42 protein-coding genes and 1 pseudogene (2 of these 43 only partly in view) are annotated in these 57671 nt (G+C 68.0%); 19 read left to right on the top strand and 24 right to left on the bottom strand.

Going from position 1 to position 57671, the window contains the following annotated elements:
- A protein-coding gene (locus tag LMJ29_RS08910; protein ID WP_229605250.1) for a heavy metal sensor histidine kinase crosses the window boundary here: on the bottom strand, nucleotides 1-688 show its 5' portion. The gene continues 683 nt to the left of window position 1, outside the view; only the first 688 of its 1371 coding nucleotides appear in the window; its start codon is at nucleotides 686-688; its stop codon lies off the left edge, out of view.
- The gene (locus LMJ29_RS08915; RefSeq protein WP_229605170.1) at nucleotides 688-1365 is read right to left on the bottom strand and encodes a heavy metal response regulator transcription factor; all 678 of its coding nucleotides are present in this window, start codon (nucleotides 1363-1365) and stop codon (nucleotides 688-690) included. Before LMJ29_RS08915 ends, LMJ29_RS08910 begins: the two co-directional genes overlap by 1 nt.
- A 231-nt stretch (nucleotides 1366-1596) precedes the next feature.
- On the opposite strand from LMJ29_RS08915, the gene LMJ29_RS08920 reads away from it, so the two are divergent.
- Both LMJ29_RS08920 and LMJ29_RS08925 read left to right on the top strand, forming a co-directional pair.
- The gene (locus LMJ29_RS08920) at nucleotides 1597-5223 is read left to right on the top strand and encodes a CHASE domain-containing protein (RefSeq protein WP_229605171.1); all 3627 of its coding nucleotides are present in this window, start codon (nucleotides 1597-1599) and stop codon (nucleotides 5221-5223) included.
- 16 nt (nucleotides 5224-5239) lie between these two features.
- Entirely contained in the window at nucleotides 5240-6430 is a 1191-nt protein-coding gene (locus LMJ29_RS08925) for an EAL domain-containing response regulator (protein WP_229605172.1), read from the top strand.
- Nucleotides 6431-6454: 24 nt separating this feature from the next.
- On the opposite strand, the gene LMJ29_RS08930 is transcribed toward LMJ29_RS08925, so the two are convergent.
- Nucleotides 6455-6853: a hypothetical protein gene (locus LMJ29_RS08930; RefSeq protein WP_229605173.1), complete on the bottom strand. Its 399-nt coding sequence runs from the start codon at nucleotides 6851-6853 to the stop codon at nucleotides 6455-6457.
- 190 nt (nucleotides 6854-7043) lie between these two features.
- Here LMJ29_RS08930 and LMJ29_RS08935 point away from each other — a divergent pair, with 190 nt between their 5' ends.
- The 4 genes from LMJ29_RS08935 (at nucleotide 7044) to LMJ29_RS08950 (ending at nucleotide 10530) form a co-directional block, all read left to right on the top strand.
- The gene (locus tag LMJ29_RS08935) at nucleotides 7044-7292 is read left to right on the top strand and encodes a DUF2933 domain-containing protein (protein ID WP_229605174.1); all 249 of its coding nucleotides are present in this window, start codon (nucleotides 7044-7046) and stop codon (nucleotides 7290-7292) included.
- A 3-nt stretch (nucleotides 7293-7295) separates the two neighbouring features.
- Nucleotides 7296-9710: a heavy metal translocating P-type ATPase gene (locus LMJ29_RS08940; RefSeq protein ID WP_264758822.1), complete on the top strand. Its 2415-nt coding sequence runs from the start codon at nucleotides 7296-7298 to the stop codon at nucleotides 9708-9710.
- Between the two features lie 82 nt (nucleotides 9711-9792).
- A complete protein-coding gene (locus LMJ29_RS08945; RefSeq protein ID WP_229605175.1) occupies nucleotides 9793-10059 on the top strand; it encodes a heavy-metal-associated domain-containing protein in 267 nt (88 codons plus the stop codon).
- 24 nt (nucleotides 10060-10083) lie between these two features.
- Nucleotides 10084-10530 carry a DUF411 domain-containing protein gene (locus LMJ29_RS08950; protein WP_229605176.1) on the top strand — a complete coding sequence of 149 codons (447 nt, stop codon included), beginning with the start codon at nucleotides 10084-10086 and terminating at the stop codon, nucleotides 10528-10530.
- Between the two features lie 54 nt (nucleotides 10531-10584).
- On the opposite strand, the gene LMJ29_RS08955 is transcribed toward LMJ29_RS08950, so the two are convergent.
- From LMJ29_RS08955 to LMJ29_RS08970, 4 genes are all read right to left on the bottom strand, one after another.
- Complete coding sequence (locus LMJ29_RS08955) at nucleotides 10585-11091, bottom strand: TPM domain-containing protein (RefSeq protein ID WP_229605177.1); 507 nt, start codon at nucleotides 11089-11091, stop codon at nucleotides 10585-10587.
- Entirely contained in the window at nucleotides 11085-11930 is an 846-nt protein-coding gene (locus LMJ29_RS08960) for a TPM domain-containing protein (RefSeq protein ID WP_229605178.1), read from the bottom strand. Before LMJ29_RS08960 ends, LMJ29_RS08955 begins: the two co-directional genes overlap by 7 nt.
- Nucleotides 11930-12565, bottom strand: coding sequence for a LemA family protein (locus tag LMJ29_RS08965; RefSeq protein WP_229605179.1), 636 nt, complete (start codon nucleotides 12563-12565; stop codon nucleotides 11930-11932). Before LMJ29_RS08965 ends, LMJ29_RS08960 begins: the two co-directional genes overlap by 1 nt.
- Nucleotides 12566-12667: 102 nt before the next feature.
- A complete protein-coding gene (locus tag LMJ29_RS08970) occupies nucleotides 12668-13366 on the bottom strand; it encodes an NUDIX hydrolase (RefSeq protein ID WP_229605180.1) in 699 nt (232 codons plus the stop codon).
- A gap of 272 nt (nucleotides 13367-13638) precedes the next feature.
- Between LMJ29_RS08970 and LMJ29_RS08975 the strand changes: the two genes are divergently transcribed.
- From LMJ29_RS08975 to nadE, 3 genes are read left to right on the top strand one after another with little or no spacing between them, the layout of a single operon-like run.
- On the top strand, nucleotides 13639-14283 hold the full coding sequence (locus LMJ29_RS08975) for a nicotinamidase (protein ID WP_229605181.1): 645 nt from the start codon (nucleotides 13639-13641) through the stop codon (nucleotides 14281-14283).
- Between the two features lies 1 nt (nucleotide 14284).
- The gene (gene pncB, locus LMJ29_RS08980; protein WP_229605182.1) at nucleotides 14285-15499 is read left to right on the top strand and encodes a nicotinate phosphoribosyltransferase; all 1215 of its coding nucleotides are present in this window, start codon (nucleotides 14285-14287) and stop codon (nucleotides 15497-15499) included.
- A gap of 1 nt (nucleotide 15500) precedes the next feature.
- Nucleotides 15501-16328, top strand: coding sequence for an ammonia-dependent NAD(+) synthetase (gene nadE / locus LMJ29_RS08985; RefSeq protein ID WP_229605183.1), 828 nt, complete (start codon nucleotides 15501-15503; stop codon nucleotides 16326-16328).
- Between the two features lie 19 nt (nucleotides 16329-16347).
- Here the strand turns inward: nadE and LMJ29_RS08990 are convergent, their stop codons facing one another.
- The gene (locus tag LMJ29_RS08990; RefSeq protein ID WP_229605184.1) at nucleotides 16348-17412 is read right to left on the bottom strand and encodes an HD-GYP domain-containing protein; all 1065 of its coding nucleotides are present in this window, start codon (nucleotides 17410-17412) and stop codon (nucleotides 16348-16350) included.
- A 441-nt stretch (nucleotides 17413-17853) separates the two neighbouring features.
- Here LMJ29_RS08990 and LMJ29_RS08995 point away from each other — a divergent pair.
- The 8 genes and pseudogenes from LMJ29_RS08995 (at nucleotide 17854) to LMJ29_RS09030 (ending at nucleotide 29678) form a co-directional block, all read left to right on the top strand.
- Nucleotides 17854-18649: pseudogene (locus LMJ29_RS08995) on the top strand (copper resistance protein B).
- 157 nt (nucleotides 18650-18806) lie between these two features.
- Nucleotides 18807-20741, top strand: coding sequence for a copper resistance system multicopper oxidase (locus tag LMJ29_RS09000; RefSeq protein WP_229605185.1), 1935 nt, complete (start codon nucleotides 18807-18809; stop codon nucleotides 20739-20741).
- A gap of 11 nt (nucleotides 20742-20752) precedes the next feature.
- A complete protein-coding gene (locus tag LMJ29_RS09005) occupies nucleotides 20753-21097 on the top strand; it encodes a hypothetical protein (protein ID WP_229605186.1) in 345 nt (114 codons plus the stop codon).
- A 247-nt stretch (nucleotides 21098-21344) separates the two neighbouring features.
- Complete coding sequence (locus LMJ29_RS09010) at nucleotides 21345-22304, top strand: copper resistance protein B (protein ID WP_377655568.1); 960 nt, start codon at nucleotides 21345-21347, stop codon at nucleotides 22302-22304.
- Nucleotides 22305-22312: 8 nt separating this feature from the next.
- Nucleotides 22313-23035 (top strand): c-type cytochrome, encoded by a 723-nt coding sequence (locus LMJ29_RS09015; protein WP_229605187.1) that lies wholly within the window; start codon nucleotides 22313-22315, stop codon nucleotides 23033-23035.
- A gap of 230 nt (nucleotides 23036-23265) precedes the next feature.
- Nucleotides 23266-23622 (top strand): 6-carboxytetrahydropterin synthase QueD, encoded by a 357-nt coding sequence (gene queD / locus LMJ29_RS09020; protein ID WP_229605188.1) that lies wholly within the window; start codon nucleotides 23266-23268, stop codon nucleotides 23620-23622.
- A gap of 441 nt (nucleotides 23623-24063) precedes the next feature.
- A complete protein-coding gene (locus LMJ29_RS09025; RefSeq protein WP_229605189.1) occupies nucleotides 24064-24984 on the top strand; it encodes a GGDEF domain-containing response regulator in 921 nt (306 codons plus the stop codon).
- 38 nt (nucleotides 24985-25022) lie between these two features.
- Nucleotides 25023-29678, top strand: coding sequence for a CHASE domain-containing protein (locus tag LMJ29_RS09030; protein WP_229605190.1), 4656 nt, complete (start codon nucleotides 25023-25025; stop codon nucleotides 29676-29678).
- A gap of 102 nt (nucleotides 29679-29780) precedes the next feature.
- On the opposite strand, the gene LMJ29_RS09035 is transcribed toward LMJ29_RS09030, so the two are convergent.
- Both LMJ29_RS09035 and LMJ29_RS09040 read right to left on the bottom strand, forming a co-directional pair.
- Entirely contained in the window at nucleotides 29781-30617 is an 837-nt protein-coding gene (locus LMJ29_RS09035; RefSeq protein WP_229605191.1) for a general secretion pathway protein GspB, read from the bottom strand.
- Nucleotides 30618-30621: 4 nt separating this feature from the next.
- Nucleotides 30622-32463, bottom strand: a complete 1842-nt coding sequence (locus LMJ29_RS09040; protein ID WP_229605192.1) for an ExeA family protein — start codon at nucleotides 32461-32463, stop codon at nucleotides 30622-30624.
- A gap of 205 nt (nucleotides 32464-32668) precedes the next feature.
- Here LMJ29_RS09040 and LMJ29_RS09045 point away from each other — a divergent pair, with 205 nt between their 5' ends.
- Together LMJ29_RS09045 and LMJ29_RS09050 are read left to right on the top strand one after the other, a co-directional pair.
- Nucleotides 32669-34030 (top strand): sigma-54 dependent transcriptional regulator, encoded by a 1362-nt coding sequence (locus LMJ29_RS09045; protein ID WP_229605193.1) that lies wholly within the window; start codon nucleotides 32669-32671, stop codon nucleotides 34028-34030.
- Between the two features lie 880 nt (nucleotides 34031-34910).
- A complete protein-coding gene (locus LMJ29_RS09050; RefSeq protein ID WP_229605194.1) occupies nucleotides 34911-37199 on the top strand; it encodes an Ig-like domain-containing protein in 2289 nt (762 codons plus the stop codon).
- A gap of 101 nt (nucleotides 37200-37300) precedes the next feature.
- Here LMJ29_RS09050 and LMJ29_RS09055 read toward each other — a convergent pair whose 3' ends face one another.
- The 14 genes from LMJ29_RS09055 to LMJ29_RS09120 form a co-directional block, all read right to left on the bottom strand.
- Complete coding sequence (locus LMJ29_RS09055) at nucleotides 37301-40321, bottom strand: DUF7507 domain-containing protein (protein ID WP_229605195.1); 3021 nt, start codon at nucleotides 40319-40321, stop codon at nucleotides 37301-37303.
- A gap of 545 nt (nucleotides 40322-40866) precedes the next feature.
- The gene (locus tag LMJ29_RS09060; RefSeq protein WP_229605196.1) at nucleotides 40867-43986 is read right to left on the bottom strand and encodes a DUF7507 domain-containing protein; all 3120 of its coding nucleotides are present in this window, start codon (nucleotides 43984-43986) and stop codon (nucleotides 40867-40869) included.
- Nucleotides 43987-44707: 721 nt separating this feature from the next.
- The gene (locus tag LMJ29_RS09065) at nucleotides 44708-46918 is read right to left on the bottom strand and encodes a hypothetical protein (RefSeq protein ID WP_229605197.1); all 2211 of its coding nucleotides are present in this window, start codon (nucleotides 46916-46918) and stop codon (nucleotides 44708-44710) included.
- 718 nt (nucleotides 46919-47636) lie between these two features.
- Nucleotides 47637-49499: a hypothetical protein gene (locus LMJ29_RS09070; protein ID WP_229605198.1), complete on the bottom strand. Its 1863-nt coding sequence runs from the start codon at nucleotides 49497-49499 to the stop codon at nucleotides 47637-47639.
- A 499-nt stretch (nucleotides 49500-49998) separates the two neighbouring features.
- On the bottom strand, nucleotides 49999-52200 hold the full coding sequence (gene gspD, locus LMJ29_RS09075; RefSeq protein WP_229605199.1) for a type II secretion system secretin GspD: 2202 nt from the start codon (nucleotides 52198-52200) through the stop codon (nucleotides 49999-50001).
- A 13-nt stretch (nucleotides 52201-52213) separates the two neighbouring features.
- Nucleotides 52214-52837, bottom strand: a complete 624-nt coding sequence (locus LMJ29_RS09080; RefSeq protein ID WP_229605200.1) for a hypothetical protein — start codon at nucleotides 52835-52837, stop codon at nucleotides 52214-52216.
- Nucleotides 52834-53427 (bottom strand): type II secretion system protein GspM, encoded by a 594-nt coding sequence (gene gspM / locus LMJ29_RS09085; RefSeq protein WP_229605201.1) that lies wholly within the window; start codon nucleotides 53425-53427, stop codon nucleotides 52834-52836. Before gspM ends, LMJ29_RS09080 begins: the two co-directional genes overlap by 4 nt.
- Nucleotides 53424-54629, bottom strand: a complete 1206-nt coding sequence (locus LMJ29_RS09090; RefSeq protein ID WP_229605202.1) for a PilN domain-containing protein — start codon at nucleotides 54627-54629, stop codon at nucleotides 53424-53426. The genes gspM and LMJ29_RS09090 overlap by 4 nt, the downstream gene beginning before the upstream one ends.
- A 44-nt stretch (nucleotides 54630-54673) precedes the next feature.
- A complete protein-coding gene (locus tag LMJ29_RS09095) occupies nucleotides 54674-55570 on the bottom strand; it encodes a type II secretion system minor pseudopilin (protein ID WP_229605203.1) in 897 nt (298 codons plus the stop codon).
- Nucleotides 55548-56210, bottom strand: coding sequence for a PulJ/GspJ family protein (locus LMJ29_RS09100; RefSeq protein WP_229605204.1), 663 nt, complete (start codon nucleotides 56208-56210; stop codon nucleotides 55548-55550). The genes LMJ29_RS09095 and LMJ29_RS09100 overlap by 23 nt, the downstream gene beginning before the upstream one ends.
- Nucleotides 56210-56602, bottom strand: coding sequence for a type IV pilus modification PilV family protein (locus LMJ29_RS09105; protein WP_229605205.1), 393 nt, complete (start codon nucleotides 56600-56602; stop codon nucleotides 56210-56212). Before LMJ29_RS09105 ends, LMJ29_RS09100 begins: the two co-directional genes overlap by 1 nt.
- Nucleotides 56592-57167, bottom strand: a complete 576-nt coding sequence (locus LMJ29_RS09110; protein WP_229605206.1) for a GspH/FimT family pseudopilin — start codon at nucleotides 57165-57167, stop codon at nucleotides 56592-56594. Before LMJ29_RS09110 ends, LMJ29_RS09105 begins: the two co-directional genes overlap by 11 nt.
- Entirely contained in the window at nucleotides 57136-57588 is a 453-nt protein-coding gene (gene gspG, locus LMJ29_RS09115) for a type II secretion system major pseudopilin GspG (RefSeq protein ID WP_229605207.1), read from the bottom strand. The genes LMJ29_RS09110 and gspG overlap by 32 nt, the downstream gene beginning before the upstream one ends.
- A gap of 22 nt (nucleotides 57589-57610) precedes the next feature.
- Nucleotides 57611-57671 carry the 3' portion of a type II secretion system F family protein gene (locus tag LMJ29_RS09120; protein ID WP_229605208.1) on the bottom strand. 1160 nt of this gene lie beyond the right edge of the window, so only the last 61 of its 1221 coding nucleotides appear in the window; the start codon falls outside the window, past its right edge; its stop codon occupies nucleotides 57611-57613.

Raw genomic sequence — 57671 nt, forward strand, 5'->3', positions numbered from 1 at the left:
GGCGCTCGAGCATGCCGTTGAACGAGGTCACCAGCGGGCGCAGCTCCACCGGCACCGCCTGCGCGGGAATGCGCTCCTTGAGCGAACGCGCCGACACCGTGGCGGCCACCTGGGTCACCTCGCGCAGCGGGCGCAGGCCACTGCGCGCCACCAGCCAGCCGAGCCCGGCGCTGAGCAGCGCGCAGACCGCCAGGGCGATCCACAGCCAGCGCTCCAGCTCGGCGAAGAACGCCTCGTGGTGGGTGACGTCCACCGCCAGCAGCAAGGTCAGGCCCTGCGCGCGGCCGACCAGCGGCACCCGGCTGGTCATGCCGCGCAGCAGTCGCTCGCCGTCCTGCCACAGCCACAGGCGACCGCTCGCAACGCGCCGCGCCTCGGGCAGGCGCGCGCCTTCCGGCACCGCGAACAGCACGCGGCCGTCGGCGTCGATCAGCAGCGCGCGCAGCTCCTGGTGGGCGCCGAGCAGGGCGTGCAATTGCGGGCGCACGCTGTCCAGCTCGGCGACGTCGTTCAGCGCGCCGATCACCCCCTGGGTGGCGTGCAGCTTCTCCAGCAGCACGTGGTGATCGAGGCTCTCGAAGTGCTGGCGGCTGAGATGCTGGAAGGCCAGGCCGGCGGACAGCAGCGCCGCGGTGAGCGCCAGCATGAACAGCAGGCCCAGGCGCGCGGTGAGCGACAGGCGGCGGATCACTCGGGGGCGTCCAGCACGTAACCCATGCCGCGTACGGTGTGGATCAGCTTGGGCTCGAAGCCGTCGTCGATCTTGGCGCGCAGGCGGCGGATCGCCACCTCGATCACGTTGGTGTCGCTGTCGAAGTTCATGTCCCATACCTGCGAGGCGATCAGCGACTTGGGCAGCACCTCGCCCTGGCGGCGCAGCAGCAGCTCGAGCAGGGCGAACTCCTTGGCGCTCAGGTCGATGCGCTGGCTGCCGCGGCTGGCCCGGCGCTTGAGCAGGTCGACCTCCAGGTCGGCGACCTGCAGGCGGGTCGGCACCGTGCTGGACTGGCCGCGGCGCAGCAGGGTGCGCACCCGCGCCAGCAGCTCGGCGAAGGCGAACGGCTTGACCAGGTAGTCGTCGGCGCCCAGCTCCAGGCCCTTGACCCGGTCCTCGACGCGGTCGCGGGCGGTGAGGAACAGCACCGGCACCGCCTGCCCGGCGCCGCGCACCCGGCGCAGCACCTCCCAGCCATCCAGCCCCGGCATCATCACGTCGAGGATCAACAGGTCGTAGGCCTCGCCCAGCGCGCACTGCAGGGCTTCGCTGCCGCTCTGCGCGCGCTCCACGGCGAAACCCGCCTCGCTCAGGCCCTGCTGCAGGTAGGCACCGATCTTCGGGTCGTCCTCGGCCACCAGGATTTTCATGAATGCCTCACTATCATCGCGCGAAAGGCGATTGTGCCGCCCCGTAGCGACCGCAGCCAGCAACTGACAGCAATGTAATCTGCGCACGCTGGCTCGATCCGCATTGGCATCGTGCAATAGATTGATATGATTCATATAAATCCGCCTACCGGTCGCTCCAGAGCGTCTGGCCGAGTTCCCAGCAGTCCGGGACAATCGATGCAGGAAACAGACAGCAAGGAGGCAATGGGTATGGACACCCCCCCCGCCAGCCGGTTGGATCTTGCCTGGAAAATCCTGGCCATCGCCGGGCTCTATCTGCTCGCCGGCATTCCCGGCCTGCTGATCACCCATTCCGCCGGCTACGCCTCGCCGATCTGGCCGGCGACCGGCGTGGCCGCCGCCGCGTTGCTGGCCTGGGGCCTGCGCTGCTGGCCCGGCGTCTGGCTGGGCAGCCTGCTGATCCACCTGTGGCTCACCCCCTCGCCCAGCGGCGCCGCCCTGGGCGCCCTGCTGGCCGGCGCCACCACCCTGCAGGCGATGCTCGCCGCCTGGCTGGGACGCCGCTACCAGCGCGCCGGCTGGCAGTTCGCCAGCGACCGCGGCCTGGCGATCGTCCTGCTGGCCGCCGGGCCGCTGACCTGCCTGCTCGCCGCCACCCTCGGCACGGCCATCCTCGCCGTCGGCGGACGGATCGACAGCGACAACCTGCTCAACGAATGGCTGCTCTGGTGGTCCGGCGACACCCTCGGCATGCTGCTGTTCGCCCCGCTGACCCGCCTGCTGTGGCCGGGCGAGCATCCGCTGCGCGTCGCCGCCGCGGCCGGCAGCAGCCGCTTCATCATGCCGCTGGGCATCACCGCCACCCTGCTGTTGGTCGGCCACCTGGCGCTGGCCCAGCTGGAGGATCTGCGCGCCCGCGGCGAGGCGCGCAAGCTGATGGAGGTCATCGCCGCCGGCGGTACCCGCGAGCTGGCCGCCACCCTGTCGCCCCTCGAGGGCCTGGCGCACTTCATCGCCGCCAGCCGGGAAGTCACCCGCGAGGAGTTCCGCCAGTACAGCGCGAGCTTCATCGACCGCCCGGCGATCCTCTCGGTGGACTGGGCGCCGCGGGTCCTCCACGCCGAGCGCGACGCCTTCGAGGCCGCCATCGCCGCCAGCGGCTTCCCCGGTTTTCGCATCAGTGAGCTGGACGCCCAGGGTCACCTGCAACCGGCCGGCGAGCGTGCCGAGTATTTCCCCATCCTGTTCAACGAGCCGCGGTCCACGAGCCACCTGGTGCTCGGCCTCGACCATGCCTTCGAGGGGCTGCGCCGCCAGGCGATGGAGGTTTCCCGCCGCGACGGCCAGGCGATCGCCTCCGACCTGATCCACCTGGTACGCACCGACCGCCCCGCCTCGCTGGTGTACCTGCCGGTCCGCCGCCTGGCCCCGGGCGCCGAGGCCGAGCAGTTGGCCGGCTACGTGGTCGGTGTGCTCGACATCCAGGCCCTGTTCGCCCCGCTGCTGCGCCAGGCCGAGGAGCGCCAGCTCAGCCTGCGCATCTCGGACATCACTCCGGGCATGCCCCGGCGCATCCTGGTCGACTCGCTGGCGGCCGAGGCGCCTACCGACTGGAGCCATGTATTCCTGATCGGCGGGCGCACCTGGCGCCTGGAGATGCAGCCCAACACGCCGCTGTGGCGGCCCGCCTCGAGCACCGAGGAGCGCCTGTTCCTCGGCTTCTCGATACTCACCGCCTTCCTGGCCGCCTTCGCCACCCTGAGCAGCGCCGCCCGCCACAGCCTGGTGGCCCGCCATGTGGCCGAGCGCACCGAGCAGCTGCAAACGGCCGCCCACCAGCTCAACCAGCTGAACGCCGAGCTCCAGCAGCGCATCGAGGAACGCGGGCAGGCGCTCGCCGACCTGTACGCCAAGCAGGAGGAGATCCGCGCCGTCCACGACCACCTGCTCGAATGCGTGGTGACCATCGACAGCCGCGGCGCGATCCAGAGCGTCAACCCGGCCATCGAGACATTGCTCGGCTACCGCCCCGAGGAGCTGCTCGGCCGCAACGTGTCCTGCCTGATGGGCTCGCCGCACAGCGAACGCCACGACGGCTATCTCGCCCGCTACCTGCTCGGCGGCGAGCAGCACGTGATCGGCTCCAGCCGCGAGGTGACCGCCCGCCACAAGGATGGCCGGCCGGTCGAGGTGGAGCTCAGCGTGTCCGAGTTCAGCGCGCATGGCGAACGGCTGTTCATCGGCACCCTGCGCGACATCCGCGAGCAGCGCGCGCTGATCGCCAGCCTGACCCAGGCGCGCGAGGACGCCGAACAGGCCAGCCGGGCCAAGTCGGCGTTCCTCGCCGCCATGAGCCACGAGATCCGCACCCCGATGAACGGCGTGGTCGGTCTTATCGACGTGCTGGCCCAGGACCGCCTGACGCCGCACCAGGTCGACCTGGTCAAGGCCATCCGCGAGGCCTCGGGCAACCTGCTCGGGGTGATCGACGACATCCTCGACTTCTCCAAGATCGAGGCCGGCCGCCTGGAGATCGAACTCGCCCCGCTGCAGCTGGCCGAGCTGGTCGACAACCTGTGCAACACCCTCAAGCCGCTGGCCAGCTCGCACGGCGTGGCGCTCTCCCACGCCATCGCCGCGGACGTGCCGCTGTGGGTGACCTCCGACGCGATGCGCCTGCGGCAGATCCTCTACAACCTGATCGGCAATGCCATCAAGTTCTCGGGCGGTCGCCGCGAGCAGTCCGGGCGGGTGGAGGTGCAGGTGCGCCTGGCCGCCCAGGCGCCGTTGCGGGCGATCATCGAGGTGGCCGACAACGGCATCGGTATCGCCGCCGAGCACCTGGCCAACCTGTTCGCCCCCTTCACCCAGGCGGAAACCTCGACCACCCGGCGTTTCGGCGGCAGCGGCCTGGGCCTGGCCATCTGCCGGCGCCTGGTGACCCTGCTGGGCGGTGAGATCGGCGTCGCCAGCACGCCGGGCAGCGGCACCCGCTTCAGCATCGAGCTGCCGCTGCTGCCGGCCAGCGCGCCGGCCGTGGCGGACGACAGCCGGCCGCCGAGCGCGGGCGAGGCCCTCGCGCCCGCCCTGCCCGGGCCGCAGGCCCCCTCGCGCCGGCGCATCCTGGTGGTCGAGGACGACACCCTCAACCGCAAGGTCATCCAGCAGCAGCTCGCCCTGCTCGGCTATCGCTTCGAGATGGCCGGCAACGGCGCCGAAGCCCTGGCGATGTGGCGCGCGGGCGACTACGACCTGATCCTCAGCGACCTGCACATGCCGGTGATGGACGGCTACCAGCTGGCCGAACTGGTCCGTCGCGAGGAAGCCGGCCAGCGCCGCATCCCGATCCTGGCGCTGACCGCCAACGCCTTGCGCGGCGAAGCCGCGCGCGCCCACGATGCCGGCATGGACGAGTACCTGACCAAGCCCATTCGCCTGGCCACCCTGCAGGCCAGCCTGGAGCGCTGGCTGCCCGGCGCCGTGCCGCTGCGCGCCACTGCGGCGCAGGAAAGCCCCGGGCAACCCGCCCCGCTGTTCAATCCGGCGGCACTGACGGCGCTGGTCGGCGACGATCGCGAGATGATCGGCGAGACCCTCGGCGATTACGCCGAGGCCCTGGCCTCGCTGGCTGGACAACTGCTCGAGGCCTTCGCGGACGACGACCTGGCGAGCGTCGGCGCCCTCGCCCATCGCCTCAAGTCGTCGTCCCGCGCGGTGGGCGCGGCGCGCCTGGGCCAGCTCTGCGCTACGCTCGAGCAGGCGGTCAAGAACGGCGACGGCGCCGCACTGCGGCGTGGCATCGACGAATTCGCCCCCCTCTGCACCGCCACGGCGGCAGGGATCGGACAGTTGCTGGAAACAGGCAATCCGGCATGAGCAGGAGGCTTTAGCGATGCAAGTCCTGATAGTCGACGACGACCCCTTCATCTGCCGGCTGCTGACCCGCCAGCTCAGGTCGCTGGGTTTCGCCAAGGTGACCGCCTGCGAACGTGCCCTGGCCGCGGTCGCGCAGCTGGAGCAGGCGCCGGACAGCATCGACCTGGTGCTCTGCGACCTGCAGATGCCCGAGATGGACGGCATCGAGTTCATCCGCCACCTGGTGCGCCTGGACTTCGCCGGCGCGCTGGTGCTGGTCAGCGGCGAGGACGAACGCATCCTGCAGAGCGCCGAGCGGCTGGCCCAGGCCCACCATCTGCGGGTGCTGGGCACGCTGTTCAAGCCGGTGCCCAGCGGGCGGCTGCAGAAACTGCTGGAACAGGCGGCCGCCGAACGCGCCGCGCCGCGGGCGGCCGACTCGCGCAGCTACAGTGCCGAGGACCTGGCGCGCGGTATCGCGGCGGGCGAACTGGTCAACCACTACCAGCCCAAGGTCGACTTCCACGGCGCACGGGTCATCGGCGTCGAGACGCTGGTGCGCTGGCAGCATCCGCAGGACGGCCTGGTCTACCCCGATCGCTTCATCGAACTGGCCGAGGACAGCGGGCTGATCGAGGCGCTGATGCGCGCGGTACTGGGCAATGCCCTGCGCGAAGCGCGCCAGTGGCGCGACGCCGGCCACCTGCTGCAGGTGGCGGTGAACGTGTCGATGGACAACCTGCAGGTGCTGGACTTCCCCGACTTCGTCGAGCAGGAGGCGCTGGCCGCCGGGGTGCCGCTGCACAGCCTGGTGCTGGAAGTGACCGAGAGCCACCTGATGAAGAATCGCCAGGCCGCCCTGGACATCCTCACCCGCCTGCGCCTGAAGCGGATCAGCCTGTCCATCGACGACTTCGGCACCGGCCACTCCTCGCTGGTGCAGCTGCGCGACATCCCGTTCAACGAATTGAAGATCGACCGCAGCTTCGTGCATGGCGCCTGGCGCGACGTGTCGCTGCGCAGCATCCTCGACGCCAGCCTGGCGATGGCCCGCAAGCTGGGCATGAAGACGGTGGCCGAGGGCATCGAGGACCGCGCCGACTGGGATCACCTGCTCGCCGCGGGGTGCGACGTCGCCCAGGGCTGGTTCATCGCCAAGGCCATGCCCGCCGCGCAGCTGCCCGCCTGGCTGAAGGAGTGGGAACGGCGGCGGCGCGAGCTGATCTGAGCGACCGCGCCGCCGGCGGCCGGCTCAGGGTTTGCTCAGCATCTGGCGATGCGCGCGCAACTGCTCGAGCATCTGCTCCATGTGCTGGATACGCAGGTCCACCTGCTCCACCGTCTCCGGCCCCATGCCCATCCCTGCTCCACCCATCCCCATTCCCTGACCACCGGCCATGCCCATGCCATGATCGCCAGCCATGCAGCCGCCCATGCCCTGCATGCCGCGGCCCATGGCCTGCCAGTGCTGTTCCATCAGCTTCTTGCGCTCCTCGGGCGTCTTGCCGGCCATCCAGCCCTGGTGAAGCTTTTGCATCTCGGTGATGTGCTGTTGCCACTGCTGCTCGGGAGTCGCCGCCGGGTCTTGCGCCCAGGTGGCGCCGCTGGCCGCCAGCAGCAGGATGCCGGCGCAAAGGATCGATCGGTTCATCTGCAAGCCCTCTTCTCGGCAGGATGAGAACTTCACTCTAGACCGGCCCAGCGCAGGCGCCGCAAGCTGACGGAAATGTAATCCGCCACTCAGCCTGCGGTAAGGAGCGGCCGGCTAGGCTGGGAGGGTGCGTTGCTCCGTCCGGGCATCGCCGCTTGCGGACGCCGTTTCTTTCAGGAGATCCCACGCCATGCGCCAAACCAGTTCCCGCGGAGAACCCTCCCCCTCCTTCTGGCGCGGCAAACCCGGCATCGTGCTGGGCATGCTTGCCGTCATCGCGCTGTTCTACGTGGTGCGCGAGCATTACGCCCATGCCGTGGGGCTGCTGCCCTACCTGATCCTGCTGCTCTGCCCGCTGATGCACCTGTTCGGTCACCACCACGGCGGGCACGCCCACCACTCCCGGCAGGACAGCGATTCGAACGAGAAAAGGAACTAGCGGATGCCCACCTCCCCGCCCGAGCATCACCCGCACGCCCGCGCGCAAACTTCCGCAACGCCGCTGCGCGATCCGGTCTGCGGCATGACCGTCGACTCCGACAGCCCTCACCACATCGCCTACCAGGGCCAGCATTTCCACTTCTGCAGCCAGCACTGCCTGGACAGATTCCAGCGCGAGCCGCAACGCTACCTGCCCGCGGCTCCGGCGCAGCCCGCCGCACCCAGCGGGCACCACGGCCACGCGGGGCACACGGCCCACGCAGCAGCCGCCGCGCCGGTTCAGCCGGCGGACTCGACACCCGCCGGAAACGCCGGCACCGAATACACCTGCCCGATGCACCCGGAAGTGCGCCAGATCGGCCCGGGTACCTGCCCCAAGTGCGGCATGGCGCTGGAGCCGGTACTGCCCGAGCTGGAGGAAGAGGAAAACCCGGAACTGCGCGACTTCACCCGGCGCTTCTGGTGGACCCTGCCGCTGACCGTGGTCGTCACCCTGCTGGCCATGGCCGGCCACCGGCTGATGCTGTTCCACGGCGCCACCCAGAACTGGGTCGAGCTGGTCATCGCCACGCCGGTCGTGCTGTGGGCGGGCTGGCCGTTCTACGTGCGCGGCGTGCGCTCCATCGTCCAACGCAGCCCGAACATGTGGACGCTGATCGGCCTGGGTACCGCCGCCGCCTACCTGTACAGCCTCGCCGCCACCCTGGTGCCCGAGGCCTTCCCGGCGACCTTCCTGATGGACGGGCGCATCGGCGTGTACTACGAGGCGGCGGCGGTGATCATCTCGCTGACCCTGCTCGGCCAGATCCTCGAACTCAAGGCGCGCTCGCAGACCTCGGCGGCAATCCGCGCGTTGCTCGGCCTGGCGCCGAAGACCGCGCGCCGGCTCAACGCCGACGGCAGCGAGGAGGACATCCCGCTCGCCCACGTGCACGTCGGCGACCGCCTGCGCGTGCGCCCCGGCGAGAAGGTGCCGGTCGACGGCCAGGTGCTGGAGGGCGAAAGCGCGCTGGACGAGTCGATGCTCACCGGCGAGCCCGTGCCGGTGACCAAGCGCGCCGGCGATACGCTGATCGGCGCCACCCTCAACACCCACGGCAGTCTGGTGATGCAGGCGCAGAAGGTCGGCAGCGCCACCATGCTCGCGCAGATCGTGCAGATGGTCGCCCAGGCCCAGCGCTCCAAGGCGCCGCTGCAACGCCTGGCCGACGTGGTGGCCGGCTGGTTCGTGCTGGCGGTGATCGCCATCGCCCTGCTGACCCTGCTGGGCTGGGGCCTGTGGGGACCGCAGCCGAGCTGGGTGTTCGGCCTGATCAACGCGGTGGCGGTGCTGATCATCGCCTGCCCCTGCGCGCTGGGCCTGGCCACGCCGATGTCGGTGATGGTCGCCACCGGCAAGGCCGCCACCAGCGGCGTGTTGTTCCGCGACGCCGCCGCCATCGAGCACCTGCGCAAGATCGACACCCTGATCGTCGACAAGACCGGCACCCTCACCGAGGGCCGGCCGGCCTTCCACAGCGCTCTGGCCGCGCCCGGCTTCGCCGCCGACGAGGTGCTGCGCCTGGCCGCCAGCCTCGACCAGGGCAGCGAACACCCGCTGGCCCACGCCATCGTCGAACACGCCCGCGCCCAGGGGCTGGCGCTGGCCACGCCGCAGGCCTTCGAGTCGGCCTCCGGCATCGGCGTGCGCGGCCAGGTCGAGGGGCGTCGCCTGCTGCTGGGCAACACCACGCTGCTGCAGGAAGGCGGCGTCGCCGTCGAGCCCCTGCAGGCGCAGGCCGAGGCGCTGCGCGGCGAAGGCGCCAGCATCATGTATCTGGCGGCGGACGGCGCGCTGGCCGGCCTGCTGGCGGTGGCCGACCCGCTCAAGCCGACCTCACGGCAGGCGGTCGAGCGTCTGCAGGCCGACGGCGTGACGGTGATCATGGCCACCGGCGACGGCCTGACCACCGCCCGCGCGGTGGCGCGCGCACTGGGCATCGCCGAGGTGCACGGCGAGGTCAAGCCGCAGGACAAGGAACGCCTGGCCGCCGCCCTGCAGCAGCAGGGCCGCCGCGTGGCAATGGCCGGCGACGGCATCAACGACGCCCCGGCGCTGGCCCGCGCCGACGTCGGCATCGCCATGGGCACCGGCACCGACGTGGCGATGAGCAGCGCCCAGGTCACCCTGGTCAAGGGCGACCTGCTCGGCATCCTGCGCGCGCGCAGCCTGTCGGTGGCCACCGTGCGCAACATGCACCAGAACCTGGCCTTCGCCTTCTTCTACAACGCCTTGGGCATCCCGCTGGCCGCCGGCCTCCTCTACCCGCTGACCGGCCACCTGCTGTCGCCGCTGATCGCCGCGCTGGCGATGAGCCTCAGTTCGGCGTCAGTGGTGGGCAATGCCCTGCGCCTGCGCCAGATACGCATCGATTGAAAAGCCCTTGACCTTGCCACGAGGGCAAGGTCAAAGATGATCACAAGGCCGGGCTGGACCGGCCACCTGCAAGGAGTTCACCATGAGCACCATCGAACTGAACGTCCAGGGCATGACCTGCGGTGCCTGCGTGCGCCACGTCAACGCCGCCCTGCAGCCGCTCGCCGGCGTGGAGGCGGTCGAGGTCGACCTGCAGGCCGGCCGCGTGCGCGTCAGCGGCGCCGCCGACGGCATGGCGCTGCTCGCCGCCCTCGACGACGCCGGCTACCCGGCACAACTGGCCACCCCGGCCACCGCAGCCAACCCGGCGAAAAGCGGCGGCTGTGGCGGCGGTTGTGGCTGCCACTGATCCCCTTCGCCCAGGAGTCCTCCGATGAACAACCGACTGCGCATCGCCGCCCTCGCCTTCCTGCTGCTCGGCGGCGCGGCCCAGGCCGCCGACGACCTGACCATCGACGTGCACCGCGACGCCAACTGCGGCTGTTGCAAGGAATGGATCAAGCACCTGGAGGCCAACGGCTTCGCCGTGCGCGATCACGTCGAGCCGGACATGAGCGCGGTCAAGCAGCGCCTGGGCGTGGCGCCGCGCCTGGCCTCGTGCCACACCGCAGTGATCGACGGCAAGTTCGTCGAGGGCCACGTGCCGGCGGCGCAGATCCTCGAACTGCGCAACCGCCCCGACCTGCTCGGCCTCGCCGTGCCCGGCATGCCGGCCGGCTCGCCGGGCATGGAGTACGGCGACCGCAAGGATGCCTACCAGGTGATCGGCCAGACCAAGGCCGGCAAGGATGTGGTGGTGGCCGACTATCCGGCCAAGTGATCCCACCGCCTGAGCGGAGCCGGCAGCGCGTGCCCCTCGACCGCGCGGCGCCGCTCAGAGCAGCACCGGGCTGTCCGGCAGCTGGGTGCCGCCCTCGGCGCCGGCCGGATAGTTGAGGACCAGCAGACGGGTCAGCGCGCGGATGCCCTCCAGCGCGCCCGTCTCGTAGCGGCCGTCGTGGAAGGCCTGCTCCATGCCGTGACAGATGTCCTGCCAGTCCCGCGCGCTCACCCGCGCATCGATGCCGCGGTCGGCGACGATCTCCACGTCGCGCTCGGCGAGCAGCAGGTAGACCAGCACGCCGTTGTTGTGCTCGGTGTCCCACACCCGCAGCAGGGAGAACACCTCGAGCGCTCGCTCGCGCGGCGTCTGGCCGCGCAGCAGCGCGGCCATCGGTAGCGCCCCTTCCACGGCGAAGCGGACCTGGCCGCCGTGCAGCCGCTCGCTGGCGGCGATCTCCGCGCGGATCGCCTCCAGAACGGCCGGCGCGAACGCCCGGCGCAGTTGCCAGGGGGTCACCGACAGGTTGCGGAGCAGGCGTCCGCCATCGCACTTCACCATCGTCCCGACGCGCCTCCGCCGCCGAATCCGCCGCCACCCCCACCGAAACCGCCCCCGAAACCGCCCCCCGAGCGACCGCCACTGTGCCAGCCACCGCCCGGGCCGGCGCCGCCGCCGAGGAGCACGAACACGAAGGCCATTCCCCCGGCGACCAGGGCGATCGCCAGCGTTCCCGCCAGCAACCAGGACAGCACGCCCACCCCGGCGCCGCCCAGCAGGGCCGCCGGCAGGCGGCCGAACAGCGCGCGCAGCAAGCCGCCGAAGACGAACACCAGCATCATCAGCGGCAGCAACTGGGAGAAGTTACCCGACGGCCCGTCCGCCGCCTGGCGGGGTGGCGGCAAGGGCTCGCCGCGCACCACCGCGATCATGCGCTCGATACCGGCGTCGATGCCGGCGTAGAAGTCGCCCTGCTGGAAGCGCGGCACGATGATCTCGCTGATGATGCGCTTGGCGGTGGCATCGTTGAGCGCCCCTTCCAGGCCATAGCCCACCTCGATGCGCAGGGTGCGGTCGTCGCGTGCCACCAGCAGCAGCGCACCGTCGTCCACCTTGCCGCGGCCCAGCCGCCACTGCTCGGCTACCCGCAGGGCAAACTGCTCGATGCTCTCCTCGCCGGTGGTGGGCACGATCAGCACGGCGAGCTGGCTGCCCTTCTCCGCCTCGAAGGCCGCCAGCTTGCGCTCCAGGGCGGCGACCTGGTCGCTGCTCAGCGTCCCGGTCAGGTCGGTGACCCGCGCGGTCAGTGGCGGCACCGCCACCGGCGCGGCCCAGCCCGGCAGGACCAGGCCGAGGAGCAGCGCCAGCAGGCCGGCGCGCGCGGCAGCGACGAGGTTCATCAGTAGCCCGGCTGCGGCTTGGCGGGCGGCGTCGGCTGGGCCGGCGGGGTGCCGAAGTCCACCCGCGGCGGGGTGGAGATGGCGCGCTCGTCCTCGACGGTGAAGTTCGGCTTGACCTTGAAGCCGAACACCATCGCCGTCAGGTTGGTGGGGAAGCTGCGCACCGTGACGTTGTAGTCCTGCACCGCCTTGATGTAGCGGTTGCGCGCCACGGTGATGCGATTCTCGGTGCCCTCCAGCTGGGCCTGCAGGTCGCGGAAGGCGGCGTCGGCCTTGAGCTGCGGGTAGTTCTCCGCCACTACCAGCAGCCGCGACAGCGCGCTGGTCAGCTGGCTCTGGGCGGCCTGGAAGCGGGCGAACGCCTCGGGATCGTCGACCAGTTCGGGCGTCGCCTGGATGCTGCCGACCCGCGAGCGGGCCTCGGTGACCTGCGTCAGCACTTCCCGCTCGTGGGCGGCGTAGCCCTTCACCGTATTGACCAGGTTGGGCACCAGGTCGGCCCGGCGCTGGTACTGGTTGATCACCTCGGACCAGCTCGCCTTGACCTGCTCGTCGTTGCTCTGCAGGGTGTTGTAGCCGCAGCCGGAGAGGCCGAGGGCGATCACCACGAGCAGCAGGCTCCTCAGTTTGCGCATGTGCATTCTCCCGGAATGAGTGGGGGGCTGACATGCAGGTATAGCAGCCGGCGGCCGGCCGTGGCCTGAAGTAGGCCAATGCAAAGACGCGCGGCGCGGCGCTCAGGCCAGCAGGCTGCGGTCGAAGACGAATGCTTCGCCGCACGGCGGGCAGTGTTCGTAGACGGCCTGTGGCCGGCCCATCGGCGGCTGGTTCTTCTCGCCGGTGTCGCGGATCCAGCCCTGGCTCTTCATCTTTTCCAGCCGCCCGCGCAGGGTGGTGTGCTGCACCGCCTGCCCCAGGCAGGCGTCGAAGGCCGCCAGCGCCTCGCCGACGGTGAAGCGCGGTTCGAGCAGGTACAGCGGCAGTGCGGTGTACACCGCCTTGCCGGCCAGCCGCTCGGCCACCCGGCGCACCAGCTGGGCATGGTCGAAGGGCAGCGGGAAGCCGCCGTCGCGGACCTGGGCGAGCGGCACGAAGCGCAGATCGGCGTCGCTGCAGGTGGTCTGCGGCGCCAGCAGCGCCAGGTAGTAGGTGGTGATCGACCAGCCGCGCGGGTCGCGCACGTCGTTGCCCTCGGTGCCGACCTGCTCCAGATAGGCCGGCTCGATATGCGCCTTGAAGGTCAGCGCCCGCGTCACCGCGTCCTCCAGGGTGCGGTCCTCCTGCAGGCCATTGATCAGCACGCCCGGCAGCGCCCACTTGCCGGGATAGGGGATCTCGTCACTGTCCGGACGGCGCTTGAGCAGCACCTCCAGACCGTCCGCGCCCAGGCGCAGCGCCACTATGTCCACGCTGGCCAGGATTTGTGCCGAATTCATCCGTCCTCCCGCACGTCGATGTTATCCATCCGTATTCTGCCACTTTTTACGCAACAAGAAATAACCCCCTTGGCGGGCGTCGCCGGCGGAGCCTCTTTGTAGGGGCGAATTCATTCGCCTGCCGAGGCTACGCAGGCGAATGAATTTGCCGCTGCAGGTGGGGCACCCCCAGCCCGTGTAGCTGGCGTGGGCGCTATCTCTCTCCAACCAATGCTTGACTACTTATTTCACAAGGTGAAATATATAACCACACCCCAGCCGAGACCACGGCCATGCGCATAGCCAGCTTCGATGTCGATGCCCAGAAAGGCTTCACCCCGCTCTGCCCCGACGAGCTGCCGGTGCCCGACGGCGACCAGATCGCCCCGGCGCTCAACCATCTGGCGAGCAAGGCGCAACTGCGCCTGGGCAGCAAGGACGCGCACAGCCCGGCGGCGGCCTGGCGGGTCGACAGCCATGCGCAGATGCTGCAGCCGCTGGACCTGGCCAACGCCGACCTGACCTGGGTCAGCCACTGCGTCGCCGGTACGCCCGGCTTCGAGCTGCTCGACGCGTTGCCGGCGCCAATGGACTATGACTTCTTCGTGTGGAAGGGCATCGAGCCGGATCTGCACCCCTACGGCGCCTGCTACCACGACCTCGCTGAGCGGCGCAGCACCGGGGCCATCGAGTTCCTCCGCCAGCAGGCGGTCGAGCTGGTGCTGGTCGGCGGCCTGGCGCTGGACTACTGCGTGCGCACCACCGCCCTGCAGCTGCGCCGCGCCGGGTTCGCGGTCGGCATCTACCTGCCGGCCTGTCGCGCGCTGGCCGAAGACAGCGGCCGCCGTGCGCTGGCCGAGCTGGAGGCCGCCGGCGTCGCCCTCTACCCCACCGCGCAGGCGCTGGACGCCGCCTTCGCCACCGTCCGGGAGCACTGAAATGGCCGAGAGCGTATTCGCCGAGCGCATCGTGCAGAGCCTGCTCGATACCGACTTCTACAAGCTGTCGATGATGCAGGCGGTGCTGCACAACTATCCCAACGCCGAGGTGGAGTGGGAATTCCGCTGCCGCAGCGACGAGGACCTGAGCCCCTATCTGCCCGAGATCCGCCACCAGCTCGAGCGCCTCGAAGAACTCGCCATGAGCGCCGACCAGCTGGCCTTCCTCGAGCGCATCCCGTTCCTCACCGCCGACTTCCTGCGCTTTCTCGGTCTGTTCCGCTTCAACCTGCGCTATGTGCACACCGCCGTCGAGGATGGCCAGCTGGCGATCCGCGTGCGCGGTCCCTGGCTGCACGTGATCCTCTTCGAGGTGCCGCTGCTGGCCATCGTCAGCGAGGTCAGGAACCGCTATCGCTATGGCCAGGTCGCGCTGGAGCAGGTCGCCGAGCGCCTGTACGCCAAGCTCGACGCGCTGCGCGAGGCCGCTTCGGCCGAGGAGCTGGCCGGCTTCCAGCTGGCCGACTTCGGCACCCGCCGGCGCTTCTCCTACCGCACCCAGGAAGAGGTGGTGAACATCCTGCGCCACGACTTCCCCGGCCAGTTCGTCGGCACCAGCAACGTGCATCTGGCGCGCGAGTACGGCCTGCGGCCGATCGGCACCATGGCCCACGAGTGGCTGATGGCCCACCAGCAGCTCGGCCCGCGACTGATCGACAGCCAGCGCGCCGCGCTGGACTGCTGGGTGCGCGAGTACCGCGGCCTGCTCGGCATCGCGCTGACCGACTGCATCACCATGGACGCCTTCCTCGCCGACTTCGACCTGTACTTCGCCAAGCTCTTCGACGGCCTGCGCCACGACTCCGGCGACCCGCTGGCCTGGGCGGAGAAGGCCATCGCCCACTACGAAAAACTCGGCATCGACCCGCTGAGCAAGACCCTGGTGTTCTCCGACGGCCTCGACTTCCCGCGCGCGCTGGCCCTGTATCGCCGCCTGCGCGGGCGGATCAACGTCAGCTTCGGCATCGGCACCAGCCTGACCTGCGACATCCCGGGGGTGACACCGACCAACATGGTGATCAAGATGACCGCCTGCAACGGTCAACCGGTGGCGAAGATCTCCGACGCGCCGGGCAAGACCCAGTGCCGCGACCCGAACTTCGTCGCCTACCTGAAACACGTGTTCCGCGTCCCCAACGCCCCAGAAGGAGCCTGAGATGAATCAACTGCAGCAACGCATCGCCGAAGACCTCGCCGTGGTGCCGCCCTTCGCCGATGCCGCCGCCGAGCTGGCGGAAATCGAGCGACGCAAGACCTTCATCAAGAATTGCCTGCGCGAGACCGGCCTCAAGGTGCTGGTGCTCGGCATCAGCGGCGGGGTCGACTCGTCGACCGCCGGGCGCCTGGCCCAGCTCGCCGTCGAGGAGCTGCGCGCGGAAACCGGCGATGCCGGCTACCGCTTCATCGCCGTGCGCCTGCCGCACGACAACCAGCACGACGAGGCCGACGCCCAGGCGGCCATGCGCTTCGTGGCCGCCGACGAGGAGCAGACGGTGAACATCGGCGACGCGGTGCGCGGGCTGGTCGACCAGGTCGCCGCGCTCGACCCGCTCACCCCCGGCCTGCGCGACTTCGTGGTCGGCAACGTCAAGGCGCGGGTGCGCATGGTCGCCCAGTACGCCATCGCCAACGCGCGCTTCGGCCTGGTGATCGGCACCGACCACGCCGCCGAGGCGGTGATGGGCTTCTTCACCAAGTTCGGCGACGGCGCCTGCGACCTGGCGCCGCTGACCGGGCTGGTCAAGGGCCAGGTGCGCGCCCTCGCCGCTCGCCTCGGCGCCCCGCACCAGCTGGTGCACAAGGTGCCGACCGCCGACCTCGAGGAGCTGCGCCCCGGCCGTCCCGACGAGGAGGCCCACGGCGTCAGCTACGCCGAGATCGACGCCTTCCTGCACGGCCAGCCGGTGTCGGAGCGCGCGGCGGAGATCATCCAGCGCACCTGGGCGAACACTGCGCACAAGCGCGCGCTGCCGAAGGCGCCCTGAGACTCGCCAGACCTGCCGGTCAGTCGCCCCACAGCATGCGCAGGTTCTCGAAGCCCTCGAACATGCGCCGGTCCATCAACGCGACCAGCTCGGGATCGAACTGCCGGCCGGACTGCTCGCGGATGTACAGCTGCGCCTCCTTGGGCGTCCACGCCGGCTTGAACGGACGCTCGGCGCGCAGGGCATCGTAGACGTCGCAGAGCGCGACCATGCGCGCCGAGAGGGGGATGGCGTCGCCCTTGAGGCCGTGGGGATAGCCGCTGCCGTCCCAACGCTCGTGGTGGTAGCGGGCGATCTCCGCGCCCAGCTGCAGCAGCGCGTTGCCAGACACGTCGCTGAGGAACTGGTAGCCCAGCTCGGTATGCCGCTGCATGACCTGGGTTTCCTCATCGTCCAGCGGGCCGGGCTTGAGCAGAATGCGGTCGGGAATGCCGACCATGCCGACATCGTGCATGGTCGCCGCCTGGCGCAGCTGGTTGACCCACGGCGGCGGGCAACCGTAGGCACGGGCCAGCAGCGCGGCGGTCTCGCCGATACGGATCATGTGGTGGCCGTTCTGGTTGTCGCGGTACTCGGCGACCCGCACCAGGCAGCGGATGACCATTTCCGTGGTGCGCTGCACTTCCCGCGTGCGCTCCTCGACGCGCTTCTCGAGCAGGCGGCGCTCCCTGTCCAGCTCGATGCGGGTGCGCCACAGGCCGAGGTGGTTGCGCACGCGCAGCAGCAGCTCCAGATGGTCGACCGGCTTGCACAGGTAATCGCTGACGCCCAGGTCGAGCGCGCGCCGCCGGGTGTCGACATCGTGACGACTGGACAGCGCGATGATCGGCTGGCTCTCCGGCAGATACTTGCGCAGCAGGCTGAGGATCTCGAAGCCGCCGGGCCGCGCCAGGTCGAAGTCGAGCAGCAGCAGGTCCCAGGGATTCTCCAGCAGCCACGGCAGGCCCTGGGCGGTTTCGCTGAACACCCGGACGTTCTTCAGGCCGGCGGCATCGAGCGCCCCCACCAGGAGGTTCAGCTCGCTCCCGGGCGCCTCGAGCAGCACGATATTGGCCTGGCGCAGGTGTTCGGGAATGTTCAGCATGGGCTTCCGTCCTTTGAAATCGACTGCCTTCTGCTGCGAGGGTGTGGATTTTCCGCGGACGGGTCAAGCCGTCGAGGGCGTTAGCTCGATCTGTTCGGCATTTTGCCCCCGCGCCAGGCTGGAAAGGCCGTTGCAGAGGGGCGCTGCGGCAAAACCGGCCGACCCCGCCGGCTCGGCCATCCGACCCGGTCGCCGCCTGCTTCCCAAGAACGAGCCGACCGGTTCCCAGGTAGCGTAGCCGCCGCCCCGCCGGCATACGATCATGCCGCCCCCGGACGGGCCGGCCCGCACCTAACCGGAATCGCCCCTCGCTGGCCATGGAGCCCGAACGTGCGCCCTGCCCCGGCCAGCTGCCAGGCCGGACCGCCTCGCGGGCCCACCGGCAACGCCAGCGCAGCGTCGCCATGCCGGGCGCCGCTGCCGCATCACTGCCGCCGGCCGCTGCAGCGGGGGCCTCGCCATGTTCCGGGAAGACCGCACAAGAATGACAAGGAGATCCACCATGACCACCCGCCTCCAGCGCCCCTCCCTGGGCGCCACCGGCCTGGCCGTCGGCCTGCTCGCCGCCCTGCAACTGCCCCAGGCGCTCGCCCAAACCACCCCGCAAGACGGTCTCGATTACGAATTCCTCGCCGAACGCCTGGAATGGCAGGATGCCGACGAGGGCAACGCGCTGCACTGGGACCTGAACGGCTGGATCGGCGGTGAAGTCGACCGCTTCGAGCTCAGATCCGAAGGCGAGCGGGTCGACGGCCACACCGAGGAAGCCGAACTGCAGGCGCTGTGGAGCCATGCCATCGCGCCCCGCTGGTCGACCGTGGCCGGTGCGCGCCAGGACTTCAAGCCCGGCGAGCCGCAGACCTGGGCCGCCCTGGGCGTGCAGGGCGAGCCGCTGGACGACCTGGAGACCGAGTTCACCGCCTTTCTCGGCGAAGCCGGGCAGAGCGCCGCGCGCCTGTCGGCCGAATACGACATCGAGCTGACCGACCGCCTGGTCCTGCAGCCGCTGGCCGAGGTCAACCTGTACGGCCAGGACGACGAGGAGCGTGGCGTCGGCTCGGGCCTCGGCGAGGCCGAACTGGCCCTGCTGCTGCGCTACGAGGTCTGCCAGCAGTTCGCTCCCTACCTCGGCGTGAACTGGACGCGCGCCTACGGCAACACCGCCGACCTGCTGCGCGAGGAGGACGAGGACGTCAGCGAAACCAGCCTGGTCGCCGGCGTGCGCTTGCAGTTCTGACCTCTGCCCCGTCCAAGCTGACAAAACTGTAATCTGCGTCTCAGCTTCCCGACAGCTCGCTTTCGCTATGGTGACGGCCATAGCCAAGGAACGCCGCCCCCAGGGGCCGCGTTGGGTGCCCCGCAGGGGCGCCTTCGACTGACGGGGCAGGAACAGCATGCAACCTCTGACTTCACGACGAACCTTCATCAAGGGCCTGGCGGCCGGCGGCGTGCTCGCCGGCCTCGGCCTGTGGCGCCAGCCGGTGTGGGCGCTGACCAGCCCCGGCCAGCCCACCGTGCTGGCCGGCAGCCAGTTCGACCTGAGCATCGACGAGCTGCCGGTCAACTTCACCGGGCGCGCACGTACCGCGATGGCCATCAACGGCAGCCTGCCGGCGCCGCTGCTGCGCTGGCGCGAGGGCGATACCGTCACCCTGCGGGTGCGCAACCGCCTGAAGGAGGACACCTCGATCCACTGGCACGGCATCCTCCTGCCGGCCAACATGGACGGCGTGCCCGGCTTCAGCTTCGCCGGCATCGCCCCCGACGGCATGTACGAATACCGCTTCAAGGTGAAGCAGAGCGGCACCTACTGGTATCACAGCCACTCCGGCTACCAGGAGCAGCTCGGCGTCTACGGCCCGCTGGTGATCGACCCGCTGGAGCCGGAGCCCTTCCAGTACGAGCGCGACTACGTGGTGATGCTCTCCGACTGGAGCGACGAGCACCCGGCGCGAGTACTGGCCAAGCTGAAGAAACAGGCCGACTACTACAACCAGCACCGCCGCACCGTCGGCGACTTCATCCGCGACGTCGGCGAGCGGGGCTGGAGCGAGACCGCCGCCGAGCGCTGGGCGTGGGCGAAGATGAACATGAGCCCCACCGACCTGGCCGACGTGACCGGCGCCACCTACACCTACCTGCTCAACGGCCAGGCGCCGGACGGCAACTGGACCGGCGTGTGCCAGCCCGGCGAGCGTGTGCGCCTGCGCCTGATCAACGCCTCGGCGATGACCTACTTCGACTTCCGCATCCCCGGACTCAAGCTCACCGTGGTGGCGGTCGACGGCCAGTACGTCGAGCCGGTGGAGGTCGACGAGATCCGCCTGGCCGTGGCGGAAACCTACGACGTGATCGTCACCCCGGATGCCAGCCAGCAGGCCTGGACGCTGTTCGCCCAGGCCATGGACCGCAGCGGCTACGCCCGCGGCACCCTGGCCGTGCGCGAGGGACTGAGCGCGCCGGTGCCGCAGCCCGATCCGCGGCCGACGCTGAACATGGCCGACATGGGCCACGGCGATCATGGCGCCCACGGCGCGGCGAGCGCGCACGGCGGCCAGGACGCCGCGGCGGCAGGCATGGCGGGCATGGATCATTCGGCCATGAACCACGCAGGCATGGATCACTCGGCGATGAACCACGGGGACATGGATCACTCCGCCATGGCCGGCATGGACCATGGCCAGATGAGCGCGATGGATCACAGCCAGATGGCGGGCATGAACCACGCGGGCAGCGTGCCGCCGGCGACGGCGGAGCACGCCGGCATGGATCACTCGGCCGGGCAGCAGGGCCGCGACACGGCGATGCCGAGTCATCCGGCCAGCGAAGCCGGCAACCCGCTGGTCGACATGCAGACCATGATGCCCAGCGCCAAGCTCGACGACCCCGGCATCGGCCTGCGCGACAATGGGCGCCGCGTGCTGACCTACGCCGACCTGCGCAGCCGCTTCGCCGATCCGGACGGCCGCGAACCGGGCCGCACCGTCGAGCTGCACCTGACCGGCCACATGGAACGCTACTCCTGGTCGATCAACGGTGTGGAGTTCGCCAACGCCGAGCCGCTGCGTTTCAAGTACGGTGAACGACTGCGCATCGTGCTGGTCAATGACACGATGATGCATCACCCGATCCATCTTCACGGCATGTGGAGCGACCTCGAGGACGAGCGAGGCGACTTCAAGGTTCGCAAGCACACCCTCGACATCCCGCCCGGCTCGCGCCGCAGCTACCGCGTCACCGCCGACGCCCTCGGCCGCTGGGCCTACCACTGCCACCTGATGTACCACATGGACCTCGGCATGTTCCGCGAGGTCATCGTCGACGAATGAGGAAAGACCCCATGACCATCCAGTTCAAGCGCAAGTCCCTGATCGCCAGCACCCTCGCCCTCGGCCTGTTCGCCACCCTGCAACTGCCGCAAGCACTGGCCAAGGACAAGGGCAACGACCGCGCCGAACCGAGAATGCAGCATGGCGACATGATGAATCACGGCCAGCGGGGCGACGCGCAGCGCTCCGAGAGCGGCACCGCCCACTACAACTCCGATCGCGACCGGGCCATGCAGCAGATGAATCGCAACCAGGGCCAGATGGACCACGGCAACATGGGCAGCGGCCGGATGAACCACGGCAGCATCCCGCCCGCCCCGGGAAAAGGCAAAGGACACAATGACAACCGCTACTAAGCACTTCTGCGCCCTGGCCCTGAGCCTGGGCATGATCGCCGCCGCCCAGGCGGCGACGCCGGAGGATCACTCGAGCCATGCCGGGCATCGGGAGGCCGCCCAGGCCCCCGAGCCGGCTGCGGCCGACGAGCACGGCGCGCACCACCGGCAACCCGCGGCAGGCGCCCCGGCCCCGGCCGCGGCGAGCCCGGAAATGCCGATGATGGACCACGGCCAGATGGATCATGGCGACATGAGCCACGAGCGGATGATGCAGATGCACCAGCAGCATATGCAGCAGATGCGGGACGGCCAGATGGACCATGGCGGCATGAGCCACGAGCAGATGATGCAGATGCACCAGCAGCATATGCAGCAGATGCAGGACGGCCAGATGGACCATGGCAGCATGAGCCACGAGCAGATGATGCAGATGCATCGGCAGCACATGGACATGCAGGCCCAGCCGCAGACGGCTCCGCCGGCGGATCACCAGGGCCACCACCCCGCCGGCTCCCCGGATGCGCCGGTGCCGCCGCTGACCGACGCCGACCGCGCCGCCGCCTTCCCCGACCTGCCGCCGCACGCCATGCACCGGGGCGGCACCCAGTACCTGTTCCTCGCCGACCGTCTGGAATGGCAGGATGCCGACGACGGCAGCGCGCTGAGCTGGGACCTGAGCGGCTGGATCGGCGGCAACATCGACCGCCTGGCCTTCCGCTCCGAGGGCGAGCGCCTCGACGGCCATACCGAGGAAGCCGAACTGCAGCTGCTGTGGAGCCACGCCATCAGCCCCTGGTGGGAAACCGTGGCCGGCGTGCGCCAGGACTTCAAGCCCGGTTCGCCGCAGACCTGGGCCGCCTTCGGCGTGCAGGGTATGCCGCTGTACGGCCTGGAGACCGAGGCCACCGCCTTCCTCGGCGAAGGCGGACAGAGCGCGGCGCGCCTCAATGCCGAGTACGACATCCTGCTCACCAACCGGCTGATCCTGCAGCCCGTCGCCGAGCTGAACCTGTATGGTCGCAACGACGAGGAACGCGGCGTCGGCTCGGGGTTCAGCGATGCCCAGCTGGGCCTGCGCCTGCGCTACGAGATCCGCCGCGAATTCGCTCCCTATATCGGCGTGAACTGGACGCGCGCCTACGGCAACACCGCCGACCTGCTGCGCGACGAGGGCGAAGACGTCGAAGAGGCGCGGCTGGTGGCCGGTGTCCGCTTCTGGTTCTGAGACAGGCCATGAAAAGAACGATAACCACCCTGACGCTGGCCGGCCTTGTCGCAGGCGTGATCGGCGCCGGCGTCATCTGGTCGGGCCTGATCAACGTCGGCGCCGACGATCCGCACCTGGAGAGTGTCCACGCCCTGTTGCGCGCGACGCGCGAACGCTCGATCGCGGTGCGCGCCCGCGACATCCCGGTCCCCGACCTCAACGACGCCGAGTTGATCCGCCGCGGCGCCGGCAACTACCACTCGATGTGCATCGGCTGCCACCTGGCGCCGGGCATCGAACCCACCGAGCTGAGCCAGAACCTCTACCCGGCGCCGCCCAATCTGGCGCAAATCGGCGCCAACGGCAGTCCGTCCACCGCGTTCTGGATCATCAAGCACGGCATCAAGGCCACCGGCATGCCGGCCTGGGGCAAGAGCATGGGCGACCAGCACATCTGGGAGATGGTCGCCTTCCTGCAGCAGCTGCCGAAACTGGACGCCGCCCAGTACCGCGCCCTGGTCGCCGCCAGCGACGGTCACTCGCACGGCGGCGGGGAAAGCCGGATGCACGACCACAGCCAGCAGCACGACCACCCCGGTACCGCGGACCCCACGCCTGCCCCGCCGGCGTCGCACCACGACGGCGGCCACGCGCATGAGCCCGAGCAGGCAGCGGGCGCAATGCCGCCTGCTACCGGGGAGAAGAAGGTCCACGTGCATGCCGACGGCAAGGAGCATGTGCATCACTGATCCCGGAAACGGCAAGGCAGGCCAATCGCAGGAACGGATCAGCCGCTGCAGGGGCGAATTCACACGCCATAATGCCTCGCAAGAGCGAATGAATTCGTCCCCGCAGGAGGGGACGGCCGGGGGAGCTGGGCCTTATGCGCCTGTCCCGGCCTGCCAGGGGGCCGTGCCCGGCCGCGGGGCAAAGCTGGTAGACTATGGCGGTTTTTCAGCCCGAGTCGTGAGTGTCACCCGTGGAACTCTTTAAAGAATTCACCTTCGAAGCCGCCCATCTCCTGCCCCATGTGCCGCAGGGGCACAAGTGCGGCCGCCTGCATGGCCATTCGTTCCGCGTGGCGATCTACATCGAGGGCGAAGTCGATCCCTATACCGGCTGGATCCGCGACTTCGGCGAGATCAAGGAAATCTTCAAGCCGATCTACGACCGTCTGGATCACTACTACCTGAACGACATCCCCGGCCTGGAGAACCCGACCAGCGAGAACCTGGCCATGTGGATCTGGCAGCAGCTCAAGCCGGCGCTGCCGGAGCTGTCGCGGGTACGCGTGCACGAGACCTGCACCAGCGGCTGCGAATACCGCGGCGACTGAGCACCCTCCCCCGGCGGCCCCGTCCACCGGACAACTCCCCCCGACGCGCCGGCCCCGACCGGCGCGTTGCGTTTGGGCCGGCCAGACCTGCTGGTCCTCTGCCACGCCGGAGAGGATCTGCCCGCAGGCCGCTCTCCCGACACCGGTAGGCATACCCACCCAAGCCGCCGGACCCGAAGTACCCCTTCGCCATGCCGATTGGCGCCAGGATTCGGGCGTATTCCTGGCGGACACTGCCGCGGACAGATACATTGGACTCGGCACCTGCCGGTGCTTGCGTTGGCTGCCGCGCCTGGCGCCAGCGTATCGGCAGTACGCACACCGCTGCGGCGACGGCTCGGCATCGAAGCCGACCGTCACCAGAACGCTAGGCTCAGCCGCGATTCGCTACAGTTGGACGGTGGCCGTAACGGCCGATGTTATTACGATAGGGATGTCTCAATGCCTGCCTCCGATGCCACCCCCGACCTGATCCTCATCATCGACGACAACGCCGATACCATTCGCCTGCTGAGCAGCATGCTCAAGGATCAAGGCCAGATCCTGTTCGCCATCAACGGCGAGATGGGCATCCAGCTGGCGCAGCGGCAACAGCCGGCGCTGATCCTGCTGGACGTGGAAATGACCGGCATGAACGGCTACGAGGTCTGTAGCGCGCTCAAGACCGATCCCGCCACCAAGGACTGCGCCGTCATCATCGTCACCGCGCACACCGGCATGGAGTGCGAGATCAAGGCGCTGGAGGCCGGTGCGGTCGACTTCATCAGCAAGCCGTTCAACCCCCCGGTGGTGCGCGCGCGCGTGCAGACCCACCTGCGCCTGCAACAGCAAACGGCGATCATGCGCCAGCTCGCCAACCGCGACGGCCTGACCGGGCTGTTCAACCGGCGCTATCTGGACGAGGTGCTGGCCCGGGAGTTCGAGCGGCACCGCCGGCAGCAGCTGCCGCTGACGCTGGCCCTCATCGACGTCGACCACTTCAAGGCCTACAACGACCACTACGGCCACCCCCAGGGCGATGTCTGCCTGCAGCGCGTGGCCAGCGCCATCAGCACCATCGCCCGCCGGCCGGCGGAGCTGGTCGCGCGCTATGGCGGCGAGGAGTTCGTCGTCGTCCTGCCGCATACCGACGCGCCGAGCGCCGCCAAATACGGCGACTGGCTCTGCGATCTGGTCAGGGATCTGACCATCGCCCACGACTTTTCGGCAACGGCGCCGACGGTGACCATCAGCGTCGGCCTGGTCTCGGTGGTGCCGTCCGTCCATTGCTCCGTGCAGCAGCTGCTCACCGCGGCGGACCAGGCGCTGTACCAGGCCAAGTCCGCTGGCCGCAACCGCGCCTTCGCCACCACCTGGCCCTGAGTGGCCGAGCAGGAGGAGTTTTTCCCATGCGCCCGTGCGTGCTGCGTCCGACCACCCGCGTGCAATGGGTGGCCACCCTCCTGGCCCTGGCCGTCATCTACTATGCGGCGGCCCGACTCGGGCTCCTGCTGGCGTTCGCCGATACCAATGCATCGCCGGTCTGGCCGCCGTCGGGCATCGCCTTCGCCGCCCTGATCCTGCTCGGTTATCGCGCCTGGCCCGGGATTGCCCTGGGCGCCTTCGCCGCCAACTTCGCGGTATTCGCCGCGAACCATGTCGCCGCCGGCAGCACCTCGGTCATGGTGTCGCTGGCCATCGCCATCGGTAATACGCTCGAAGCCGTGGTCGGCTTTTACCTGTTGCGGCGCTGGGTGAAGTCCGAACACTTCCTCTCGACGCCCCTGGCGGCGGCCCGCTTCGTCCTGGTCACCCTGCTGATGTGCACCGTCAGCGCCGGTATCGGCACCAGCAGCCTGATCCTCGGCGGCATCGCGCCGCCCGCCGCGTACACGGTCGTCTTCACCACCTGGTGGCTGGGCGATACCGCCGGCATCGTGATGCTGACGCCGCTGCTGTTCAGCTGGGCGGTTGCCGTCGGCCATCCCCGGCCCCGGCGCTCGGTGCTCGAAATCGCGCTGGCCATCCTGCTGCTCGCGCTCGTGCTGCTGGCCCTGTTCGGTCAGCGGCTGGCCGATGACGGCCTGCGCGCACTGGTGTTTCTGCTGGTGCCGGCTATCGCCTGGACGGCCTATCGCTACGGGCTGCGCGGCGTCACCGCGGCGCAGATGCTGGTGACCGGCAGCGCCGTCTGGAGCACCACCCAGGGTTATGGGCCCTTCGCGACCGGCACGCTGAACGAGTCCCTGCTGACCCTGGAAATCTTCATCGCACTGGTCAGCATCGCGGGGCTGGTGCTGGCGACCGACCTCGCCGAGCGCGCGCGAACCCTGCGCGGACCCCGCATCGCGGTGCCGTTTCGCCAGGTGTGCCCGCAGTGGATAGCGCTGCTCGCCAGCCTCGGCCTGACCGTGTTGGCCTGGCATTTCGTGGCCTCGGGAACCCAGGCGCAGGCCGAGGAACGCTTCGAGTTCCTGACGCGCGACATCCAGCAGCGCATCGACGAGCGCCTGAAAACCTATGAGCAGGTGCTGCGCAGCGCCCTGGCGCTGTTCCACGCCTCCCAGGCGGTCGAGCGCGACGAATGGCGGCATTTCGTGCTGACCCAGGACATCGCCCAGACCTACCCCGGCATTCAGGGTGTCGGTTACGCCAAGCACTTTTCCCCGGAACACAAGGCCGCGCTGGAAGAGCGCGCACGCGCCGAGGGCTTCGCCGACTTCCGGGTCTGGCCCGCGGGCGAGCGTCAGGAATACACCCCGATCCTGTTCATCGAGCCGTTCAGCGGACGCAACCTGCGTGCCTTCGGTTACGACATGCTGACCGAACCGGTGCGGCGCGCGGCGATGGTCCAGGCGAGGGACTCGGGCCGGGCCGCCCTATCCGGCAAGGTCAGGCTGGTGCAGGAAACCGACGACGACGTGCAGGCCGGGGCGCTGCTGTACCTGCCGGTCTACCGCACCGGCATGCCCATCTCGACGCTGGCCGAACGCGGCGCGGCGCTGGATGGCTTCGTGTTCAGCGCCATCCGCCTGAACGACTTCATGGCCGGTACGCTGGGCACCCGGCCTGCGGAAATCGCCTTGCAGATCTTCGATGGCGACGAGACCGGCGCCGCGACCCTGATGTACTCCCGCGGCGAGCTGTCGGCCGAGCAACAGGCCGAATATCCCAACCCGCTCACCCACCGCTCCACCATCACGCTCGCCGGCCACCAGTGGACACTCACGTTCACCACGCTGCCGGCCTTCGAAGCGTCGATAGATCGGCAGAAAGCCATCGTCGTGCTGGTCGGCGGCTCGCTCATCAGCCTGCTGTTGTTCTTCGTGGTGCGCAACCTGACCACCCTGCGCGAAGACGCCAGGGTGCTCGCCGAGCAGATGACCGTGGCGTTCACCGAATCGGAAATCCGCTTCGGCACCCTGGTGAATGCGGCCAGCGAGTTCGCGATCATCGCCACCGATATCGACGGCACCATCAAGATCTTCAACACCGGCGCGGAGCGGATGCTCGGCTATCGGAGCGGCGACGTGGTCGATACGTTGCAGCCGACGGCGATTCACCTGCGCGAGGAACTGCAAGCGCGCGGCGCCGAGTTGAGCCGGCTGCTGGCCACCCCGATCGGCGGCTTCGACGCGCTGGTCGCCCTGGCCCGCGAAGGCCAGGCCGAAACGCGCGAGTGGACCTATGTGCGCAAGGGCGGTTCGCGACTTCCCGTGCAGCTCACGATCACCGCCGTACGCAATTCCGTCGACGAGATCGTCGGCTTCCTGAGCATCGCCAAGGACATCAGCCATGAGAAGGAGGCTGCGCAGAAGCTGCGCCAGGCCATGGAGCGGGCCGAGGATGCCAGTCGCGCCAAGAGCGAGTTCGTCGCCAGCATGAGCCACGAGATCCGCACACCCATGAACGCGGTGCTGGGCATCACGCAACTGCTGATCGGCACGCCGCTGAGCGCGGACCAGCGCAAGTACCTGCAGATGCTGCGCGGCGCCGGCGAGTCGCTGCTGGTCATCCTCAATGACGTGCTGGACTTCTCCAAGCTCGAGGCCGGGCAATTGACGATCATGACCGCGCCCTTCCGCCTGGACGACGTGCTCAGCGCCCTGGCCCCCGTCATGTCGGTCAACGCCGCCCACAAGGACCTGGAGCTGGTGATCGGCGTCGAGCCCGACGTGCCGCCCGCGCTCGTCGGTGACGCGCAGCGTCTGCAACAGGTGCTGGTCAACCTGGTGGGCAACGCCATCAAGTTCACCGAGCGCGGCGAGGTCGACGTGCTGGTGCAGCGAATGGGCTCCGCGGGCGGCGTGGCCCGTCTCTGCTTCCGGGTGCGCGATACCGGCATCGGCATGACGGCCGAGCAACGGGCGCGCCTGTTCGCCCCCTTCACCCAGGCCGACAGCTCCATCGCCAGTCGCTTCGGCGGGACCGGGCTGGGGCTGGCGATCTCGAAGCGCCTGGTTTCGCTGATGGGGGGCACCATCAGCGTCGACAGCACCGTCGGCACCGGCAGCGAGTTCCGGGTCGTCCTGCCGCTGACGCTGCAGGCCAGCTCCGCTACCGAGACGAACCCGCGCTCGCGGAGCAGTCTGGGGGATCTGCGCATCCTGGTGGTCGACGACAATCCGACCAGCCGCGATTACCTGTGCAAGGCCATCACCAGCTGGGCCTGGCAGGTCGATGGCGTGGCCTCCGGCGAGCAGGCGCTGGAGCGGGTACGTACGCTGGCCCTGGGCGACGCGTTCTACGACGTGGTGATCGCCGATTGGCAGATGCCCGGGATGAATGGCCTGGCCACCCTGCAGGCGATTCGCGCACTGCTGCCGACGCGGGTCGCGCCCGCCATCATCATGGTCAGTGCCTACGACCAGCGCAGGCTGATGCAGGAAAACGCGGCAACCGACATCGACGCGGTACTGGTCAAGCCCGTCACCAGCTCCAGCCTGTTCGATGCCCTGCACGAGGCGCAGGCGAGCCGCAGCGCGGCGAAGAGCGCCGAGCCCATCGCCAGCGCAAGTCCCGTCGCACGCAAGGCCCTGGACGGCGTGCGCCTGCTGCTGGTCGAAGACAACCCGCTGAATCAGTTCGTCGCCAAGGGAATGCTGGAGCACGCCGGCGCGACCGTCGAAGTCGCCGACAATGGCCAACAGGCCGTCGAGCGCCTGCGTGCCGATCCGCGGGGCTATCAGCTGGTGCTCATGGACGTGCACATGCCGATGATGGACGGCTTCGCCGCCACCCGCGCCATCCGCGAGGAGCTGCACCTGGACGTGCCGGTACTGGCCATTTCCGCAGGCGTATTGACCTACGAGCGCGAGCAGTGCGTCGCGGCCGGGATGAACGGTTTCATCGCCAAACCCATCGACGGCGAGCGGATGCTGGCGACCATCCAGCAGCACCTGGCGGCGAGCGTGCCGGCAAGCCCCGTCGCCACTCCCGCGCCTGCGCTGGCGGGCCCGGCGCCCTCGCCCGAGCCCGCGACCGCCTTCGACGTCGGTCCCCTGCTGGCCCTCGGCAAGGACGACCATGCCTATCTCGACTCGCTGCTGGCGTTCGTCAGAAGGGTCGTGGCCAATGGCCTTTCCCCGCTGTCCGACGCGCGCCGCGCATGGCAGGAAGGGCGCCAACGCGAGGCGGCAACGCTGCTGCATACCCTGCGCGGCTCCCTGGGATCATTGGGCGCGAAGCGTTTTGCGGCGACCGCTCTGCACATCGAACAGGCGATCGGCGAAAACGACGGCGTCCGGGTCGCTGCCTTGCTGCCGCTTGCCGAGCAGGACCTGCAATCGATGCTCTCGGCTGCCGAGCAATGGCTCGCCAGCCAAGGGAATGCGGCGCCGCGGGAGTGCCCAGCGGCGGATTGCGATGCCGAACGCCTGGCCCAGCTTCACACCCTGCTCCAGCAACAGAACCTGGACGCCTGCCAGCTCTACGACCGCCTGCGCACTTCCTTGCAGGCCGAGCTGGGCAGCGAAGGCTTTGCCGTGCTGGACGCCGCCATGGAGGGGCTGGATTTTCCAGCGGCACTCAAGATCATTCGGCCCATGCTGGAAATGGATGTGAAACCGTCCGCCTGATCGGCCGCGGGGAGCACCGGCGCAGGCGTCGAAGCCGCTCGACGCGCCCTGCCCTGCGGCAGCTCCGCTTCGCGGCGTTGCCCCTGCGGAGCGTGCAGCGGGTCAGCTCAGGCGCATCCAGTACTTCCCACCCTTGTAGCCGACGATCACCCCATCGCGGGTGATGTGCAGCACGCGCAGTTCCTCGTTGATCGCATCGCCCTCGCGCAAGGTACGCCCGCCGCTCTTGACGAAGCGCAGCTTCGGATCGCTGCTGTAGATGTGCACGTTGAACGGTGTTTCACGCAGCTGGCGCTGGATCGGCGCCGGCAATTCCTTCCAGTGTTCGACATCGCCGTATTCGGCGGACTGCGGCCCCGGCGCGGACGACGCCTCGCCGCGGGGCATCGCCGGCACCAGCGGCTGCGGCTTGGCGGCCGGCGCCGCCAGCGGCGGACGCTCCACCGGCAGTTCGAGCTTCTGCACGATCGGCGGCGGACCGGCCGCGGCGCCGGACTTGGGCGCTGGCGCAGGCTGCGGCTCGTCGACGTCGACCCGTACCCCGGCCAGCTCCTTCAACGCCTCCAGCCCGGGCGCCCGGGACTCGCCGGGCGCTGCCGACGGCTCGCCCGGCACCGGCGTGGCGGCCGGCGCTGTGCCGGCAACCGGGGCGCCGGCCGCAGGCGCCTGCGCGACGCGCGCCGGTGCGCCCGCCGGCTGGGCGGCAACTGGCGGAGTGGCCCGCTCGGCAGCGGGAGCCGCTCCCAGCCAGCGCTGCCAAGCCATCACGGCCAGCACCGCCAGCAGCAGGACGAGGGTCGCCAGCGCCACCAGCCGCCAGATCTGCTCGCGGCGGCTCGGCCCCGGGCGGACGGCGGCCGCCTGGCTGCCCAGGCCGGGAATCGCGCCGCGGCTGCGGCTGTCCTGGGAATGCTTGAGGGCGTCGAGGATGTAGGACATGGGCTCACTCCCCGGCCGCACTGCTCAGCAGCGGAATCCCCGACTCGGTCAGGGCGCTCAGCTGGATGATGGTCTGCGGGCCGACCACGCCGTCGGTCTGCAGGCTGTTCTGGTGCTGGAAGGCGAGCACCTCCAACTGCAGGGGCTCGTCGTAGCGCTGGCGGGTGGCGGCGGGCATCGGCTTGCCCTGCAGGCGCGCCAGGTTGTTCTCCAGCCAGGGCACCAGCGGCCCGTGGCCCTCCGGCCGCAATGGCGCGTGGTAGCCGGGCGGCATGCGCCAGAGCAGCAGGCGCGCACCGCGCATCCAGTTGCGCAGCTCGTTCAGCCCCACCCAGCGCTGTTCGCCGGCGATCTCCAGGCGCGCCAGCCCCTTGTCGCGGTCGATGCCGAGCAGCGCGGCCTGGAAGCCCTGGCCGCGGGCATTGAACAGGTCGACCACCGCCGGCAGGTTGTACTGCAGCAGATCGTCGAGGCTACCCGGCTGCGGCAGGCAGGACAGCTGGTGCGCGCGGGCGAAGCTGCACGGCCGCGGCGCCACCTTGGGGTCGTATTGCAGCCCCCAGCTGCGGAACAGCGCACGGTAGGCCAGCACCTCGGTGGCCATCAGATCGGTGCCGGCCGGCCACTGCCACTCGCCGGGCGAGGACACCGCAGGCGCGGCCCCGACCGCCGTCCCACCTCCCGTCCGGCTCGCCTGGGACTCGTCGTCCAGCGGCTCGACCTCGCCTTCCGGCGCCAGGGGTTGCGCGCCCGGCGCCGGCGCAACCGACTCCACCGCCGGGGACGCCGGCATGCCGAGCAGCGGCGCTGCGCCCGCGCTCGCCGCAGGCGGGGCTGACTCGCCAGCGGGAGTCGTCGGCGCCGACGCGCCGGCCGCAGCGGCCGTGTTCGCCAGGTCGCCCTGCCGGCGCAGCCAGCCGCCGTCGCCGGCCATGCCCGGCAGCCACCAGCCCAGCATCAGCAGCAGCGTGGCCGCCGCCGGCCACAGCATCCACCGGCGCAGCCAGGCGAGCCGCCCTGCGAACGCGCCGCCGCGACCGAGTACCTCGGCGGCCGCGCGGCGCAGCACGCCGCTGTCCACCACGCGCCGGCGCTCCACGTAGGCACCGAGCAGGGCTCGATCGCAGATGATATTGACCATGCGCGGCACGCCGCCGGTCAGCCGATGCAGCGTGCGCAGCGCGCCGGGGGTGAACAGCGGGGCTTCGCAGCCGCTGACGGCCAGGCGGTGACTGACGTACTCGCGCAGCTCCGCCGGGTCGAGGGCGTGCAGGTGATAGCGGGCGGTGATCCGCTGGTTGAGCTGGCGCAGCTCTGGAGTGGACAGTTTCTCCAGCAATTCGGGCTGGCCGATCAGGACGATCTGCAGCAACTTCTCGCTGCTGGTTTCCAGGTTGGTGAGCAGGCGGATCTGCTCCAGCGCGTCGAGGCTGAGGTTCTGCGCCTCGTCAATGATCAGCACGGTATTGATGCCATCGGCATGGCTGTCGAGCAGGTGATCGTTCAGCGCGTCGATATATCCCTTGATCCGGGTTTCGCTGCGCGTGTAACGGATTTTCAGCTCGTCGCAGATCGCTTCCAGCAATTCGCTGATGCTGTACTTGGGGTTGAGGATGAAGGCGATATCCGCGGAATCCGGAATCTGCTCCAGCAGGCAACGGCACACCGTGGTCTTGCCCGTGCCGACGTCCCCCGTCAGCAGTACGAAGCCGCCATTGCAGTTGATTCCGTAGAGCAGGCTGGCAAGAGCCTCGCGATGTTCGGCGCTCAGGTAGAGATAGCGGGGATCGGGCGCGATGGTGAACGGCAGTTCCGACAGGCCAAAGTATTTTTTGTACATAGTCATCAAGCCTCGCAACCTTCAATGACTATAGAAGTCGGGACAGCAGTTTCCACCGCCATACATCCAGCAGCGGATGTAATGGCTTCTTGCCACTCCTTTCGTCGGACGAACAGCTATTTCTGTGATGCTGTTCTAAAATTTTACAAGACGCAATAAGGCGCAATAACGGTATGGAGAAGCAGTAAAACCATGTCTTCAGGTTTTTAATATGTCTGCTATCACTCGCCCTACCGCCGACGCCCCACGTCGTGCCTTGCTATTAGACCTCGATCCCAGCGAACAGCTCCCCGACGCATTGGAGCTGAACGATTGGGCCTTCGACCGCGCCACTTCCGTAGACGACGCCCAGGCGATGCTCAAGACCCATCCGTACCGGGTCGGCGTCGCCCTGCTCAGTGGCAGCATGGATGAGCGCTACGAGCGCATCGAGTCGCTGCTCGGTGCCAGCGAGCATCTCGCCTGGGTCGCCCTGGTGCGGCCGGGCGAGTTGGAGCGGCAGGAGTTCCGCCAGCTCATCTACGAACATTTCTACGACTATTTCTCGCTGCCGCTGGGCGACAACATCAGCCACCTGCGCTACGCCCTCGGCCATCTCGACGGCATGTCGCGCCTGCGCGATCTGGAGCGCGTCAGCCTGATGCCGGTCGAGGAGTTCCAGATGGTCGGCGCCAGCAAGCAGTTCCTGGCCATCTTCGAGCAGATCCGTCGGGTGGCGGGGGTCGAGGCCCCGGTGCTGATCCGCGGCGAAACCGGCGTCGGCAAGGAGTTGATCGCCCGTGCCATCCACCAACGCTCGGAACACAGCGACGGCCCGTTCATCGCGGTGAACTGCGGCGCGCTGCCGGAAACCCTGATCCACGCCGAGCTGTTCGGCTACGAAAAGGGCTCCTTCACCGGCGCCTACAAGCGCAAGATCGGCCGTGTCGAGGCGGCGCAGAACGGCACCATCTTCCTCGACGAGATCGGCGACCTGCCCCAGCAGATGCAGGTCTACCTGCTGCGCTTTCTCGAGCAGAAAACCATCGAGCGGCTCGGCGGCACCCAGAGCATCACCGTCAACGCCCGGGTCATCGCCGCCACCCACGTCAACCTCGAGCAGGCGGTGACCGAAGGACGCTTCCGCGAGGACCTGTATTACCGGCTCAACGTGCTCACCCTGAGCGTGCCGCGCCTGACCGACCGCGGCGCCGACGTCGAGCTGCTGGCCCGCTACTTCCTGCACAAGTTCGGCAAGGAGTACGGCAACAGCAGCCGCGGCTTCACCCGCCAGGCGGTGGCGGCCATGCTGCATTACAACTGGCCGGGCAATGTTCGCGAACTGATCAACTGCATCCGCCGCGCCCTGGTGATGAGCGAGAACCGCATGATCACCCCCAAGGACCTCGGCCTGACCGACGCCGATGCGCTGGAAGCCCCGATACCACTGGAGGAAGCCCGCGCGCATGCCGAGGAGATGGCGGTGCGCAGCTGTCTCGGTCACTGCATGAACAACGTCTCCAGCGCCGCCAAATTGCTGGGGGTATCGCGGGTGACCCTGTATCGCATGATGGACAAATATGGCATCCGTTGAGGATTGTGTAAGGGTGATGGAACACTCGGCCCTCCTCGGCGGCTCACCCCTGAATAAAATTCCTTCTTTATCAAGTTCATAGTTCGTTGGCGCGAGACTTGCTGCTATTCCATTCGAACAGGAGAGATAGCAGCCATGTTCGAGCCAGACCTGCTTCGCCCGATGTCCCCCGTGGACAGCGGAAACCGCCCTCCTCCCTTCGGGCTCGAGCCCACCCCGAGCGGCTTCCCGTTGTTCAGCGAGGCACCCTTCGTGGTCTGGTACCACCAGCATCGCAAATTGCGCCGCCAAGGCCATATTCACCCTACCTGTCAGCCCCCGATCCGTCTGTGGGACGAAGCCGACGAACCCTCCTCACAGTCTTGACCCCTGCCTCTCTTCCCGCCCCTTTCTCCCCCGAAATGCGATGAGTGGTCGCTTTCACCACCGCGCGACCGCCTGTCAGAGGTCCGCTCTGGTCCGTAGCTTTGCGCGCTCCTCTCGATAAGTTTCAGATCATTTTTTAACCAAAAACCCTACTACTTATATCTGCTTTGTATAAAAAACGCACAACTCACGTGCTAGATTCCGCCGCCTTAACGCATGTACCAAAAACTGGACAGAGAGTGCATGCGGCTTGTTACAGGAAATTCCCCGTTGCACATGCAGCGAACAGGGAGGTTGCGAGGCCACTCGCCGGCGTTACAGCCGCGCGGCCACGAGGGCTTTAACCGGGTAAGCACAGCGACCCGATTTACCGACACCGACGCGCAGAAAGCCCTTCGCCCCTCCGTGCCCGGCAGTACCCTCCGGCCTCCTCGGCATCGCTGATGTTCAAGGAGTCGACTCCTCGGGGACTGTCGCACCGGGAATCTTTCTGCGCGTGTTTCAGGAGAGATTCGTGCGCAGTTTCCCGCCCCGTTTCGTACCGTCCCTGGCCCTCGCGGCCCTCTTCGGCAGCCTCGCCCCCAGTGTGGTGCTGGCCGACGACACCCCCTCCGACTCCGCCGCGCAGACGGCGGTCGACGCCTCCGCCAGCAGCAGTACCGAGACGCTGGTGGGCCTGACCAAGCGCTGGAAGAATGCCGACGCCAACCAGCGTGCCGAGCTGCAGTCGCAGCTGAGCGGCGCGGTCGAGCAGCGCCGCAGCCAGCTCCAGGAGCTGATCCGCACCAAGCCGGCCGAAGTGCTGCGCGTGGCCATTCCGGAAGACAAGCAGAACGACATGCCCCCGGAGGTGATCGCCCGTCTGGAGCAGCGCCTGGATCTGGAAGGCGAGCTGGAAGTGTTCTACGAGGACTACGAGGACGGCACGCAGAAGCTGCGTCACACCCTGAAGACCAGCTTCGGCGAACGCTTCGAGCTGCACTTCGCCGAAGCGCGCCGCGAATGGCGCAGCGGCCTCAAGGTGCGTGCCCAGGGCTGGATGCTCGAGCGCAGCGGCGACAATAGCGGCATCCAGGGCGACATCGCCCTCACCGACGACGACAACGGCCTGCTGCTGGCCGATGGCGGCACCACCACCGCCGCCCCCATCCTCGCCGACCTGCCCAACACCAAGGGCGCCCAGCGCACCCTGGCGATCCTGGTCAACTTCCAGGATGCGCCGACCGTCAAACCGTGGACCGCCAGCGAAGTCAACAGCACGGTCTTCGGCAGCGTCAGCGACTTCTTCAAGGAAAACTCCAGCCAGCAGACCTGGCTGACCGGTAACGTCGCCGGCTGGTACACCATCCCCGTCAGCAGCAGCTCGTGCGACGGCTTCGCCATCGAGAACGCCGCCAAGTCGGCCGCCCAGGCCGGCGGCTTCGTGCTCAGCAACTACGACCGCTTCCTGTACATCTTCCCGCAGAACAGCGCCTGCGGTTACAGCGGCATGGGCCAGGTCGGCGCCTTCCCGTCCAGCGCCTGGATCCACAACAGCATGACGCTGCGCACCATCGGCCATGAAATGGGCCACAACCTCGGCCTGTATCACGCCCACTCCCGCGACTGCGGCAGCACCACCCTGGGCAGCACCTGCACCAACCAGGACTACGGCGATACCGTCGACATCATGGGTTACACCGGCACCGTCGGCCACTTCAACGGCTTCAACAAGGAGCGCCTGGGCTGGCTGGCCAGCGGCAACGTCATCAACGTCGCCAGCAGCGGCACCTTCTCCCTCAAGCCCAACAGCGCCGCCACCACCGGTGCCAAGCTGCTGAAGATCGCCAATGGCACCGACTCCAGCGGCGCGGCCAGCTACTACTACGTCGAGTACCGCCAGCCGACCGGCTTCGATGCGAAGATCACCGACCGCGGCGTGGTCGACCCGGCCAACATGTTCAACGGCGTCACCGTGCGCCAGGCCAGCCCGAGCAACGGCAACAGCGGCTACCTGCTGGACATGACCGCCGGCAGCGACTTCGTCGACATGAAGGACGCCGCCCTGACCGGCGGGCGCAACTTCGCCAGCAGCGGCATCAGCATCACCACCCAGTCGACCGACTCCAGCCAGGCGATGGTCACCGTCGATCTCGGCGCCGCCTCCGGCAGCGGCCAGACCTGCACCCGCAGCGCCCCGACGGTCAGCCTCAGCCCCGGCCAGAGCACCTGGCTGACCGCCGGCAGCAGCTACACCTACACGGTCACGGTGACCAACAAGGACAGCAGCGGTTGCGCCAGCAGCGCCTTCAGCCTCGCCGCCAGCAAGCCCAGCGGCTGGACCGCGAGCCTGGGCGGTACCAGCCTGAGCCTGGCGCCCGGCGCCAGCGGCAGCACCACCCTGCGGGTCACCTCGCCAAGCACCGCCGTCGACGGCTTCTACACCGTCGGCGCCAGTGCCGCGGCCAACGCCCTGACCGCCAGCGGCAGCGCCAGCTTCGTGGTGGACAACCCGGCTACCGCGACCAACCTGCCGCCCAAGGCGGTGAACGACAGCGCGGCGCTGAGCAGCCTCACCGCGGTCAACGTGCCGGTGCTGGCCAACGACAGCGATCCGGAAGGCGCCAAGCTGAGCGTGGTGTCCTTCACCCAGGGCGGCAAGGGCAGCGTCAGCCGCAACAGCGACGGCACCCTGCGCTACACCCCGTCCAAGGCGCTGAAGTCCACCGACCAGTTCAGCTACACCATCAGCGACGGCACCAACAGCGCCAGCGCCACGGTGAGCATCAGCCTGAGCAGCGCCGGCAAGGGCAGCGCTCGCTAAGCGAGTCGCCGCCGGAGCAAAAAAAAGCGCAGGGCATTGCCCTGCGCTTTTGCTTTGTCTGCGGGACCTGGCGTCGTCCCTGACGCCAGGCGCTTCGCTGGTTACGGCTGCGAGTTGTCGTTCGGCAGCGGGCAATCCCCAGCGTTGTTGGCGTTATCCAGCTGCGAGGCCAGGGTCAGGATGGTGCCCCGGTCCCCGCTGGCCAGTGCGGCATTGACCTGCGAGACGATTTCCGACTCGGTCAGCGGGAAGTCCACATCCGGGTGGCTGGCGTTGAGCAGCGAGGCCACGGCGGCACGCAGGAGAATCCGCGCAGCACCGACCAGGTCGCCGCCGCCAGGATAGTCGAGGGCCTCCAGCAGGGTATCGCCACTCAGCTCGCTGCTGATCGAGCCACTCGGCAGGCTGAACACCGAATCCACGGTCTGGCTCGGGCTGTAGCCTACCCAGCTACCGACGCTGTTCTTCCAGAAGCCGGGAGTGCAAGCACCGGTCGGCGGCGGCGGAACCACGCAGGTGGCGCTGGCGGTGGCCGTGAACGCGCCACTTACGATGGCATCGGCGCCGCTGGCCAGCACGGTGTTGGTGAAGGTGCCGGTACCCGGGCTGTAGCTGCCGTTGTAGTTGGCCGAAGCCTGCGGAGCCAGATCGCCGATCGGGAAGGTCACGTCATCCGAGGTATCCCCCGGAGTGCCGTTGTCGTCCACCACCGTCACGCCCAGCAGGGCGACGTTGCCGGTGTTGGTCACCGTACCGTTGAACAGGATCGGCTGGTCGAAGGCCGTGGCATCGACGCACTGCTTGGTCACCGCGATGCCCGGAGCCACGTCAGCGGCGCAGCTGGCCGTCTCGGTGTCCGACACGGGCTGGGCGGTCACCACATCCTGGCCGGTTGCCGTTACCACGTCGGTCGAGTTGGGACTGCCGCTGGTGAAGCTACCGTTGAACGGCAGCGACTCCCCGACCTGCAGGGTGGCACCGCTGAGCACCGTGACGTCGTCACTGGTGTCCGCCGGCGTACCGTTGTCGTCCACCACCGAGACGTTCACCAGATCCACGTTGCCGGTGTTGGTCACCGTACCGTTGAACAGCACGTCGATGGCCGTACCCGCGCCATTGACGGCAGCGGTGCACTGCTTGGTGACCAGGATGGCCGGAGCCACGTCGGCGGCGCAGGTAGCCGTCTCGGTATCCGACACGGCAGTACCGGCCAGCGAATCGTTGGCGGTTGCCGTCACCACATCGGTCGAGCTCGGGGTGCTGCTGGCGAACGTGCCCTCGAAGGGCAGCGAACCGCCCACCGGCAGCGTCGCATTGCTGATCAGCGTCACATCATCGCTGGGGTCGCCCGGGGTGCCGTGATCGTCAATGACGGTGACGTTGTTGAGGATCACGTTGCCGTCGTTCCTCACGCTGCCGTTGAAGCTCACGTCGATACCATCGCCACTACCGTTGACCGCAGCGGTGCACTGCTTGGTGACCGTGATCACCGGATTGGTGTCCGCCGCGCAGCTGGCCTCGGCATTGGCGCTCACCGGAGTATCGGTCAGCACATCGCTACCGCTGGCCACCACATGGTCGGTGGAGCTGGCACTGCCGGTAACCCCGAAACTACCGCTATAGGGCTTGACCTCTCCGACGTTGAGGGTGGTCGGGCCGAACACCGTCACATCGTCCCCGGGATCCGCCGTGCCGTTGTCGTCGACCACGGTGACGTTTTCCAGAGCCACATTGCCGGTGTTGGTCACGTTGCCGCTGAACGCCACATCGACGCCCGAGCCGTCCTGCCTGAGTGTCGCGGTGCAGACCTTGTCGACCGCGATCGCCGGAGTGACCTCCGGTGCGCAGCTCGCATCGGCCTTGGCTTCGACGGTGGCGCTGCCGCGGCTACCCGTGGCGGTTACCTGGTCGGTGGCCGGGATGGTCGTGGTGGTGTAGCTGCCGCTGTAGGGCTGGGTTTCGCCGGGTTGCAGGGTGACCGGGCCGAAGACCACCTGGTCGTCGGTGGCATCGTCCGGGGTGCCGTTGTCGTCGGTCACGGTGACGTTGTCCATCGCCAGACCGCCGCTGTTGGTGACCTCGCCGCTGAAGTTGACCACCACGCTGTTGCCGCCGTCCTCGGTGCTGACTGCAGCACTGCAGGTCTTGGTCACGGCGACGGCGCACAGGTCGAAGTTGCCCAGCACGAGGTCCTTCAGCTGTGCGGTTTCCGAACGCGACGAGCGGGTTTCAGCCAGGAAGCTGCTGAAGCACGGAGTGGCCCCGCCAAGCAGCTGGGTCACGTTGATGCCGCCTTCGAAGAAGCTCTCCTTGGGCAGGTCGGATGCCGGGCCGCGCTTGGGCGTGTAGTCCCAGGCCGGGGCATTGGTGAGGTTGTCGACGTTGGTGATGGCGCAGGCCAGCTTGTTGCCGGCGCCGTCGCACTTGGCGTTGGTCGAGCTGAAGATCTCGTCCAGGTTGTCGGCCACGTTGTCGTTATCGGCGTCCGCCGGATCCCACTCGTAGACCTTGATCTCCGGCTGGGCATTGGCGCCCTGGGGATATTCCACCAGAACCAGCAGGTCGCCGCGCTGATCGCCGTCGCGCGCGGTGTGCTCGCCGCTGAAGGTGCCGTCCTCGTTCAGTCCCACGTCGCTCTGGAAGAACCAGAAGCCGGCGAAGGCGTCGCCGTTGTTGGCGAAACGATCGAGACCGAAGTAGATGATGAGGTCACCGGCGTGGTGGACCACCTCGCCGTTGTAGCTGACGTCGGTGGGGTTGATGTAGCCGGCGGCGTAGGCGTTGGTGATGTCGTCCTTGTCCGGCACACTGCCGTCGGTGTGGCGCCACTCGCTGACGTCGTTGACGTCCTTGGAGCCGCCGCCGATGAAGATGGAGAGCGGCGCCGGGTCGGCCAGGATGCCGGTCGAGGCGGCCGGGGTGCCTACGTTGGTGCCCAGGAAGATGGAGTCCCAGTCATCGCCGGGGGTGGCGCCATCATCCACCGTATTGCCATCGAGTTCGAACAACCCCGGAGGGTTGCCATCCACGGCGAACACTCCCGCCGTCGTCGCGATTCCGGCTACCAGAGCCGCACTGAGCAGGCTTCGAGATAGCTTGCGCAGGAATTTGTGCGTGTGCATCGCATCGTTCCTCCCTCCTGGCTACATCCAACTGCCGCCAGAAGACGCAACAACCCCGTCGCAGCCCGCACGGTCATCCCTTCCCGCCGACGTCATGCAGCGTCGGGTACATTTGCCATCGGTTTCCGCTCTCCCGATACCCCCCCTGTGTTACGCACCTGCCGAGCAGCGACCGAAACCGGAGATCCGCAGACCTCCTCGCACCCCTATATTCAATAAACGCGCCATTTTTCTAAGCGACTGATCTTCTTTGACTATTCAGGAAAGAGCGGGGCTCGAAGCGCCGTCTCCATGGATGTGGCCGGCGAAATCGCGATTTTCTGTCTCAGCCCTGAAACAGGCTGAGGCCCGCTGCGGCCCATGATCCGGCCGGAGCCCAGAAAACATGGGGCCTCGCGGCACGCGAGGGATTCCCCACGATTGTTCATTCGACGTAACAAAAGGTTTCCGAAGCTGAAGCGGCAAAAAAAAGCGCAGGGCGTTGCCCTGCGCTTTGGCTTTGTTGATCGGGCCTGGCGTCATCCCTGACGCCAGACGCTCACCGCTCACCGTCCGTGGTTGCCATTGCCATTGCCGTTGCCGTTGCCGTTGCCGTTGCCGCCGTTCGAATTGTCGTTCGGCAGCGGGCAATCGCCAGCGTTGTTGTCGTCATCCAGCTGCGAGGCCAGGGCCAGGATGGTGCCACGGTCCCGGGTGGCCAGTGCGGCGTTGACCTGCAGGATGATCTGCGACTCGGTCAGCGGGAAGTCCACATCCGGGTGGGCGGCGTTGAGCAGCGAGGCCACGGCGGCACGCAGGAGGATCCGCGCAGCACCGACCACATTGGGGCCGCCACGGTAGTTGAGGGCCTCGAGCAAGGTATCGCCACTCAACTGGCCACTGATCGCCCCGTTCGGCAGGCTGAACACCGAATCCACGGTCTGACTCGGGCTGTAGCCTACCCAGCTACCGGTGCTGTTCTTCCAGAAGCCGGGAGTGCAAGAACCTTCCGGCGGCGGCGGCACTTCGCAGGTAGCGCTGGCGGTAGCGGTGAAGGCGCCACTCAGGATGGCATCGGCACCACTGGCCAGCACGGTGTTGGTGAAGGTACCGGTGCCCGGGCTGTAGCTGCCGTTGTAGTCCGCGGAAGCTCCAGGAGCCAGGTCAGGGAGGGTGAAGGTCACGTCATCCGAGGTATCCGCCGGAGTGCCGTTGTCGTCCACCACCGTTACGCCGAGCAGGGCGACGTTGCCGGTGTTGGTCACCGTTCCGTCGAACATGATCGGCTGATCGGACGCCGTGGCGTCGGTGCACTGCTTGGTCACTGCGATGCCCGGAGCCACGTCCGCGGCGCAGCTGGCCGTCTCGGTGTCCGACACGGCCTGGTCGGTCACTACATCCTGGCCGGTTGCCGTTACCACGTCGGTCGAGTTGGCGCTGCTGCTCGTGAAGCTGCCCTCGAACGGTACCGACTCCCCGACCTGCAGGGTGGCACCGCTGAGCAACGTCACGTCGTCACTGGTGTCCGCCGGGGTCCCGTTGTCGTCCACCACAGCGACGTTCTCCAGGTCCACGTTACCGGTGTTGGTCACCGTGCCGTTGAACATCACGTCGATGGCCGTACCCTCGCCATTGACGGCAGCGGTGCACTGCTTGGTCACCTCGATGGCCGGAGCCACGTCGGCGGCGCAGGTGGCCGAGCCGTTGGCCGACACCGTAGAGCCGGTCAGCGAATCGGCGGCGGTTGCCGTCACCATATCGGTCGAGTTCGGGCTGCTGCTGGGGAACGTGCCCTCGAAGGGCAGCGAACCGCCGACCGGCAGCGTAGCGTTCTCGATCAGCGTCACGTCATCGCTGGTGTCGCCCGGGGTGCCGCTGTCGTCGACCACGGTGACATCGTTGAGGATCACGTTGCCGTCGTTCCTCACGGTGCCGTTGAAGGCCACCACGATGCCGTCGCCACTGTCGTTGACCGTAGCGGTGCATTGCTTGGTGACCGCGACCACCGGATTGGTGTCCGCGAGGCAAGTGGCTTCGGCCGTGTCGCTCACCGCGGCATCGGTCAGTACATCGCTACCACTGGCCACCACATGGTCGGTGGCGGTATTGCTGCCGGTGACCCCGGAGGTACCGCTATAGGGCAGGGAAGCCCCAGCGTCCAGGTTGACCGGACCGAGTACCGTCACATCGTCCCCGGTATCCGCCGTGCCGTTGTCGTCGACCACGGTGACGTTTTCCAGAGCCACATTGCCGGTGTTGGTCACGGTGCCGTTGAACGCCACGTCGATGCCCGAGCCATCTTCCCTGAGTGTCGCGGTGCAGGCCTTGTCGACCTCGATCGCCGGAGTGACCTCCGGTGAACAGCTCGCATCGGCCTTGGCCTCGACGGTGGCGCTGCCACGCGAACCGGTTGCGGTCACCTGATCGGTGGCCGGGATCGCCGTGGTTTCGTAGCTGCCGCTGTAGGGCTGGGTCTCACCCGGTTGCAGGGTGGCCGGGCCGAAGACCACCTGGTCGTCGGTGGCGTCGTCCGGGGTGCCGTTGTCGTCGGTCACGGTGACGTTGTCCATCGCCAGACCGCCGCTGTTGGTGACTTCGCCGTTGAAGTTGACCACGAGGCTGTTGCCACCGTCGTCGGTATTCACTTCAGCTGCGCAGGTCTTGGTCACGGTCAGCGCGCACAGGTCGAAATTGCCCAGCACGAGATCCTTCAGCTGTGCGGTTTCCGAACGCGAGGAGCGGGTTTCGGCCAGGAAGCTGCTGAAGCACGGGGTTACCCCGCCGAGCAGCTGGGTCACGTTGATGCCACCCTCGAAGAAGCTCTCCCTGGGCAGATCGGACGCCGGACCGCGCTTGGGCGTGTAGTCCCAGGCCGGGGCATTGGTCAGGGTGTCGACGTTGGTGATGGCGCAGGCCAGCTGGTCGCCGGAGCCGTCGCACTTGCCCTCATCCGAGCTGTAGATCTCGTCCAGGTTGGGGGCTACGTTGTCGTTATCGGCGTCCGCGGGATCCCACTCGTAGACCTTGATTTCCGGCTGGGCGTTGGCGCCCTGGGGATATTCCACCAGGACCAGCAGGTCGCCCCGCTGATCGCCGTCGCGCGCGGTGTGCTCGCCGCTGAAGGTGCCGTCCTCGTTCAGTCCCACGTCGCTCTGGAAGAACCAGAAGCCGGCGAAGGCGTCGCCGTTGTTGGCGAAACGGTCGAGGCCGAAGTAGATGATCATGTCACCGGCGTGGTGGACCACCTCGCCGTTGTGGCTGATGTCGGTAGGGTTGATGTAGCCGGCGGCGTAGGCGTTGGTGATGTCGTCCTTGTCCGGGACGCTGCCGTCGGTGTGTCGCCAGTCGGTGATGTCGTTGACGTCCTTGGAGCCGCCGCCGGTAAAGATGGAGAGCGGGGCCGGGTCGGCCAGGATGCCGGTCGAAGCGGCCGGAGTGCCTACGTTGGTGCCCAGAAAGATGGAATCCCAGTCGTCGCCGGGGACAGCGGTGTCATCCACCGTGTTGCCATCCAGTTCGAACAACCCCGCAAGGTTGTCATTCATGCCGTTGCCGTTGCCATTGCCGTTGTCATGGCCGTTGTGATCATTGCCGGCGAACACTCCCGCCGTCGTCGCAATTCCGGCTACCAAAGCCGCGCTGAGCAGGCTTCGAGATAGCTTGCGCAGGAATTTGTGCGTCTGCATTGCATCGTTCCTCCCTCCTGGCTACATCCAACTGCCGCCAGAAGATGCAACCACCCCGCGCAACTGACCGCGTCATCCCTCTCCCGCCAAACAACCGTAGCGTCGGGGCATGTATTCAACGGTTTCCGCTCATCTGAATGACGCACTGACAAAATTCGCATTCACAGAACAGCGACCGAAACCGGGGGCCCGCGGACCTCCTCGTACCCCTATATTCAATTATCGAGCCAAATTCATAACCTATTGATTCAGTTAGAAAACTCACAGGGAGCTGGTCCGCCCTGGCAGCTCCGTCAGCCTGGGCCGGGCCGAATCGCGGTTTTCCTGTGCCAGTGCTGAAACAAACTGCGGCCTCTTTCCGGCCGTAATCCGGCCCCGGCCCAGCACACGCAAGGCCTGAGGGCGCAGAGGCGGCATGTGAAATTTTGTTCACGTGACGTAACAAAAGGTTTCATAGGACCCCACCCCCGGACCCCGTGCAGGGCGCGGCAAAAGACCGTCCACCAGCTTGCAACTGCCCTGGAACGGGCCTTTCGCCGCGACATGGCGCACCGCCGGCCTTGCCGGCAGGCTCGGCATCAGATTTGGAACCCGCTGCAAGGGCATTTGCCGCGCCACCCGGCCGGCGAAAGGGCACGGAAAAGGCGATGGGGATCGCTCCCCATCGCCTTGGTCCTTGCGCCGGATCGACCGATCCGGACTTTCCCCTAAGGGTCTCCCGTCACGGGGTCGGCGCCGGGCACAGCGGACAGTCGGCATTGTCGCTCGCCGTAGCGCTCGCGCCGCTGAAGGCGCCGGTGGCGCTCACGCTGGCGGTATCCGGGAAGCTCAGGTTGGTGAGCGGCCCGCCGATCTCGCTGGCCGAGGTCGGGAAGTAGAAGCCGTTGACCACCACCGGAGCGCCACCTGCCGGCAGGGCAAACGGAGTTGCCGTGTCGAAGGTGACCGCCGGATTGTCGGTGAGCGAGGTCACCGTCAGATCCTCCTCGCCGGTATTGCTCACGGTCACCGTGACCTTGGCCTTCACCACCAGCTTGCCGTTCTCCGGAACCAGGACGACCTCGTCGCATTCCTTGGCGAGGTTGATGTCGCGGGTGAAGGTGTCGCTGCACGTGGCGCTGTCGGAATTCGACGCGGTATCCAGTACGGTCGAACCATCGCTGCCCAGCACGTTACCCGAGGCAGTCACCGTATCGCTGTGGTTCAGGGTCACGGTGACCTTGCCGTCGGCGTCCGGTGCCGAGACGCTCGGCGCCAGGTTGGCGTAGGCTACCGTCATGGTCTTGGTGAAGGGCTCCGCCGCGCCGACGGCCAGGGTGGTCGGGAAGGTCAGCGCGCCGAAGTCGCTGTCGGTCACGGTCACGTTGCTCAGCGGCACATCGCCGGTGTTCTCCACCGTACCGGAGATGGTCACTTCGGCCGTGTCGCCATTGAGGAAGGCCACGCTGCAATCCTTGACCACAGCCAGCCCCGCATTGACGTCGAAGCTGCACTCGGCCGTGTCGCTGGCGGAGACGATCGCCGCGGACGGCGTATCCACGTCATCCTCGTCCTGGAAGCCCAGCGCGGTGACCTCGTCGGTCAACGGTCCCGAGGGCAAGCCGGCGATGCTGTAGCTGCCCTCGTAGCGCACCGTCACCCCTGCACCTAGCGGGAAGTAGGCGCTGCCGTCGGACTGCTTGACCAGCCCGGTGACATCCGAATCGTCCGCGCAACCCTGGGCACCGGTATCGACACAGACCCTGTCGATGGTGGCGCCGCTCTGGTCGTCCTTGACGTAGCCAATGATGGTCGAGCCGCCGGTGTTGGTCACGGTGCCGTTGAAGCTCACCACGACGCCGTCGCCGTCGGAGTTGAGCTCAGCCGCGCAGTCCTTGGCCACGCTGATCCCGCAGACCGGGAAGGCATCCTGCACGAAGTCCTTCAGCTGGGCGGTCTGCGAGGAAGACGAGCGGGTTTCGGCCAGGAAGCTGGCGAAGCACGGCGTGCTGCCCAGCAGCCGGGTCACGTTGATGCCGCCCTCGAAGAAGCTCTCGTAGGGCAGGCCGGTACCCGATTTGGGCGTGTAGGGCCACGGCGGAGCGGCTTGCGCAGTCAGGTTGCTGATGGCGCAGGCCAGTTTGCCGCCGGCCAGGTCGCACTCGGCGTCGGCCACCCGGATCAACAGATCCAGCGGGCTGGATACCCGGCTCGGCGGTTTGGTCGACTCGTCCGGGTCCCAGTTCTTGTCGCCGTCGACGTCGTTGGGGTCCCACTCGTAGACCTTGATCACCGGCACGGCGCCGCTGGCCTGCGGATACTGGACGATCACGAACACATCGCCCGGCAGGAACACGTTGGGATCGCTGGAGTTGGGGTCGTCCCGCCTGGCCACGTGGTTGCCGCTGAAGTTGCCATTGGATTGCGGGGCCACGTCGTCCTGGAAGAACCAGAAGCCGGCGAAGGCATCGCCGTTGTTGGCCAGGCGGTCCAGGCCGAAGTAGACGATCATGTCGCCCGCCCGGTGCACCGGCGTCTGTCCGGCGGCGCAGGTCACCGCCGTGGTGCCGTTGAAGCAGACGTCGGTCGGGTTGTTGTAGGCCGCGGCGTAGGCGTTGGTGATGTCGTCCTTGTCCGGTACCGAGCCGTTGGTGTGTTTCCACTGGTTGACGTCGTTGACGTCCTTGGAGCCGCCCTGGGTGAAGATGCTGGCCGGTGCCGGGTCGGCGGTGACGCCGGTGAAGGTGATCAGGTTGGCCTTGGCGGCGGTGTTGGCGTACAGGCTGCCCCAGTCATCCCCGGCCGTGGCGCCTTCTGGAATGTTGCCATCCAGCTCGAACAGTCCCGGCGGGTTGCCGTCCACGGCATAGATCGGCACCGAGGTGGCCGTCGAGGCCGCGATCACGGCGCCGAGCAGACAGCTCGGCAACTTCTTGAACAATGGACTACGCATATCACTGCTCCCGCACCGGGCCCCTATTCCTGCGGAGTACCGGTGCACTCAGCCACCCGCTCTTCTTGAGCGGTGACTCCGCCGGCCTCGGCATCGCCCGAGGCCAGGGGACGGCTGTGGATCTGTGCGGTTATGGCGGGTCGCGACCTTGTTGCAGCTCTCACGCTCGGTCTGGCCCATTTTTCCGGAGGACAGCGTTCTCTCCTCGGCAGCACCCCATCAAGGATTGTGCCAATTTACTAAGTAATTGTTTTTAAAGAGTTTTTATTTTTATAAGCCGCGAACGAGCGTTCACGGCAGAAGCAGCCGGACGCCGCCTGTTCAGTCGGTGAAACAGGCGAAAAGCCTGATAAACGCCTGCCTGCCTTGGCCTCCAGCATTTCCGCGGGCTCTGGCAAACAAAGAGCATTGGCGCACTGTTCAGCCGGGTTAACAGTGTCCCAGCAAAGTGATACAGGCACTGAAACTTGAGTTCGCCCCGCCTCAGCAGAGGATGAAAGATGGGGTGAAGCTCGCTTGCGGATCGACAGCTCCCGCCGGCAGGACGGGCTTGCCAGGGAGGGAGTGCGAATAGGGGGGCAAGGAGCAAACCCGTTGACTGGCAACAGGGTAGAAACAGTGGCTCGTCCTGGGGGCATCGAGAAAATGGGCGCTGCATGGCAGCGCCCATTCACTCAAGCGGGCGGCCCGTTCCCGGCGGGCCGCCGTTACTCCGTGGTCAGTTGGTATGCGGCGGGCAGAGCACGCAGTTGGCAGTGGCCTCCTCCTTGGGCACCGCGGTGCCGCTGAGGGCTCCCGTAGCCTGGGCACTGGCGGTGTTGGAGAAGGAGGCGGTGCTCGGATCGTTCGGGTCACCAGTGATGGTGTCCGGGTAGTAGGCCTGCTCGAATACCACGACTTCCCCGAACGCCATGCTGCCGGTACACCTGGCCACCGCGCTGCTGGTGGCGGCCGTGCAGGTCAGGTTGGTCCCGCCGGACACCTTGGTCAGGCTCTGCACCTGCGAGTCCTCGATGATCACATTGCTCAGTGCCTCCTGGCCGTCGTTGGTGACCGTGATCTTGTTGTCCACCGCGACCACCACCTTGCCGTCTACCACCTCCAGCCGTACGCCGGCGCCTTCCGGATCGCAGACCTTGGTGATGCTCAGGTCAGGATGGACATCCAGCAGACAGGTCGCATCATCCGTGGCGGTCCCCAGCACCGCGGTCTTGTTGCTGTTGGCGTAGAAGGTCAGGGTCACCGTATCGCTGAACGAGGTCTGCGTGACCGGGGTCGCCACCGGATAGTTGCCCTCGTAGAACACCGTCTGTCCCGCGGCCAGGGTAAAGCTGGCAGTGCTGCCCAGCAGGAGATCCGCCGGGGCGGCATCGGTGCCGTCGCACTTGCCGCTGACGCCGGTGGTATCGAAGCACACCGCGGTGAAGTCGGCGCCGGTCTGGTTGTCCGCCAGTTCGACGTAGATCGACTGACCACCGGTATTGGTGGCGGTGCCGGTGAAGTTCACCTGGGCCGAGTCACCACCCGCGCTGATTTCCGCAGAGCAATTCTTGACGACACTGGCGCCGCAGACCGGGAAGGCATCCTGCACGAAGTCCTTCAGCTGGGCGGTCTGCGAGGAAGACGAGCGGGTTTCGGCCAGGAAGCTGGCGAAGCACGGCGTGCTGCCCAGCAGCCGGGTCACGTTGATGCCGCCCTCGAAGAAGCTCTCGAAGGGCAGGCCGGTACCCGATTTGGGCGTGTAGGGCCACGGCGGAGCGGCTTGCGGCTCCAGGTTGCTGATGGCGCAGGCCACCTTGCCGCCGGCCAGGTCGCACTCGGCGTCGGCCACCCTGACCAGCAGGTCCAGCGGGCTGGATACCCGGCTCGGCGGTTTGGTCGATTCGTCCGGGTCCCAGTTCTTGTCGCCGTCGACGTCGTTGGGGTCCCACTCGTAGACCTTGATCACCGGCACCGCACCGGACGCCTGCGGGTACTCGACGATCACGAACACGTCGCCCGGGGTGGTGGCGGTCTTGGCCACGTGCAGGCCGCTGAAGGTGCCACCGGCCACGGGGGCCACGTCGTCCTGGAAGAACCAGAAGCCGGCGAAGGCATCGCCGTTGTTGGCCAGGCGGTCCAGGCCGAAGTAGACGATCATGTCGCCCGCCCGGTGCACCGGGGTCTGTCCGGCGGCGCAGGTCACCGCCGTGGTGCCGTTGAAGCAGACGTCGGTCGGGTTGTTGTAGGCCGCGGCGTAGGCGTTGGTGATGTCGTCCTTGTCCGGTACCGAGCCGTTGGTGTGTTTCCACTGGTTTACGTCGTTGACGTCCTTGGAGCCGCCCTGGGTGAAGATGCTGGCCGGTGCCGGGTCGGCGGTGATGCCGGTGAAGGTGATCAGGTTGGCCTTGGCGGCGGTGTTGGCGTACAGGCTGCCCCAGTCATCCCCTGCCGTGGTGCCTTCTGGAATGTTGCCATCCAGCTCGAACAGTCCCGGCGGGTTGCCATCCACGGCATGCACCGGTACTGACATGGCCGTCGAGGCCGCGATCACGGCGCCGAGCAGACAGCTCGGCAGTTTCTTGAACAATGGACTACGCATATCACTGCTCCCGCACCGGGTCCCGATTCCCGCGGAGTACCGGTGCACTCAGCCACCCGTTCTTCTTGAACGGTGACTCCGCCGGCCTCGGAATCCCCAAGGCCAGGGGACGGCTGTGGATCTGTGCGGTTATGGCGGGTCGCGACCTTCTTGCAGCTCTCACGCTCGGTCTGGCCCATTTTTCCGGAGGACAACGCTCTCTCCTCGGCCGCACTCAATCAAGAGTTGTGCCAATTTTTTAAGTATTTGTTTTTAAAAGGATTTATGTTCTAAAGCCGTCAATGACCGCTCATGGCGGGCGAAGTCGGGCGCCGCTTGTTCAGCGCACGAAACAGGTGAAACGCCTGCCAAGCCTGGCCTCCAGTATTTCCGGGGGCTCTGGCGAACAGGGGGCATGGGCGAGCTGTTCAGGCGCGTTAACAGCGTCCGGGGAAAGTGAGGCAGGCGCCTGGCCTTGAGCCCGCCCCGCGCCTCGCCACCCACCCCGCGCCGCGCATGCTCAGAGCTGTCGCCCCCGATCCAGCCAGACATCCTGCGGCAGGGTCACGTCCTTGAGCTTGTTGCGGTATTCGCGGGTCACCTCGCGGGCCTCGTCGAGCTTGGTCACTGCGGTCGGGGTGAGCATCACCACCAGCTCGGTGCGGCTCTTCGACTTGCCCTGGCTGCCGAACAGCCAGCCGAGCACCGGGATATGGCGCAGGTAGGGCAGACCCTCGCTGGCGCGGCCCTCGTCCTCCTTGATCAGACCGCCCAGCACCAGGGTTTCGCCGCTCTGGATGGCCACGTTGGTGGCGATGCGCCGCTGGTTGATGGTCGGCGAGTCGATGCCGGAAGTCTGGGTATCGCTGACGTCGTTCACCTCCTGGGTGATCTCCAGGGTGATCATGCCGCCGGCGTTGACCCGCGGCGTCACCTCCAGCAGCACGCCGGTGTCACGGTACTGGATGGTGCTGGTGACCAGCGCGGAGGGGTCTTCCGGCTCGGCGACCACGCCGCTGGTGTTGGTGGTTTCCGAGGTGCGAATCGGCACCTGGTCACCGACGCGAATGGACGCGGTGCGGTTGTCCAGCACCATCAGGGTGGGCGACGACACCACGTTGAGCTTGGAGTCGCGGGCCAGCAGATCGAGCAGAACCCGCGCCTCGCCGTCCTCGATGACGGTGTAGGAGCCGGTCGGCGTCAGGTCGGTGGGGCCGACCAAGGGCCGGCCCGCGCCCAGCACGGCGAGGCCCCGCATGCCGCCGATGGAGTTCTTGAAGAACCACTGCAGGCCGTAGCGCAGCTCGTCCTCCAGGGTCACCTCGACGATGGTGGCCTCCACCAGCACCTGCAGCGGCAGGATGTCGATCTTCTGGATGGCCTTGAGCACCTTGTCGTAGTCGGTGGCGGTGGCCATGATCAGCAGGGCGTTGTTCTCCTCGTCGGCGATGATGCTGACCTCGCCGACCGCGAGGCTGGTGCCCTCGCCGCCGGGGCCGATCAGCACCGGCTCCGCGGGGGCCGGCTCGGCTGCCGGGGCCTCGCCCTCGGCCGGCGTCAGGGGGGGCGGCGCGTTGGTGTCCATGCTGCCGTTCCCGTTGCCGCTTTCCCCTTCCGTCTTCGGCTTGGCCTTGCCCTCGAACAGCTGGGTGAGCACCTCGGCCATGGTCTCGGCCTTGCCGTTCTGCACGTAGTACACGAACATGCTCGACCCCTGGCCGCCCTCGGCGCGGTCCAGACGCTCGATCCAGGCCTGGGCGTCGTCCAGGTACTTGCTCTGCGGGGTGATCACCAGCAGCGCATTGAGCCGCTCGATGGGCAGAAAGCGCATCATCCCCGCCAGCGGCCCGCCCGAAGCGTCGCCGAAGATGGTTTCCAGCTCCTTGAGCACCACCCCCGCCTCCACCGACTGCAGGCGGAACAGGCCGACCGACATGCCGCGCAACTGGTCGACGTCGAACAGCTGCACAGTCTCGCGGATATTGTTCAGCTCCTCCTGGCTGCCGGCCACCATCAGCAGATTGCGGCGCTCGTCGACGGTCATCAGGCCCTTGCTCGGCTTGAGCGGCTCGAGAATCTTCATCAGCTCGGCGGCCGAGATGTAGCGCAGCGGCACGACCAGCAGCTGGTAGCCGCGCATCTGCTTGGTATCCAGGCGCGGCACCAGGCCCGCCGAGGGCGCCGCCTCGAGCGGCACGATCTCGTAGAAGTTCTGCGAACGGATCAGGGCGGCGCCATTGACCTCGAGCAGCGTCTCCAGGGTCGGCAGCAGCGCCTCGCGGGTCAGCGGCCGGCTGGTCTGCAGGCTGACGGTGCCGGTGACGTTCTGGTCCAGCACGTAGTTGAGGCCGAGGATCTCGCCCATGATCACCTTGACCACCTCGGCGATCTCGGTCTGCTGGAAGTTGAGGGTGATGTCGCCCTCCGCCTCCGCTGCCGCCGCCGAACCGCCGGCGAGGTTGACCGTGGCGCCGGTGCCCCGGTAGATCTCCGCCCTGGGGCCGCGCACCGGCGCTTCCACGGGCGAGGCGGTATCCCGGCGCAACGGCCCCTCATGCTCGATGGCGACCCTGGGTGGGGCAGTCGTCCCGAGCGCCTCGCTCTTCTTGCCCCACGGGTTGTCCAGCACCGCGCGGTCGCCCCCGGGGATCGCGGCGCAGGCGGCCAGCACCAGGTACGCACCGAACAGCAGGGGCCCGCCGAAACGCCTGAGCATCATCATGTGCCTTCTCCTTTCATCCTCTGCGGACCGGCTCGACGAGGGCCGTGCGGCCTTTCGGCGGTGCCGTGCCGCTCGGCGCGCCCGGCGGCGCCGCGGCTGGCGGCGCGGCCGGTTTGCCCGATTTGTCCTTGTCCGCTGGCGCGTTGGCCGGTTTGTCCGGTTTTTCCTTGCCGGCTGGCGCCTTGGGCGGCTTTTCCGCCTTGTCCGCCTGGTCCGGCTCCTGGTGGGCCTGCGGTTCGCGCAGCAACAGCTCCACCTCGGTGCCGTCGTTGCCCAGCCATACCCGGTCGCGCTCGATACGCCGCAGCCGCCACTCGTCGGCGAGGGCCATGCCCACTTCCAGGCGCAGGCGCAGCTCGCCCTGGCGCTCGCTGAAGATGGCCATCTGCTGGTCGTTCTCCAGCACGATGCCGCTCAGCCGCCAGACCTCGCGCAGCTTCTGCGCATCCAGGCTCTCGGTGGGCGCATCCAGCACCGCCGCCGGTCGACGGGTGTTGCTGAACAGCGGCCGCTCGATCATCTGGTTGAACTGGCTGAAGTCCGGCCGCGCCATGGGCGCCTCCGGCTCCTGCGCCCGCACCGCCAGCCAGGGCAGCAGGGTCGGCAGCAGCAGGCAGACCGTCAGGCGGCGGCTCATGGCGCCTCCGTCTTGGCGATGAAGCCCTTGAGGTCGAAGGTGACGTCCAGCGAAGGCACCGCCTTGATGTCCTCGGCGCGCCGGAAGCGCTGCATGTCGACCCGCGGATTGCTGAGCACCACCAGGTTTTCCACCAGCAGCAACGGCTCGTGCCAGGCCAGCGCGTAGAGCAGGCGGACCAGTTGCTCGGTTTCGCCGCGCAGGTGCACCTTGAGGCCCACCGAGGCCACCGGCGCCTCGCCGTCGGCGGTGGTGACGATCTGCACGCTGACCAGCTGCGCGCCCATCTCGCCGATCAGCCGGGTGATCTGCTGCTGCAGCTCGGCCCCGGCCAGCGCCGGCCGACTCTCGGCGAGCAGCAGGCGGCTGACCGGGTTGTCGCGCTTGAGTTCGGCCAGACGCTGCTCCTGCGCGGGCAGTTCGGCGATCAGGCGCTGATAGACCGCCAGACGCTGCTCCAGGTCGTCGATCTGCTCCTGGCCGCTGCGGAACTGGGCGAGCAGCGGGCCGACCACCAGCCCCAGCAGGAGGAACACCACCACCACCAGGATGGCGACCGCCAGCAGCTGGCGGAGGCGCTGCGGCATCATGGTGTCGTCTCCGTCTGCTCCGCGTTCTCCGTTTTCCCGGTTTTCTCCGTCGCTTCGGGCGAGGCGGACGGCGGCGCCTCACCGGCGGCGGCGACCTTGCGCTCGGCGAGCAGGCTGAAGCGGTCCTTCTGGGTCCTGGGATTGCTGGTGATCGGCGAGGCGAAGGTGACGTTCTGCAGGGTCTGCGACTTCTCGAACAGGGCGATCAGCGCCGAGGCCTCGGCGGACTCGCCCTCCATGCGCACGCGATCCTCGCTGAGCTCGAAGCGGCTGAGCCAGGTGGTGTCCGGCAACAGCTGGGTCAGCTCGTTGAGGGTCAGAAGGATCGCCGGTGCCTTCTCCTGCTGCGCGCGCAGGTAGCCACCGCCGCCCTCCAGGCGCTGCAGCTCGGCGCGCACCTGGGCGGCCCGCTCGGCCGCGGCCCTGGGCTTCTCCAGCGCCTCGGTCAGGTTGGCGATTTCGCGCCGCTGCTCGAGCAGCGGAAACCCCACCAGCAGCGCCAGCACCACCAGCCCGAGGCCGGCCTGCAGGCGGCGGTCGGTGCGCCAGTCGCGCCGGCGCTCGCGCCTGCGGCTGCCCGGCAGCAGGTTGATGCCGTTGCCGCTCCAGTTGTCCTCGCCACCGCCCAGGCTCACCGTGGCCGGATGCACGCCCAGCTCGTCGAGGCGCTGCAGCAGGCCGTCGAGATAGTCGCGCGGCACCACCAGCAGCTCCACCTGCAGGCGCTGGTGGGCGCGGTCGCGCTGGACGATTCGATAGCCGAAATAGACCTGGTCGCTGGAGAACGGCGTATGGCGGTCCATCTCGAAACGCAGCACGTTGTCCAGGCCGGATTCGGTGGCCGCCGGCAGGGCGATGACCTTGCGCAGCGTCCTGCCCGGCGGCAGCAGCAGGACCACCTTGTCGGCCTTGGGCGCGCGGGTCAGCAGGGGGTCGGTGACGAACGAAGGCCACTCGTCCTCGGCGCCCACCGGGGCGCTGGCCACCGTTTCGATCTGGTTGAAGTTGCCGTAGCCGACGCGGCACTGCTGATCGTCCATGGCGATGCACAGCACCGTGCCGCGCTGGTGCAGGCGTTGCTGCCAGCGCGGCGGGAGCAGGCCGATCAGTTCCTCGCTCCACCATTGCCAGAATTGCTCGACCAGACCGCCCAGCGTCCCGGCCAGGGTGCCCAGCCTCGCCAGCTGCAAGCGATCGTTCATCGCCCTCCCCCTTCCCCAACGGGACTGCGGCCGTGGCCGTCCCCTCACTCCGGCGGCGTGTCGTCCAGAACCTCCAGACCCTGCCCCCCACCGCGCAGGTGAATCAGAAGCTGTCGCTTGATCTGTATGCTCGGACTTACCGCAGTCCGGGTAACGATAGAGTAGTTCACCCCCGGGGCGTTGGGCGCCAGAAAGCGCGAATCCACGCTGTTCAGCATCGGTGGCCGCTCGCCGCTCTCGTAGTTGCGCCGGCGCTCCTCGATGAAGTTGTCGATGCTCCCCGGATCGATACCCGGCAGCGCCAGCAGTACCTCGCGCGGCGCGACCAGCGGATTGATCTCGGCCTTGTTGGAGTCGATGGTCAGGGCCGGGCGCACCTGGTGGTACAACGCCTCGCTCATGCCCAGCACCTTGCGCAGCTCCTTGACCTCCTCGAAGGGCGTGTTGGCCGGCCCGGTCAGGCCGGCGGCCTCGTACTCCTCCTCCTCGGCGCCCAGCGGCGTGACCAGCCCATCCTCGTCGCGCCAGTCGACCACCGCGGCGGCCAGCGCCTCGGCGACCTTCTTGTCCAGGCCCACCGACTCGAACAGCCCTTGCAGCAGCACCGGGTCGGCTTCGTTGAGGTCGATCTTGCCCTGCTCGTCGAACAGCGCCACCTCCACACTGATGCCGTCCAGCTTCAGCGTCTTGGTGCTGCCGTCGGCCAGCCAGCCGGCGGTGTTGGCCTGCATCAGGCTCCACGCGCCCCAGTTGATCCCCGCCTCGGCGACGTGGCGGGCGGCGGCGGCCTGGCGCAGGTTGCCCGCCAGCTGCAGCTCGGTGCGACTGCCGGAGGAAAGGTTGAGCACCAGCATCGACAGCAGCACCAGCAGCCAGAGCACGCTGACCAGGGCGACCCCGGCGCTGCGCCGCGCCCGCTCATTTGCCGCTGAGCACGACATAGGCCATGTTCCTCGGCGCCACCACCAGTTCCGCCAGCGCGCCCTGCTTGCGCCGCGCCGGGGTGATGCGGATCAGCGCCGGCAGCGCCTGCTGCTGTTGCCACTCCGACTGCCATTCGCTACCGCCCTCGGTCAGCTGCTCCAGATAGGCGAAGCGCAGGGAGCGCGGCTGGTCGTCGAGCAGCACCTTCTGCTCGCCATCGTGCTCCAGGCTGTCGACCAGCAGCTTCCAGTCCATCGCGCGCATCTCCATCATCGGCATGTAGCGCATCAGCAGCTGCCAGCGCTGTCCCTCGCTGGACAGCGCCTTGTCCTGCAGCAGCTGCACCCAGTAGAGCTGATCGCTGTCGTCCAGCGTCGACAGCCGGCTGACGAAGATCACCCCCTCCTCGTCGCCGCGGAAGGCGAGCTGCTGCACATCCTCCTCGTCGCGCAGGGTGACCACCTCGGGGCCTTCGAGCAGGCGGCGCAGCAGCGCCTGGGCCAGGTAGTTGTCCTCGATCTCGCGCTGGCGCTGGTCGACCGCCTTCCAGGCGCCCATCGCCACCTGCAGGCCGCCGTAGGCCAGCAGCGACACCAGGGTCGCCAGGCTCATCGCCACCAGCAGCTCGATCAGGGTGAACCCCGCCACGCGTTTCATCACTGCTCCCGCATCAGCCGGATGGTGCTCAGGCTGAGCTGCTCGTTGGGCCGGCTCCCCCAGCTGACCGTGACCTGCACCCGCCAGGGCATCACGCCGTACTGCCCGCCGGGCTCCTGGTTGTCGAACTGGAAGCGCTCGACCTCGCTCTTCCAGCGGTAGCGCCCGCTGAGGCGTCCCTGGTGCTCGCCGCGGCTGTCCCAGCGCAATTGGGCGAGGACCTCCACCAGCTTGGATTCGGCCAGTTGCAGGGCGACCTGGTACTGCTCGGCGCGGTCCAGCGAGCCGAGCGACTGGGAGACGATGCGCAGCAGCACCGCCATGCTCAGGCTGAGGATAAGGAAGGCGACCAGCACCTCCAGCAGGGTGAAGCCGCGCTGCCTACATTTCATCGAACGATTCCCCGACGCCATGTCTCCTGCGCTCGAGTTCCTTGAGGCGGGCCTTCTCGGCCTTTTCGCGCGCCGCCTTGAGCCGTTCCTGCTCCTCCTCGGTACTGCGCTCGACCCGACCGCTCAGCCAGTCGACCACGATGACCCGGCTCTGGCCTTCCTCGAGCTTGACGGTGATGCTGCCGCCGGAAGAGTCGCCGGGCGGAAAGAAGAGGATCTGCGCCCCGCCGGCCTCGCCGCCGCCGCTCTCGCCGCCCTCCAGGGTCACCTCGATCCCGTTGCGCGGCCGGTAGGGAGCTTCGCGGTAGCTCAGGCGCAGGTCGTCGCTCTGCGCGTCCTGGCTGATGCTCACCGGCGCGCCGGAGAGGATCGCCTGGCTGCGCGCATGCCGCAGCATGGCCGCCAGACTGCGGGCCTCGGCCTCGAGGCCGAGCCCCGGCAACAGGCGCTGGAATCCCGGGCCGACCAGGCTGACCGCGAGCCCCGCGATCACCAGCACCACCAGCAATTCCATCAGGGTGAAGCCGCGCGCCTCATTCCCAGCTGCGCACATCGCGGTTTTCACCGTCGCCGCCTTCGCGGTTGTCCGCGCCCAGGCTCCACAGATCGAAGTCGCCGTTCTGGCCGGGCGAGCGGTACTGGTAGTCGTTGCCCCACGGGTCCTTGCGGATCACGCTCTTCTTCAGGTACGGGCCGTTCCAGTTGTCGACGTTGCGCGGCTTGGTGATCAGCGCGTCCAGGCCCTGCTCGCTGGTGGGATAGCTGCCCAGTTCGAGGCGGTAGAGATCCAGCGCCCCGCTCAGCTCCTGGATCTGCAACTGGGCGGCCTTGGTCTTCGAGCCGCTCAACTGCTTGAACACCTGGGGACCGACCAGGCTGGCCATCAGCCCGAGGATCACCAGGACCACGAGGATTTCCAGCAAGGTGAAGCCCCTGCCGCGCCGCGCCAGGCGGCGGTCGGTCGAGCGGCGAAGCGCGCGTGCCATGTGCATATCCGTATCTCCTGCTTCATATGGGTAGTTCGGTGATGCTCATGATGGCGACCAGCACCGAGAGGATGATCCCGGCG

Origin of the sequence: Pseudomonas oryzagri, assembly GCF_020831405.1 — a bacterium.
Classification (GTDB): Bacteria; Pseudomonadota; Gammaproteobacteria; order Pseudomonadales; family Pseudomonadaceae; genus Geopseudomonas; species Geopseudomonas oryzagri.

Excerpts from the sequence above, each read along its gene's own strand:
- LMJ29_RS08915 (WP_229605170.1), bottom strand. The coding sequence starts at position 1,365 with ATGAAAATCCTGGTGGCCGAGGACGACCCGAAGATCGGTGCCTACCTG.
- LMJ29_RS08920 (WP_229605171.1), top strand. The coding sequence starts at position 1,597 with ATGGACACCCCCCCCGCCAGCCGGTTGGATCTTGCCTGGAAAATCCTG.
- LMJ29_RS08925 (WP_229605172.1), top strand. The coding sequence starts at position 5,240 with ATGCAAGTCCTGATAGTCGACGACGACCCCTTCATCTGCCGGCTGCTG.
- LMJ29_RS08930 (WP_229605173.1), bottom strand. The coding sequence starts at position 6,853 with ATGAACCGATCGATCCTTTGCGCCGGCATCCTGCTGCTGGCGGCCAGC.
- LMJ29_RS08935 (WP_229605174.1), top strand. The coding sequence starts at position 7,044 with ATGCGCCAAACCAGTTCCCGCGGAGAACCCTCCCCCTCCTTCTGGCGC.
- LMJ29_RS08940 (WP_264758822.1), top strand. The coding sequence starts at position 7,296 with ATGCCCACCTCCCCGCCCGAGCATCACCCGCACGCCCGCGCGCAAACT.
- LMJ29_RS08945 (WP_229605175.1), top strand. The coding sequence starts at position 9,793 with ATGAGCACCATCGAACTGAACGTCCAGGGCATGACCTGCGGTGCCTGC.
- LMJ29_RS08950 (WP_229605176.1), top strand. The coding sequence starts at position 10,084 with ATGAACAACCGACTGCGCATCGCCGCCCTCGCCTTCCTGCTGCTCGGC.
- LMJ29_RS08955 (WP_229605177.1), bottom strand. The coding sequence starts at position 11,091 with ATGGTGAAGTGCGATGGCGGACGCCTGCTCCGCAACCTGTCGGTGACC.
- LMJ29_RS08960 (WP_229605178.1), bottom strand. The coding sequence starts at position 11,930 with ATGAACCTCGTCGCTGCCGCGCGCGCCGGCCTGCTGGCGCTGCTCCTC.
- LMJ29_RS08965 (WP_229605179.1), bottom strand. The coding sequence starts at position 12,565 with ATGCGCAAACTGAGGAGCCTGCTGCTCGTGGTGATCGCCCTCGGCCTC.
- LMJ29_RS08970 (WP_229605180.1), bottom strand. The coding sequence starts at position 13,366 with ATGAATTCGGCACAAATCCTGGCCAGCGTGGACATAGTGGCGCTGCGC.
- LMJ29_RS08975 (WP_229605181.1), top strand. The coding sequence starts at position 13,639 with ATGCGCATAGCCAGCTTCGATGTCGATGCCCAGAAAGGCTTCACCCCG.
- pncB (WP_229605182.1), top strand. The coding sequence starts at position 14,285 with ATGGCCGAGAGCGTATTCGCCGAGCGCATCGTGCAGAGCCTGCTCGAT.
- nadE (WP_229605183.1), top strand. The coding sequence starts at position 15,501 with ATGAATCAACTGCAGCAACGCATCGCCGAAGACCTCGCCGTGGTGCCG.
- LMJ29_RS08990 (WP_229605184.1), bottom strand. The coding sequence starts at position 17,412 with ATGCTGAACATTCCCGAACACCTGCGCCAGGCCAATATCGTGCTGCTC.
- LMJ29_RS09000 (WP_229605185.1), top strand. The coding sequence starts at position 18,807 with ATGCAACCTCTGACTTCACGACGAACCTTCATCAAGGGCCTGGCGGCC.
- LMJ29_RS09005 (WP_229605186.1), top strand. The coding sequence starts at position 20,753 with ATGACCATCCAGTTCAAGCGCAAGTCCCTGATCGCCAGCACCCTCGCC.
- LMJ29_RS09010 (WP_377655568.1), top strand. The coding sequence starts at position 21,345 with ATGATGCAGATGCACCAGCAGCATATGCAGCAGATGCGGGACGGCCAG.
- LMJ29_RS09015 (WP_229605187.1), top strand. The coding sequence starts at position 22,313 with ATGAAAAGAACGATAACCACCCTGACGCTGGCCGGCCTTGTCGCAGGC.
- LMJ29_RS09025 (WP_229605189.1), top strand. The coding sequence starts at position 24,064 with ATGCCTGCCTCCGATGCCACCCCCGACCTGATCCTCATCATCGACGAC.
- LMJ29_RS09035 (WP_229605191.1), bottom strand. The coding sequence starts at position 30,617 with ATGTCCTACATCCTCGACGCCCTCAAGCATTCCCAGGACAGCCGCAGC.
- LMJ29_RS09040 (WP_229605192.1), bottom strand. The coding sequence starts at position 32,463 with ATGACTATGTACAAAAAATACTTTGGCCTGTCGGAACTGCCGTTCACC.
- LMJ29_RS09045 (WP_229605193.1), top strand. The coding sequence starts at position 32,669 with ATGTCTGCTATCACTCGCCCTACCGCCGACGCCCCACGTCGTGCCTTG.
- LMJ29_RS09055 (WP_229605195.1), bottom strand. The coding sequence starts at position 40,321 with ATGCACACGCACAAATTCCTGCGCAAGCTATCTCGAAGCCTGCTCAGT.
- LMJ29_RS09060 (WP_229605196.1), bottom strand. The coding sequence starts at position 43,986 with ATGCAGACGCACAAATTCCTGCGCAAGCTATCTCGAAGCCTGCTCAGC.
- LMJ29_RS09065 (WP_229605197.1), bottom strand. The coding sequence starts at position 46,918 with ATGCGTAGTCCATTGTTCAAGAAGTTGCCGAGCTGTCTGCTCGGCGCC.
- LMJ29_RS09070 (WP_229605198.1), bottom strand. The coding sequence starts at position 49,499 with ATGCGTAGTCCATTGTTCAAGAAACTGCCGAGCTGTCTGCTCGGCGCC.
- gspD (WP_229605199.1), bottom strand. The coding sequence starts at position 52,200 with ATGATGATGCTCAGGCGTTTCGGCGGGCCCCTGCTGTTCGGTGCGTAC.
- LMJ29_RS09080 (WP_229605200.1), bottom strand. The coding sequence starts at position 52,837 with ATGAGCCGCCGCCTGACGGTCTGCCTGCTGCTGCCGACCCTGCTGCCC.
- gspM (WP_229605201.1), bottom strand. The coding sequence starts at position 53,427 with ATGATGCCGCAGCGCCTCCGCCAGCTGCTGGCGGTCGCCATCCTGGTG.
- LMJ29_RS09090 (WP_229605202.1), bottom strand. The coding sequence starts at position 54,629 with ATGAACGATCGCTTGCAGCTGGCGAGGCTGGGCACCCTGGCCGGGACG.
- LMJ29_RS09095 (WP_229605203.1), bottom strand. The coding sequence starts at position 55,570 with ATGTCGTGCTCAGCGGCAAATGAGCGGGCGCGGCGCAGCGCCGGGGTC.
- LMJ29_RS09100 (WP_229605204.1), bottom strand. The coding sequence starts at position 56,210 with ATGAAACGCGTGGCGGGGTTCACCCTGATCGAGCTGCTGGTGGCGATG.
- LMJ29_RS09105 (WP_229605205.1), bottom strand. The coding sequence starts at position 56,602 with ATGAAATGTAGGCAGCGCGGCTTCACCCTGCTGGAGGTGCTGGTCGCC.
- gspG (WP_229605207.1), bottom strand. The coding sequence starts at position 57,588 with ATGGCACGCGCGCTTCGCCGCTCGACCGACCGCCGCCTGGCGCGGCGC.